The 55,668-nt window shown below is 63.4% G+C and carries 54 protein-coding genes and 1 riboswitch (1 of these 55 running past the window's edge); of the genes, 31 read left to right on the top strand and 23 right to left on the bottom strand.

All coding sequences use genetic code 11. From position 1 onward, the window contains the following. Positions 1 to 35: 35 nt before the first annotated feature. Positions 36 to 1,307, bottom strand: a complete 1,272-nt coding sequence (locus F0A16_RS13830; protein ID WP_149435977.1) for a NupC/NupG family nucleoside CNT transporter — start codon at positions 1,305 to 1,307, stop codon at positions 36 to 38. Between the two features lie 361 nt (positions 1,308 to 1,668). Here F0A16_RS13830 and F0A16_RS13825 point away from each other — a divergent pair, with 361 nt between their 5' ends. The 5 genes from F0A16_RS13825 (at position 1,669) to F0A16_RS13805 (ending at position 7,575) form a co-directional block, all read left to right on the top strand. After that, complete coding sequence (locus F0A16_RS13825) at positions 1,669 to 2,652, top strand: nucleoside-specific channel-forming protein Tsx (protein ID WP_223119791.1); 984 nt, start codon at positions 1,669 to 1,671, stop codon at positions 2,650 to 2,652. Positions 2,653 to 2,826: 174 nt separating this feature from the next. After that, the gene (locus tag F0A16_RS13820; protein ID WP_149435976.1) at positions 2,827 to 3,603 is read left to right on the top strand and encodes a DeoR/GlpR family DNA-binding transcription regulator; all 777 of its coding nucleotides are present in this window, start codon (positions 2,827 to 2,829) and stop codon (positions 3,601 to 3,603) included. Between the two features lie 120 nt (positions 3,604 to 3,723). Further along, on the top strand, positions 3,724 to 5,208 hold the full coding sequence (locus F0A16_RS13815) for an NAD-dependent succinate-semialdehyde dehydrogenase (protein ID WP_149435975.1): 1,485 nt from the start codon (positions 3,724 to 3,726) through the stop codon (positions 5,206 to 5,208). A 5-nt stretch (positions 5,209 to 5,213) separates the two neighbouring features. Continuing rightward, on the top strand, positions 5,214 to 6,794 hold the full coding sequence (locus F0A16_RS13810; protein ID WP_223119790.1) for a PucR family transcriptional regulator: 1,581 nt from the start codon (positions 5,214 to 5,216) through the stop codon (positions 6,792 to 6,794). A gap of 64 nt (positions 6,795 to 6,858) precedes the next feature. Further along, entirely contained in the window at positions 6,859 to 7,575 is a 717-nt protein-coding gene (locus F0A16_RS13805) for a haloacid dehalogenase type II (RefSeq protein ID WP_149435974.1), read from the top strand. 6 nt (positions 7,576 to 7,581) lie between these two features. On the opposite strand, the gene F0A16_RS13800 is transcribed toward F0A16_RS13805, so the two are convergent. Beyond that, on the bottom strand, positions 7,582 to 8,139 hold the full coding sequence (locus tag F0A16_RS13800; RefSeq protein WP_149435973.1) for a DinB family protein: 558 nt from the start codon (positions 8,137 to 8,139) through the stop codon (positions 7,582 to 7,584). 44 nt (positions 8,140 to 8,183) lie between these two features. Here F0A16_RS13800 and F0A16_RS13795 point away from each other — a divergent pair, with 44 nt between their 5' ends. Further along, positions 8,184 to 8,816 carry a LysE family translocator gene (locus F0A16_RS13795; RefSeq protein ID WP_149435972.1) on the top strand — a complete coding sequence of 211 codons (633 nt, stop codon included), beginning with the start codon at positions 8,184 to 8,186 and terminating at the stop codon, positions 8,814 to 8,816. Between the two features lie 157 nt (positions 8,817 to 8,973). Continuing rightward, positions 8,974 to 9,966 (top strand): adenosine deaminase, encoded by a 993-nt coding sequence (locus F0A16_RS13790; RefSeq protein WP_149435971.1) that lies wholly within the window; start codon positions 8,974 to 8,976, stop codon positions 9,964 to 9,966. Positions 9,967 to 10,032: 66 nt separating this feature from the next. Here F0A16_RS13790 and F0A16_RS13785 read toward each other — a convergent pair whose 3' ends face one another. Continuing rightward, complete coding sequence (locus F0A16_RS13785; RefSeq protein WP_149435970.1) at positions 10,033 to 11,253, bottom strand: pyridoxal phosphate-dependent aminotransferase; 1,221 nt, start codon at positions 11,251 to 11,253, stop codon at positions 10,033 to 10,035. A 175-nt stretch (positions 11,254 to 11,428) separates the two neighbouring features. On the opposite strand from F0A16_RS13785, the gene F0A16_RS13780 reads away from it, so the two are divergent. Then, a complete protein-coding gene (locus tag F0A16_RS13780) occupies positions 11,429 to 11,746 on the top strand; it encodes a glutaredoxin family protein (RefSeq protein ID WP_149435969.1) in 318 nt (105 codons plus the stop codon). Between the two features lie 84 nt (positions 11,747 to 11,830). Then, positions 11,831 to 12,109 (top strand): peptidylprolyl isomerase, encoded by a 279-nt coding sequence (locus F0A16_RS13775; RefSeq protein WP_149435968.1) that lies wholly within the window; start codon positions 11,831 to 11,833, stop codon positions 12,107 to 12,109. A gap of 233 nt (positions 12,110 to 12,342) precedes the next feature. Here the strand turns inward: F0A16_RS13775 and F0A16_RS13765 are convergent, their stop codons facing one another. From F0A16_RS13765 to F0A16_RS13750, 4 genes are all read right to left on the bottom strand, one after another. Next, complete coding sequence (locus tag F0A16_RS13765) at positions 12,343 to 13,593, bottom strand: dicarboxylate/amino acid:cation symporter (RefSeq protein ID WP_149435967.1); 1,251 nt, start codon at positions 13,591 to 13,593, stop codon at positions 12,343 to 12,345. 194 nt (positions 13,594 to 13,787) lie between these two features. Then, the gene (gene thiC / locus F0A16_RS13760) at positions 13,788 to 15,674 is read right to left on the bottom strand and encodes a phosphomethylpyrimidine synthase ThiC (protein WP_187776011.1); all 1,887 of its coding nucleotides are present in this window, start codon (positions 15,672 to 15,674) and stop codon (positions 13,788 to 13,790) included. A 93-nt stretch (positions 15,675 to 15,767) separates the two neighbouring features. After that, a riboswitch (TPP riboswitch) is annotated at positions 15,768 to 15,902 on the bottom strand. 101 nt (positions 15,903 to 16,003) lie between these two features. Further along, complete coding sequence (locus F0A16_RS13755; RefSeq protein WP_149435965.1) at positions 16,004 to 17,146, bottom strand: anhydro-N-acetylmuramic acid kinase; 1,143 nt, start codon at positions 17,144 to 17,146, stop codon at positions 16,004 to 16,006. Between the two features lie 112 nt (positions 17,147 to 17,258). Next, positions 17,259 to 18,161: a LysR family transcriptional regulator gene (locus tag F0A16_RS13750; protein WP_149435964.1), complete on the bottom strand. Its 903-nt coding sequence runs from the start codon at positions 18,159 to 18,161 to the stop codon at positions 17,259 to 17,261. A 145-nt stretch (positions 18,162 to 18,306) separates the two neighbouring features. Here F0A16_RS13750 and F0A16_RS13745 point away from each other — a divergent pair, with 145 nt between their 5' ends. Next, on the top strand, positions 18,307 to 19,572 hold the full coding sequence (locus F0A16_RS13745; RefSeq protein ID WP_239023831.1) for an MFS transporter: 1,266 nt from the start codon (positions 18,307 to 18,309) through the stop codon (positions 19,570 to 19,572). Positions 19,573 to 19,666: 94 nt separating this feature from the next. Here the strand turns inward: F0A16_RS13745 and F0A16_RS13740 are convergent, their stop codons facing one another. Next, complete coding sequence (locus tag F0A16_RS13740) at positions 19,667 to 20,092, bottom strand: VOC family protein (RefSeq protein ID WP_149435963.1); 426 nt, start codon at positions 20,090 to 20,092, stop codon at positions 19,667 to 19,669. 147 nt (positions 20,093 to 20,239) lie between these two features. Here F0A16_RS13740 and F0A16_RS13735 point away from each other — a divergent pair, with 147 nt between their 5' ends. Together F0A16_RS13735 and F0A16_RS13730 are read left to right on the top strand one after the other, a co-directional pair. After that, entirely contained in the window at positions 20,240 to 21,118 is an 879-nt protein-coding gene (locus F0A16_RS13735) for a LysR family transcriptional regulator (RefSeq protein ID WP_149435962.1), read from the top strand. Positions 21,119 to 21,367: 249 nt separating this feature from the next. Continuing rightward, positions 21,368 to 22,252 carry a pirin family protein gene (locus tag F0A16_RS13730; protein ID WP_149435961.1) on the top strand — a complete coding sequence of 295 codons (885 nt, stop codon included), beginning with the start codon at positions 21,368 to 21,370 and terminating at the stop codon, positions 22,250 to 22,252. 21 nt (positions 22,253 to 22,273) lie between these two features. On the opposite strand, the gene F0A16_RS13725 is transcribed toward F0A16_RS13730, so the two are convergent. The 5 genes from F0A16_RS13725 to F0A16_RS13705 all read right to left on the bottom strand — a co-directional run bounded on the left by F0A16_RS13725 (position 22,274) and on the right by F0A16_RS13705 (position 28,260). Further along, the gene (locus F0A16_RS13725) at positions 22,274 to 23,197 is read right to left on the bottom strand and encodes a lysophospholipid acyltransferase family protein (protein ID WP_149435960.1); all 924 of its coding nucleotides are present in this window, start codon (positions 23,195 to 23,197) and stop codon (positions 22,274 to 22,276) included. A 100-nt stretch (positions 23,198 to 23,297) separates the two neighbouring features. After that, complete coding sequence (locus F0A16_RS13720) at positions 23,298 to 23,675, bottom strand: DUF4870 family protein (RefSeq protein ID WP_149435959.1); 378 nt, start codon at positions 23,673 to 23,675, stop codon at positions 23,298 to 23,300. Between the two features lie 151 nt (positions 23,676 to 23,826). After that, positions 23,827 to 25,302 (bottom strand): M20 family metallopeptidase, encoded by a 1,476-nt coding sequence (locus F0A16_RS13715; RefSeq protein WP_275401761.1) that lies wholly within the window; start codon positions 25,300 to 25,302, stop codon positions 23,827 to 23,829. Positions 25,303 to 25,316: 14 nt separating this feature from the next. Next, on the bottom strand, positions 25,317 to 26,663 hold the full coding sequence (locus F0A16_RS13710; RefSeq protein ID WP_149435958.1) for an amidohydrolase: 1,347 nt from the start codon (positions 26,661 to 26,663) through the stop codon (positions 25,317 to 25,319). Positions 26,664 to 26,703: 40 nt separating this feature from the next. After that, positions 26,704 to 28,260, bottom strand: a complete 1,557-nt coding sequence (locus tag F0A16_RS13705; RefSeq protein ID WP_149435957.1) for an AbgT family transporter — start codon at positions 28,258 to 28,260, stop codon at positions 26,704 to 26,706. 231 nt (positions 28,261 to 28,491) lie between these two features. Here F0A16_RS13705 and F0A16_RS13700 point away from each other — a divergent pair, with 231 nt between their 5' ends. After that, entirely contained in the window at positions 28,492 to 29,397 is a 906-nt protein-coding gene (locus F0A16_RS13700; protein WP_187776010.1) for a LysR substrate-binding domain-containing protein, read from the top strand. Positions 29,398 to 29,420: 23 nt separating this feature from the next. On the opposite strand, the gene F0A16_RS13695 is transcribed toward F0A16_RS13700, so the two are convergent. Then, on the bottom strand, positions 29,421 to 30,701 hold the full coding sequence (locus tag F0A16_RS13695; protein WP_149435955.1) for an MFS transporter: 1,281 nt from the start codon (positions 30,699 to 30,701) through the stop codon (positions 29,421 to 29,423). A 442-nt stretch (positions 30,702 to 31,143) separates the two neighbouring features. Between F0A16_RS13695 and F0A16_RS13690 the strand changes: the two genes are divergently transcribed. Next, a complete protein-coding gene (locus F0A16_RS13690; protein WP_149435954.1) occupies positions 31,144 to 32,514 on the top strand; it encodes an MFS transporter in 1,371 nt (456 codons plus the stop codon). Between the two features lie 54 nt (positions 32,515 to 32,568). Here the strand turns inward: F0A16_RS13690 and F0A16_RS13685 are convergent, their stop codons facing one another. Beyond that, on the bottom strand, positions 32,569 to 33,234 hold the full coding sequence (locus tag F0A16_RS13685) for a 2OG-Fe(II) oxygenase (RefSeq protein ID WP_149435953.1): 666 nt from the start codon (positions 33,232 to 33,234) through the stop codon (positions 32,569 to 32,571). 7 nt (positions 33,235 to 33,241) lie between these two features. Then, entirely contained in the window at positions 33,242 to 33,898 is a 657-nt protein-coding gene (locus F0A16_RS13680; RefSeq protein ID WP_149435952.1) for a CoA pyrophosphatase, read from the bottom strand. 111 nt (positions 33,899 to 34,009) lie between these two features. Between F0A16_RS13680 and F0A16_RS13675 the strand changes: the two genes are divergently transcribed. Next, positions 34,010 to 34,567 carry an NUDIX hydrolase gene (locus F0A16_RS13675; RefSeq protein ID WP_149435951.1) on the top strand — a complete coding sequence of 186 codons (558 nt, stop codon included), beginning with the start codon at positions 34,010 to 34,012 and terminating at the stop codon, positions 34,565 to 34,567. Between the two features lie 36 nt (positions 34,568 to 34,603). On the opposite strand, the gene F0A16_RS13670 is transcribed toward F0A16_RS13675, so the two are convergent. Further along, positions 34,604 to 34,933, bottom strand: a complete 330-nt coding sequence (locus F0A16_RS13670; RefSeq protein WP_149435950.1) for a YqfO family protein — start codon at positions 34,931 to 34,933, stop codon at positions 34,604 to 34,606. A gap of 165 nt (positions 34,934 to 35,098) precedes the next feature. On the opposite strand from F0A16_RS13670, the gene ftsB reads away from it, so the two are divergent. From ftsB to F0A16_RS13605, 13 genes are all read left to right on the top strand, one after another. Next, the gene (ftsB, locus tag F0A16_RS13665; RefSeq protein ID WP_110602951.1) at positions 35,099 to 35,422 is read left to right on the top strand and encodes a cell division protein FtsB; all 324 of its coding nucleotides are present in this window, start codon (positions 35,099 to 35,101) and stop codon (positions 35,420 to 35,422) included. Then, entirely contained in the window at positions 35,419 to 36,144 is a 726-nt protein-coding gene (gene ispD, locus F0A16_RS13660; protein ID WP_149435949.1) for a 2-C-methyl-D-erythritol 4-phosphate cytidylyltransferase, read from the top strand. The genes ftsB and ispD overlap by 4 nt, the downstream gene beginning before the upstream one ends. After that, positions 36,141 to 36,626, top strand: a complete 486-nt coding sequence (gene ispF, locus F0A16_RS13655) for a 2-C-methyl-D-erythritol 2,4-cyclodiphosphate synthase (protein WP_187776009.1) — start codon at positions 36,141 to 36,143, stop codon at positions 36,624 to 36,626. Before ispD ends, ispF begins: the two co-directional genes overlap by 4 nt. Beyond that, complete coding sequence (gene truD / locus F0A16_RS13650) at positions 36,623 to 37,681, top strand: tRNA pseudouridine(13) synthase TruD (RefSeq protein WP_149435948.1); 1,059 nt, start codon at positions 36,623 to 36,625, stop codon at positions 37,679 to 37,681. The genes ispF and truD overlap by 4 nt, the downstream gene beginning before the upstream one ends. 38 nt (positions 37,682 to 37,719) lie before the next feature. Then, a complete protein-coding gene (surE, locus tag F0A16_RS13645; protein WP_149435947.1) occupies positions 37,720 to 38,472 on the top strand; it encodes a 5'/3'-nucleotidase SurE in 753 nt (250 codons plus the stop codon). Continuing rightward, complete coding sequence (locus tag F0A16_RS13640) at positions 38,465 to 39,127, top strand: protein-L-isoaspartate(D-aspartate) O-methyltransferase (protein ID WP_149435946.1); 663 nt, start codon at positions 38,465 to 38,467, stop codon at positions 39,125 to 39,127. The genes surE and F0A16_RS13640 overlap by 8 nt, the downstream gene beginning before the upstream one ends. Beyond that, a complete protein-coding gene (locus tag F0A16_RS13635; RefSeq protein ID WP_338100612.1) occupies positions 39,124 to 40,044 on the top strand; it encodes a DUF368 domain-containing protein in 921 nt (306 codons plus the stop codon). The genes F0A16_RS13640 and F0A16_RS13635 overlap by 4 nt, the downstream gene beginning before the upstream one ends. Before the next feature lie 52 nt (positions 40,045 to 40,096). Further along, entirely contained in the window at positions 40,097 to 41,284 is a 1,188-nt protein-coding gene (locus F0A16_RS13630; RefSeq protein ID WP_149435945.1) for a peptidoglycan DD-metalloendopeptidase family protein, read from the top strand. 309 nt (positions 41,285 to 41,593) lie between these two features. Beyond that, a complete protein-coding gene (gene rpoS / locus F0A16_RS13625) occupies positions 41,594 to 42,568 on the top strand; it encodes an RNA polymerase sigma factor RpoS (RefSeq protein WP_149435944.1) in 975 nt (324 codons plus the stop codon). Positions 42,569 to 42,877: 309 nt separating this feature from the next. After that, positions 42,878 to 44,350, top strand: coding sequence for a TolC family outer membrane protein (locus F0A16_RS13620; RefSeq protein ID WP_149435943.1), 1,473 nt, complete (start codon positions 42,878 to 42,880; stop codon positions 44,348 to 44,350). Positions 44,351 to 44,506: 156 nt separating this feature from the next. Next, the gene (gene alr / locus F0A16_RS13615) at positions 44,507 to 45,592 is read left to right on the top strand and encodes an alanine racemase (protein WP_149435942.1); all 1,086 of its coding nucleotides are present in this window, start codon (positions 44,507 to 44,509) and stop codon (positions 45,590 to 45,592) included. 52 nt (positions 45,593 to 45,644) lie between these two features. Continuing rightward, on the top strand, positions 45,645 to 46,559 hold the full coding sequence (gene lpxL / locus F0A16_RS13610; RefSeq protein ID WP_149435941.1) for an LpxL/LpxP family Kdo(2)-lipid IV(A) lauroyl/palmitoleoyl acyltransferase: 915 nt from the start codon (positions 45,645 to 45,647) through the stop codon (positions 46,557 to 46,559). Positions 46,560 to 46,698: 139 nt separating this feature from the next. Further along, positions 46,699 to 46,857, top strand: a complete 159-nt coding sequence (locus F0A16_RS13605; protein WP_149435940.1) for a DUF1328 domain-containing protein — start codon at positions 46,699 to 46,701, stop codon at positions 46,855 to 46,857. A gap of 92 nt (positions 46,858 to 46,949) precedes the next feature. Here F0A16_RS13605 and ettA read toward each other — a convergent pair whose 3' ends face one another. The 4 genes from ettA to F0A16_RS13585 form a co-directional block, all read right to left on the bottom strand. Beyond that, positions 46,950 to 48,611 (bottom strand): energy-dependent translational throttle protein EttA, encoded by a 1,662-nt coding sequence (gene ettA / locus F0A16_RS13600; protein WP_149435939.1) that lies wholly within the window; start codon positions 48,609 to 48,611, stop codon positions 46,950 to 46,952. A 158-nt stretch (positions 48,612 to 48,769) separates the two neighbouring features. Beyond that, on the bottom strand, positions 48,770 to 48,964 hold the full coding sequence (locus F0A16_RS13595; protein WP_110602970.1) for a PA3496 family putative envelope integrity protein: 195 nt from the start codon (positions 48,962 to 48,964) through the stop codon (positions 48,770 to 48,772). Between the two features lie 140 nt (positions 48,965 to 49,104). Next, the gene (locus F0A16_RS13590; RefSeq protein ID WP_239023830.1) at positions 49,105 to 49,551 is read right to left on the bottom strand and encodes a PAS domain-containing protein; all 447 of its coding nucleotides are present in this window, start codon (positions 49,549 to 49,551) and stop codon (positions 49,105 to 49,107) included. 83 nt (positions 49,552 to 49,634) lie between these two features. Then, positions 49,635 to 50,963, bottom strand: a complete 1,329-nt coding sequence (locus F0A16_RS13585; RefSeq protein WP_149435938.1) for an MFS transporter — start codon at positions 50,961 to 50,963, stop codon at positions 49,635 to 49,637. Positions 50,964 to 51,144: 181 nt separating this feature from the next. Here F0A16_RS13585 and F0A16_RS13580 point away from each other — a divergent pair, with 181 nt between their 5' ends. Continuing rightward, positions 51,145 to 51,414 carry an Rdx family protein gene (locus F0A16_RS13580; protein ID WP_149435937.1) on the top strand — a complete coding sequence of 90 codons (270 nt, stop codon included), beginning with the start codon at positions 51,145 to 51,147 and terminating at the stop codon, positions 51,412 to 51,414. Positions 51,415 to 51,429: 15 nt separating this feature from the next. On the opposite strand, the gene F0A16_RS13575 is transcribed toward F0A16_RS13580, so the two are convergent. Both F0A16_RS13575 and F0A16_RS13570 read right to left on the bottom strand, forming a co-directional pair. Further along, entirely contained in the window at positions 51,430 to 52,401 is a 972-nt protein-coding gene (locus tag F0A16_RS13575; protein WP_239023829.1) for a zinc transporter ZntB, read from the bottom strand. A 140-nt stretch (positions 52,402 to 52,541) separates the two neighbouring features. Next, on the bottom strand, positions 52,542 to 53,129 hold the full coding sequence (locus F0A16_RS13570) for an arylesterase (protein WP_420853083.1): 588 nt from the start codon (positions 53,127 to 53,129) through the stop codon (positions 52,542 to 52,544). A gap of 91 nt (positions 53,130 to 53,220) precedes the next feature. On the opposite strand from F0A16_RS13570, the gene F0A16_RS13565 reads away from it, so the two are divergent. Both F0A16_RS13565 and F0A16_RS13560 read left to right on the top strand, forming a co-directional pair. Then, on the top strand, positions 53,221 to 53,940 hold the full coding sequence (locus tag F0A16_RS13565; RefSeq protein ID WP_149435934.1) for an ABC transporter ATP-binding protein: 720 nt from the start codon (positions 53,221 to 53,223) through the stop codon (positions 53,938 to 53,940). After that, positions 53,937 to 55,668: the 5' portion of an ABC transporter permease gene (locus tag F0A16_RS13560; RefSeq protein ID WP_149435933.1), read on the top strand. 782 nt of this gene lie beyond the right edge of the window; 1,732 of the gene's 2,514 nt are visible here — the first part of the coding sequence; its start codon is at positions 53,937 to 53,939; the stop codon falls past the right edge of the window. Before F0A16_RS13565 ends, F0A16_RS13560 begins: the two co-directional genes overlap by 4 nt.

Below are 55,668 nucleotides of genomic sequence, written 5' to 3'. Positions count from 1 at the left end.
GGGTTTCATGGCGATCATGCGATACGCATCCCGGTTCAGGCCGTGCCGGCCAGCGACAGGAAGATCCCGGCCAGGGTGGCCGACATCAGGTTGGAGAGCGTGCCGGCAAGTACGGCCTTGAGGCCGTAGCGGGCGATCTCGGGCCGGCGACTGGGCGCCAGCGTGCCGAGACCACCGAGCAGGATCGCGATCGATGAGAGGTTGGCGAATCCGCACAGCGCGAACGACAGGATCGCGGCGGTATGGGCGGACATCGCCTGACCGGTCGCTTCCACCACGGTGTCGCCGCTGATGTAGGGGGCCAGGTTGATGTACGCCACGAACTCATTGACCACCAGCTTCTGGCCGATGAACGAGCCCGCCAGTGTCGCTTCATGCCAGGGAATGCCGAGCACGAACGCCAGCGGTGAGAACAACCAGCCGAGGATCATCGACAGGCTCAGCGAATCCACCCCGAACCAGCCCCCGACGCCACCGAGGATGCCGTCGATCAGGGCGATCAGGCCGATGAAGGCCAGCAGCATCGCGCCGACGTTGGCGGCCAGCATCAGCCCCGACGAGGCGCCGGAAGCGGCGGCATCCAGCACGTTGGCCGGTTTGTCCTCGGCTTCCAGCACATCCCTGGCCTGTTGGGTGCGATCGTCGGGCTGCTCCGTTTCCGGCATCAGGATCTTGGCAAACAGCAGGCCACCGGGCGCCGCCATGAACGAGGCGGCGATCAGATACTCCATGGGGATGCCGAGTTCGGCGTAGCCGGCGAGCACCGAGCCGGCGACGGATGCCAGGCCGCCGCACATGACCGCGAACAGTTCGGAGCGCGTCATGCTGGCCAGGAACGGGCGCACCACCAGTGGCGCCTCGGTCTGACCGACGAAGATGTTGGCGGTGGCGGAGAGCGATTCGGTGCGCGAGGTGCCGAGCACTTTCTGCAACGCGCCGCCCAGGATGCGCACGACCCACTGCATGATGCCCAGGTAGTAGAGCACCGCCGTCAGCGACGAGAAGAAGATGATGATCGGCAGCACCTTGATGGCGAAGACGAAGCCGACATTGGTCGGATCGGCCAGGTTGCCGAACAGGAAGCCGATGCCGTCGTTGGCATAGCTGATGACCTGGCTGACGGCGCTGGAGACGGATCCCAGCACGCTCTGGCCGAAAGGCACGTAGAGCACGAAGGCACCGATACCGGCTTGAATGGCAAAAGCGCCGATAACGGTCCGCAACCGAATCGCCTTGCGGTCGCTCGAGAAGATCAGCGCGATCATCAGCAGCACGACGACGCCGACCAGACCCATGATGAGTGTCATGTTGTTGTCCTTGGTGTTGGTCCTGATGGGTAGAAAACGCCTTTCGACAGGACATCTTCTTGAGATGTTTTTAACATTTTTTGGTTTTCCCCGTCACTTGTTGTTTTTATTCTCACAAGCTCATAGAGTACTTTTGGACAAAGAATGGGCCCATATGTAGTGCTTTACGACCTATTTCCGAGTCACTATTGCGTAGCAGTGACGCGATGGCATGCCTGTGCCAGCCACGGGCGGTCAGGGGAATGAAAAAATAGTCACAAATCGGCGATAACCGTCTGGACGATGACGCCGCCGCAATGACGTCACGATGACAACACAATAAGAGTAGGGGAATGGCATGGTAGAACGAATCGCACGGCCAATGGGTGCTATGGAATGGTGGCCGAAAGGAGGATCTCGCCATCTGGCGTTGTCGGTGTCGCTGGGATTGGGGGCGATGACGCTGGCCGCATCCCCGGCCAGGGCCGCCGATGACCAGAACGAAGCGCCGGTTATCGAGCAGGAGACACCGGACGAAGGACCGACGGCAGAGGGGCAAACCGCCGACGGGCCCTATCTGTCCGATTGGTATCATCAGAACCTCACTGTCATCGGCAGCAAGAGCATCCGGTTCGGGCCGCAGCAGGTCGACGATATTTATCTGGAATACGAATTCTTCGGTCGCAAGGGGCCGCTGGATCTTTACGGCTATATCGATTTCCCGAAATTCTTCGGTGTCGGCAATGCAGCGGACAGCGGTATCTTCGACAAGGGGTCGCCGGTGTTCATGGAGCTGGAGCCGCGTCTCTCCATCGACGACATGACCGGCCAGGACCTGAGTTTCGGCCCGTTCAAGGAGTGGTTCGTCGCCTTCGACTATATCTTCGACTGGGGGCATACCACGGAGAGCCGTCAGAACACGCTCTACGCCGGTCTGGGCACCGATATCGATACCGGCTCGCCGCTCGGGCTCTCGTTCAATCTTTACAAACGTCGCCAGTGGGAAAATTACGGTGCCGCCAACGAGCACTCCTGGGATGGCTACCGCGCGCAGTTGAACTACTCCTATCCGCTGGGCAGCTTCGATAACGGTGCGTCGCTGGTCTACGTCGGTTTCACCAACCACGATTTCGGTTCGGACCTCGGCGACAACGACCCGACCCGTACCAACGAGTCGACTGTGGCGACCAACGTGCTGCTGTACCAGTTCACGCATCTGCGCTTCATGGCGGTGGCACGCTATTTCCACAACGGCGGCCAATGGAACGATGGCGAGATGGCGCCGTTCCCCAACAGTCACGGCGACAGCTTCGAGTTGCGTTCCACCGGATGGGGCTACTACTTCGGCGTTGGCTGGCAGTTCTGACGCTGCAGGAGTGGATTCGTCGACGAGGAGCCTGCGGGCTCCTCGCTGCGTTACGGGGTAACATCGTTGGCCGGCGGTGATACCGTGCTAGCTGGTGAGTGTCCAAGGAAGAGACATGGCGCGTGAAACGATGTCGCAACACCCTGATCGGAAAGATAATGTCGGGAGAATGTCATGAATGGCCGCAGCGCCGTAAGGCTCGAGAGACTCCGTGAAGCGATCCGGCGCAACGGCGCGCTTCCACTGGCCGATGCGGCGACGCTGTGCGACGTCTCCGAGATGACGGTGAGGCGGGATATCGCCGCCAGTAACGGTGCCATCATCTCCTTCGGTGGCCACCTGGTCATGGCCGACAACCCTCAGTTTGCCGCCGCCTACAATCTCGATGCACAGAGAGACCGCTATGCGAAGGCCAAGCGACGCCTCTGCGAGGCGGTCGTGTCGATGATCGAGGAGGGCGATACCGTCTTCGTCGATTGCGGCACGACGTTGATGCCGTTCTGCGCGTTGCTGCCGCGCGAGATGAACGTGACCATCGTGACCTACGCCCTCAACGTCGCCAACGCGTTTAGCCAGCGCGACATGCCCAACATGCGCCTGGTGGTGCTGGGCGGGCTCTACTACGCCGCTTCCGACTCCTTCGGCGGGCAGGACGTCACCACGGCGATTCGCCGCTTGGGTATCAACAAGGCGCTGATCTCCGCTGCCGGGGTCCATGCCGAAAAGGGGGCCAGCTGTTTCCACTTCCATGAAGTGGCACCCAAGCAGGCCGCCATCGAACATGCGGAACGCAGGATCCTGGTCGCCGACGAGAGCAAGCTCGATGTGATGCGAGCGGCGTTCTTCGCCGAACTGTCGGACTTCGACACCCTGCTGACCAGCGGCGATCCCGGGCGGACCTGGCGCGGCCGGATGACCGAAGAGGCCGCCTCGAAGATCCAGGTGGTTTGAAATATTCTGCTATAAGCAGGATTTTTTGATCAATTTATCCGGCTTTTTGCAGGAGGTTTTCGCTTCGGCCTGGAGGTAGGATGGCTAGACTTCCTTCTTTTCGCACAGGTGACCGGATCGATGTCTTCCTCCTCATCCTCTCTTCAGAGTCCAACCGTACCACTTCGTACGCCTGCTGATGCCCACTACTACCCCGCTTCGATCGTCGGCTTCGATGCCGCCGATGCGGGCCGCTACGCCTTGCGTTCCCCCGCCACCGGGGAGGTGATCGCCGAGGTCGCCGACTGCGGAGTGGCACAGGCGAAGCTGGCCGCCGATAACGCCCAGCGCGGCTTCGAGGCGTGGCGCAAGACCACTGCCTTCGAACGGGCAGCTCTGCTCAAGGCGTGGCACCGGGCGATGATGGAGGCCAAGGAAATCCTCGCCGTCACCATGTCCCGGGAGATGGGCAAGCCGATCCGCGAGGCGCGGGGGGAAGTCGACTATGCCGCCAGCTTCCTGGAGTGGTACGCGGAACAGGCCAAGCGTATCGATGGCGACATTCTGCCCAGCCAGCATCCGGACAAACGGCTTGCCGTGCTGCGTCAGCCGGTCGGCCCGGTGCTGGCGATCACGCCATGGAACTTCCCGGCCGCCATGATCACCCGCAAGGTGGCACCGGGGCTGGCGGCAGGCTGCTCGGTGATCGTCAAGCCAGCGGAGCAGACGCCGGTCACGGCGCTGCTGCTGGCCCAGCTCTGGCAGCAGGCCGGCGGGCCGGCGGAGGTGTTCCAGGTGATCACCGCCGAGCGACCGGCGGCGGTCAGCGACGCCTTGATGGAAGATCGGCGCATCCGCAAGGTGACCTTCACCGGCAGCACACCGGTCGGCAAGCATCTCTACGCCAAATCCGCCGCCACCATGAAGCGCATGTCGCTGGAGCTGGGCGGGCATGCACCGTTCCTGGTCTTCGACGACGCCGACATCGAGGCCGCGGTGGCCGAGGTGATGGCGAGCAAGTTCCGCAATGGTGGCCAGACCTGCGTCTGTGCCAATCGCATCTACGTTCAGCGTGGCATTCTCGACGCCTTCTCCGCGCGTCTGACCGCCGCGGTCGACGAACTGCGCGTGGGGCAGCCGGAGGACGAGACGACCCAGATCGGTCCGCTGGTCAGTCAGGCGGGGCGCGACAAGGCGCAATTTCATATCGACGATGCCGTGGCCAAGGGGGCTCGTCGTCTGACGGCCGAGCGTGACGTCGACGGTTTCTTCGTCGCGCCGACGGTGCTCGCGGACGTTTCCAATGACATGCAGATCATGCAGGAGGAGACCTTCGGTCCCGTCGCCCCGCTGATTGCCTTCGATAGCGAGGAAGAGGCGATCGCCGCCGCCAACGCCACGCCGTTCGGCCTCGCCGCCTACCTGTGGACCCGCAATCTGGGCCGGGCGGCACGGGTTTCCGAAGCGCTGGACTACGGTATCGTCGGCGTCAACGATGGCGCGCCTTCCGTGCCCCAGGCGCCGTTCGGCGGCGTCAAGGACAGCGGCCTGGGTCGCGAGGGTGGCCGCTACGGCATCGATGAATATCTCGATACCAAGTTCGTCTCGACGCGGCTGGATGGCTGACCGCCATGTCGGTTGACGAGGCCGACATGGCGCGGCCGCCGGTCGAGCTCGACCTGGCCACCGCGCTGCGTGAGACCAATCTGCGCCACGCTCGCGTGGTGGCTGGCGAGCGCTCGCTGGATCGACCGTTGCGCTGGGTGCACATGGTCGATCATCCCGATATCGTCGCTTGGGTTCGCGAGGGTCAGCTACTGCTGACCACCGGTTATCATTGGCCTGACGAGCCGGCCGCCGAGCGGGCACTGATCGAGGCGCTGGTGAAGAAGGAGCTGGCCGGCGTGGCGCTGGCGGTGCCGAGGTTCCTCACCGCCTTTCCCGAGACCAGCCGGCGCGTGGCCGAAGCGCTGGATTTTCCGCTCCTGGAGATCCCCTGGGACGTTCCGTTCAGCCAGATCACCGAGGAGGTGCACGCCTGGCTGATCGCCCGCCAGGGACAGTTGATCGCCCAGGCGGAGCGGATTCATCGCGACCTCACCCGGTCGGCGCTGACGGCGCGCAGCCTGGGCGATATCGCCACGGCATTGAGCCTGCTGCTCGAGCGGGACGTGCTCTTCACCGGTCTGGAGGGCGAATGGCTGGGGGGAAGCGCCGGAATCGAGGCGATGCGCCTGCCGACATCGACGATGCTGGCTGATGCCCAGTTTCTGACCGCGGTCTCGGCTCGCTCCCTGGGCGAGGAGGACGGCGGCCGAATGCTGGCCTGCCCGGTGCGAATTCTGGAGGTGCCGGCCGCCACGCTGTGGATCGACGAGACGGCTTCTCCCGTGGGCGAACTGGAACGCCGCGCCGCCGAGCAGGCTGCCCTGATCTCGGCACTGCACCTGTCCCACCAGCGGGCGCTGCAGGCACAGGAAACCCGGCTCGGCTACGCCTTCGTCGACTCGCTGCTGGAGGGGCGGTTCGAGCCCACCCCGACCGCGCTGGAGCGCGCGTCGCTGCAGGGGTGGGATCCCCACACCGGCTACCATGTCTGCGCCATCCTGCTCAACGAGCCGGTGCCGCTGAGCCGGGATGGGCTGCTGCGTCGGGAGCGATGGGAGCGTCGCCTGAGGGAGCAACTCGAGGCACAGGGCCTGCCGCCGCTGATCTCCGTCTCGCTCAACCAGCTGCTGTTCCTGGTTCGCACCGATATCTCGACGGCAATGCTCTGGCGCGAACTCAACGATGGCGCGGCGGCCATGGCGATCAGCCGCGAAGTGCAGGGGGCGGCGGCCATTGCCGAGGGTGCCGGAGACGTGGCGCGTCTGCTGCCTTCCCTCAGGCCGGGAGAGCGCCGGGATTTCGAAGCCTTGCTGTTCGACCGGGTGCTGGAGGGCGATACCGAGGCTCGACGACTGTTCCTCGAGCGTATTTCCCGTGCCCTGGGGCAAGGCGCGCGACGGCAGAGCGCCATCGAGACGCTCTCGGCACTGGCGGACAGTGGCTTTCAGTTGGCGCAGGCCGCCCGTGCACTCGATATCCACATCAGCACGCTGCGTTACCGGATCGAGCGATTGGAGACGGCGCTGGGCATGCCCCTGAACGACGCCGACGCCAGACTGCAGCTCCAGGTCGCCATGCGCCTGCTCAATACGGATTCCGGCTGAACGCCAGCCGAATCATCGACATACGACGTTGGAAACGCATCTCGACGCTACCAGAGGGACCCTCATGCAATTGACGGATTTCACCACCCTGACCTTTGACGTCTACGGCACCCTGATCGACTGGGAGAGCGGCATGGTCGCCGGGCTGCAGCCACTGCTGCAGCGCACCGGGCAGAGCCTGAGTCGCGACCAGGTGCTCGAGGCGCACGCCCGGCATGAATCGACCCAGCAGCGTTACACACCGCATCTGCAGTACCGGCTGCTGTTGGCGGTCGTCTACAAGCGCCTGGCGGAAGAGTGGGGCGTGGCGGTCAGCCACGACGAGTGCCTTGCCTATGGCGATTTCGTCAAGCAGTGGCCGGCTTTCGCCGACACCGCTGAGGCGCTCGGCTATCTCAAGCAGCATTACAAGCTGGTGGTGCTCTCCAACGTCGACAACGAGAGCTTTGCCTACAGCCAGCGCAAGCTTGGTGTCGAGTTCGATGCAGTCTACACGGCCGAGGACATCGGCTCCTACAAGCCTGCGGCGCGCAATTTCGAATACATGCTGGAGAAGCTCGGCGAGCGCGATATCGACAAGTCGCAGATCCTGCACACCGCCGAGAGCATGTTCCACGACCACCAGCCGGCCAACCGGTATGGATTGGCCAACTGCTGGATCTATCGTCGCCACGACAAGGAGGGCTTCGGCGCGACCATGAATCCAGGCGACATGCCGAGGGTCGACTTCCGCTTCAACAGCATGGCGGCGCTCGCCGAGGCGCATCGCGAGTTGTTTTGACCGACGCTAGCGAAGCGTCGACCACACCTGCGCTTCGCTGATTCCCAGCGCCTCGAACTCCGTCTGCCTTAGAGGCGCTTCGTCGAGCAGGAAGAATTCGTCGAGCTGTGGCGGTGCGACATCGGTCTCCGAGAGCATGGCGTGAACCTGACCACGGTGATGCGTCTGGTGGACGAAGAGGTGCGCCAGCACGCGATGTGCCGGTTCCAGCTGTCGGCGCTCGGCCCGTTGGAGCGTGACGTTTTCGGCCAGCGTCGAGGGGGTCAGCGCTTCGCAGACAGCGATCAGGCGCCGGTCCAGCGCTTCCTGGGCCGGCCACAGCGCATCGACGCTCGCGTGCGGGGTCTCGTCCTCGAACGCCCGCTGACCGAGCGTGCCCCCCTCGAGCGCGTCGATATAGTAGGCGTCGACGACCAGGATATGGTTGAGCGTGGCATGGATCGAGGGGAAGAAGCTGCTGCGCCTGGCCTTGAGCTCGGCTACCGACAATGGGGCGCAGGCCTTCAGCAGACGATGGTTGGACCACAGATTGCAGTAGGCTTGATGGCGAAAGTGTTCGATCATGGCAGGAGTACCTCACGCTTCTCTTCAGCATTGCAGGAATCGTCATGGAAATCCTACACGGTCTGATCGTCATCACCTTCGTGCATCTACTGGCGGCCGCCTCGCCGGGGCCGGACTTCGTCCTTGTCACCCAGCAGACGCTCAACCACGGCAAGCGTATCGGCCTGCTGTGCAGCCTGGGCATCGCGCTGGGGCTGTCGATTCATATCGTCTATTCCGCTTTCGGGCTGGCGGCGGTGATCGCCAATTCCGCCGAAGCGCTGTGGGCGATCAAGCTATTGGGTGGCGCTTATCTTCTTTATCTCGGCGTCAAGGGGTTGCGATCCCGACCCGCTTCCCTCGAGCCAGGCACCGACAACGCCAGGATCCTGCCGCCCCGTTCGGCGCTGCGTATCGTCGGCACGGGCTTTCTCTGCAACGCGCTCAATCCCAAGGCACCCATCTATTTCGTCTCGCTGTTCACCATCGTGCTGTCGCCGTCGATGCCGCTATACCAGATCGCCATCTACGGCGTCTGGATCATGCTCATTCAACTGGGATGGTTTTCGGCGGTGGCGCTGTTGCTCTCCACGCCGCCAATTCATCGTGCGTTCAAACGTTTCAGCCACTGGATCGACCGAGTGCTGGGCCTGGCGATGGTGGCGTTGGGCATCAAGGTGCTGACGACGCGGGTGTGAGCCCGAGAATGCCGACAGATCACCGCGCTCTTGGATACTGCGTTAAAACCGAGCTGGTCATCGCTCCTGACGTCCGTCGGCATCCTCGCCGACGCTTTCTTCCATGGACCATTTTCGGCATCCTGAAACGCATCCACTCAATTGGCGAGGAGCGCTCGTGAAGACTTGGCTGCGTGAACTACCCAAGGTCGAACTGCATCTACATATCGAGGGTTCGCTGGAGCCGGAGCTGATGTTCTCGCTGGCGGCGCGCAATAACGTGGCGCTGCCCTACGACACGGTGGATGAGGTGCGCACTGCCTACGATTTCAGCGATCTGCAGTCTTTTCTGAATCTTTACTACCAGGGCATGCGGGTGCTGCACACCGAGCAGGATTTCCATGACCTGGCGATGGCGTACTTCGAGCGCGCCCATGAAGAGGGCGTGGTGCATGTCGAGCTGTCGTTCGATCCCCAGGCGCATCTGAACCGCGGGGTCGAGCTGGCGGTCCCGTTCGAGGGGTTGCGCCGCGCCATGCGAGACGCAGAGCGCCGCTGGGGCATGACCACGGCGCTGATCATGAGCTTCCTGCGGGATCGTGACGCGAGCGAAGCGATGGACGTGCTCGAGAGAGCGGCTCCCTTCTACGAGTCGATCGATGCCGTCGGACTCGATAGTGCCGAGGTAGGCAATCCGCCGGCCAAGTTCGCGGCGGTGTTCGAGCGGGCCAAGGCGCTGGGCATTCCACGCGTCGCCCACGCGGGGGAAGAGGGACCGGCGGCCTATATCAGCGAGGCGCTGGAGGTGCTCGACATCTGTCGAATCGATCATGGCGTGGCTTGCCTGCAGGATGCCGAACTGATGGCTTGCCTGCGGGAGTCGCAGATTCCGCTGACGGTCTGTCCGCTTTCCAACGTGCGATTGAAGGTCGTTCCGACGATGGCAGATCATCCGTTGCCCGCGATGATCGAGCAGGGTGTGAAAGTGACGCTCAATTCGGACGATCCGGCCTATTTCGGCGGCGGCGTGCTGAATAATTATTTGGCGTGTTTCGAGGCCTTCGACTGGGATCGCGATCTCTTCAAACAGCTGGCGGGCAACGCTATCGAGGCCGCGTTCATGCCGGAAACCCGCCGCAGCGAGCTCCTGGAAAGGCTATCGACCTGCTGAACGGTTTCGCATGTCGCGCGAGACTGCCCGGCTAGTAGCGTCGGGCAGTCTCGTTCAGCGTTCCAGCTAGACGGTAGCGCCCCGTGGCGCATCAGTCAGCGCGGCAAGGAACGGGGTCAGTCGATCGAGCGCTTCTCTGGCGAGTTCGGGGTCGATGGCGAAGCAGATCCGCAGATAATCTTCACCTTCCGGGCCGAAGGCACTGCCCGGGGCTACGCCGACCTTGGCTTCCCGCAGAATTCGCTTGGCCGTCTCCAGGCTGGATTCATCGAGCCCGTGAACCTTGAAGAACAGGTAGAAGGTGCCCTGAGGCGAGAATACGGTCACGTTGTCCAGTACGCTCAGGCCCTCGACCAGGATGTCTCGCGAGGCTCGACAACGTTCGACCTGCTGGCGGATGAATTCGTCGCCATCTTCCAGTGCCACGATGCAAGCCCGCTGAATGAACGATGCCACGCCAGTGGTGTTGTACTGGCAGAGGCGGGCGAACAGCTGATCCATGCCTTTTGGGAACACGACCCATCCCGCACGCCACCCCGTCATGCACCAGTTCTTGGAAAACGTGTTGGTCACCAGAAGCTTGTCATTCGGCCCGCAGATCTGCAGGAAGGATGCCGCTGGGCCTTCGTCGTCATAAACGAAATGGTTGTAGACCTCGTCGGCCACGATCCATAGCCCCCTTTCGCGACAGAACTCCTTCAATCGCTGCATGTCCTCGAACGGCATGCGCCAGCCCGTCGGGTTGGATGGCGAGTTGATGAAGATGGCACGAGTGCGGTCGGTCACTTTGGCGAAAAGCTTGTCCAGATCGAGCGAGATGTCGCCATCCAGGGAGAAGTCGAAGGGCACCGAGACGTTGACCCCACCTACGATCTCGATCATCTGCCTGGCGTTGGGCCATGCCGGCGTCGGCATGAGGACTTCGTCGCCTTCATCGAGAATCGCCTGCATTGCCATGGTGACGGCGTTCATGCCGCCAATGGTGACGCAGAAGCGATCGCTGGAGATGTCCACCTGCCAGTGCCGACGATGGTATTCGGAGAGCGCCTGGCGCAGTTCGGGCAAGCCTTGAGAGTAGCTGTAACGGGTGTCGTCGTCCGCCAGTGCATCCATCGCCGCCTGCTTGATGTAGACAGGCGTGGGCAGATCCCCTTCGCCAATCCATAGCCTTACGACGGAAGCATCGTGCCGGGCGAGATCCGCGACCGCGACGATCTGGTTGTCGGGCATCTCCTGAACACGAGAGGAGCATGATTGGCGCAGGCTGGCGGGGATTACATCGAACATTAAGGGGGCTCACTGGTTGAAAAAGAAGGTTCCCCTGATCATATAACGCTCGTTCGTTGGCGGGCCAACGTTCATCTGACACACATGACGACCATAGTCCAGCGCCTCGAGTATCATGGTGTCCGTTCCTCTGTAGTGGGTCCACATGATCCAGATAATCAGGAAACTTAAACAAATGTTCTCAGCGACTCCCATCGAGCGTTCCGCCGAAGCTCAGGCTGACGTCGATCGCGCCTGTCGGGACTTGGCGCTCTATCATTTCATGAGCTGTCCATTCTGCCAGCGCGTTCGCCACCAGATTCAACGCCTGGCGCTGCCCATCGAACTGCGCGACATCCAGCGGGACCCGGAGCGCCGCCAGGAGCTCATGGCGGGCGGGGGCCGCACCATGGTGCCGTGTCTGCGTATCGACCATGGAGATGGCGAGGTCGAGTGGATGTATGAGTCCGCCGATATCAATCGCTACCTGGCACGTCGGTTCGAGGGGCAGTGATGGGTTCGGAAATCGGCGGTGACGCCGGGTGGCGTGTTTTCGTAGAATGCTGGTTCCCATTGATCAAGATTCAGGAGTGATGTCATGGCACAGGCCAGCGCCCGCCATATTCTCGTCGACAGCGAGCAGCAGTGTCTCGAGCTCAAGCAGCAGATCGAAGCCGGCAGCGATTTTGCCGAAGTGGCCCGTCAGCACTCTACTTGCCCCTCCGGGCGTCAGGGTGGCGAACTCGGCACCTTCGGGCGTGGTCAGATGGTCAAGGAGTTCGATGAAGTCGTATTCAATGGGGCGGTCAACGAAGTCCACGGACCGGTCAAGACGCAATTCGGCTATCATCTGCTGGAAGTGACGTCTCGCAACTGAGTCGAGGCCGCCGGCAAGATGACCAAGGATCGCGAGCTGGAGGGCAAAGGCACGGCGCAGCAGGTCAAGGACCACGCCAAATCGGCCAAGGGCGATTTGAAAGACGCGGTCAAACCGCGCCGCTGATATTCCGAGTCACCGAGCCCTCGAGCCGCCAATGTCGTACGGCCCGAAGATTCTTCACCATGCGGCCCTGACGATCGTCGGGGCCGCAGTCGTCTCGGGTTGGTCGATCACGCCTTGGCGCGACGGTTGTAGATCTCGAGGTCCAGCTCTTTTTCGCTCTTGCCGACCAGCGTCGTCACCATCAGATCACCGGCGACGTTGACGCTGGTCCGTGCCATGTCGAGGATTCTGTCCACACCCGCGACGACGCCGATCGCCTCCAGCGGCAGGCCGATCTGCGCCAGCACGATCGACAGCATGATCAGCCCGGCACCGGGGACGCCAGCCGTTCCAATGGAGGCCAGCGTGCCGGTGAGCACGATCATGCCGTAGTCCATCATCGAAAGGTCGGCCCCCACCAGCTGCGCGACGAACAGGGCCGCGACCCCCTGGTAGATCGCGGTGCCATCCATGTTGATGGTCGCGCCCACCGGCAGCACGAAACTGGATACGCCTTCCGACACGCCCAGGTTCTTCTGCGCGCAGCGAATCGAGACCGGCAGCGTGCCGGAAGACGACGCCGACGAGAACGACACCACCAGGGCGTCGATGATGCCCTGCAGATAGCGTACCGGATTCAGCCGGCCGACCAGGCTCAGCAGTCCGGTATAGACGACCAGTACGTGAACGAGACAGGCGAGATAGACCACGCCGATCACCTTGGCCAGCGGCAGCAGCACGTCCAGCCCATACTGACCGGAAACATTGGCCATCAGGCCGAAGACGCCGAAGGGCGCGAATGCCATGACGATGGCGGTCAACTTGTACATCGCCTCGGCGAAGCTCTCGAAGACCCGCACGACGGGCTCGCCCTTCTCGCCGATCATCATCAGCGAGATGCCAAGGCCGATGGCGAAGACGATGATCTGCAGGATGTTGCCCTCGATCATGGCCTGCAGCGGGTTCGACGGCACCAGGCCGACCACGATATCCACCAGCGATGGCGCCTCGTTGGCCTGCTGTGTGGCACTCATCGAGGCATCGGCACCGACACCCGGCTGGAAGATCGTCGCGGCAACCAGGCCGATGACGATGGCGAAAGCGGTGGTGACCAGATAGAGCGCGATGGTGCGGGCTCCCACGCGGCCCATCTTCTGGGGATCCCTCATGCCGGTGATGCCGACGACCAGCGTCGAGAACACCAGCGGTACGATCAGCATCTTGATGCCGTTGATGAAGATATCGCCGAGCGGCTTGAACACGCTGGCCTGCTCGCCCATCACCGCGCCGGCGAGAACACCCAGCACCAGACCGGCAATGATCTTCTGCCACAGGGGAATGCGTCGCCACAGATTTGGCCGGGAGGTCGTTGATGTCATGCGCGGGCTCCTTGTGCAGGCGAAATTGCCGGGGGCAAAAGCGCGCATTCTACGCATCCCCGGGCCTTTTGCGATCCGCCCATTCGAAAACGGGATGGCATATAACCTGATTGCGACCAAAGTCTCAGTACGTCGATCCGGCAGTGAACCTGCGTCGACGCTCGGAAGACGCAGGCCCGCTCACACAGGCGGTATCAGATTTCCCGGTAGAGCTCACCGCCTTCCCGCTTGAAGCGCTCCGCCTGCTCCTGCAGACCGGCCTCCCGCTCGTCGCCGGCGACATTGGCGGTGTCGCCACCAAATCGTTCGCGCACTTCCTGGGTGATCTTCATCGAGCAGAACTTCGGCCCGCACATCGAGCAGAAGTGTGCCACCTTGGCTGAGTCCTTGGGCAGCGTCTCGTCGTGGAAGGCGCGCGCCGTGTCCGGGTCGAGACCGAGATTGAACTGGTCTTCCCAGCGAAATTCGAAGCGGGCTTTCGACAACGCGTTGTCGCGACGTTGCGCGCCCGGATGCCCCTTGGCCAGGTCGGCGGCGTGGGCGGCGATCTTGTAGGTGATGATGCCGGTCTTGACGTCGTCCTTGTTGGGCAGCCCTAGATGCTCCTTGGGCGTGACGTAGCAGAGCATGGCGCAGCCGTACCAGCCGATCTGTGCCGCGCCGATACCCGAGGTGATGTGATCGTAGCCCGGGGCGATATCGGTGGTCAGCGGCCCCAGCGTGTAGAAGGGCGCCTCGTCGCAGCACTCGAGCTGCTTGTCCATGTTCTCCTTGATCAACTGCATCGGTACGTGGCCGGGGCCTTCGATCATCACCTGCACGTCGTGTCGCCAGGCGATCTTGGTCAATTCGCCCAGCGTTTCCAGCTCGGCGAACTGGGCCTCGTCGTTGGCATCGGCGATGGAGCCGGGGCGCAGGCCGTCACCCAGCGAGAACGAGACATCGTAGGCCTTCATGATCTCGCAGATCTCCTCGAAATGGGTGTAGAGGAAGCTCTCGCGGTGGTGATACAGGCACCACTTGGCCATGATCGAGCCGCCGCGGGAGACGATGCCGGTAACTCGCCTGGCCGTCATCGGCACGTGATGCAGGCGGACGCCGGCGTGGATGGTGAAGTAGTCCACCCCCTGTTCGGCCTGCTCGATCAGGGTGTCGCGGAAGATCTCCCAGGTCAGGTTCTCGGCCACGCCGTCGACCTTCTCCAGCGCCTGGTAGATCGGCACCGTGCCGATGGGCACCGGCGAGTTGCGGATGATCCACTCCCGTGTCTCGTGGATGTTCTGGCCGGTGGAGAGATCCATGATCGTGTCGGCCCCCCAGCGGATGCCCCAGGTCATCTTGTCGACCTCTTCCTCGATCGAGGAGGTCACCGCCGAGTTGCCCAGGTTGCCGTTGATCTTCACCAGGAAGTTGCGGCCGATGATCATCGGCTCGCTCTCGGGATGATTGATATTGGCGGGGATGATCGCCCGGCCGCGCGCGACTTCGTCACGCACGAATTCCGGGGTGATCTCGTCAGTCAGGTTGGCGCCGAAGGATTCGCCGGGGTGTTGATGATCCAGCATCGTGTCTCCCTTGGCATCGCGCGCTTCCCGCCGGCGCTGGTTCTCGCGGATGGCGATGAACTCCATCTCCGGGGTGATGATGCCCTGCCTGGCATAGTGGAGCTGGGTCACGTTGGCGCCCGGGCGGGCGCGGCGCGGGGTGCGCGCGAGCTGAAAGCGCAGGGTCGAGAGACGTGGGTCCTCGGCGCGCCGGCGCCCATAGGTGGAGCTGGGGCCGGCTAGCCACTCGGTATCACCGCGCGCGTCGATCCAGGCGCGGCGCAGGGGTGCCAGACCTCGACGGATGTCGATGTCGGCCTGCGGATCGGTGTAGGGTCCGGAGGTATCGTAGACGGTGAGCGGGGCGTTGGGCTCGAGGCCGTTCTTCGTCTGCGTCGGCGACAGAGCGATTTCGCGCATGGGGACGCTAATGTCGGGACGCGATCCTTCGACGTAGATCTTGGTCGAGGCGGGCAGCGGCGCGATGGCGGCGCTGTCGACGCGGGCGGTCTCGGAGAGAAACTGTGGTGATTTCATGGTGCTTTGTGCCTCGGGCATGACGTTGAGGTCAGGCCGGCGCACAGCGTAGGCGGGGGGAGGCACGGTTGGGCGGTATCGGGGACCGTTCGACGCGGACCTCCGCTTGATCCCTACGCCGGTACTAGCCGGATCAGGTTCGTCGGGATCCGTCGTGGCGCGGCGGCTCCAGCGAGTCGCGGCGCAGGACGATCTCAGCCGGTTCCACCGGCACCCCGTCAAGCGTTGGCCTCCCGGCTCGATGAGGCCGAGCCGGGAGGCCAATGTCAGTCTGAGTCAGCGGCGCAGGAGGGTCAAGCAGGTCGCGCGGGCGGGAGAGGACGCCAGGGTCAGGGCCGGTCTACGGCGCGTGCCACCCGGCCTCCGGTCTGCGGTGTGGCCACGCCGGTGGTGAGCGGGAAGCTCAACGGTAGTCCGCGCAGCGAGCGCATGGCCAGATAGGCGAAACACTCCGCTTCGATGGCATCGCCGCGCCAGCCGACGGCATCGGCGAGTTGCACCTCGGCACCGGTGCGATGGGCGAGTTCCCGCATCAGCGTGGGGTTTCTGCGCCCACCGCCGCAGACGACGATGCGCGACGGCCGTTGCGGCAGCAGCGACATCGCTTTGGCCACGGCGGAGGCCGTGAACGCGGTCAGGGTGGCGGCGCCGTCCTCCAGGTCCAGCCCCTCGGCCATCTCCGCCTGGAAGTCGAAGCGATCCAGCGACTTCGGGTAGGGGGCGGTGAGATAGGGGTGGTCGAGCAGTGCGCTCAACCGGTCCTCGTCCACGCGCCCCTGGTTGGCGATGAGGCCATCCCGATCCATGGTCGCGCCGGTGTGCTGCCGGACCCAATCGTCGATCGGCGCATTGGCCGGGCCGGTGTCGAAGGCGATCAAGCGTTCGCTGCAGTCTCCATCCCCGCCCCACCAGGAGAGATTGGCGACCCCACCGAGATTGAGCACCAGGCTTTCCGGACCGGCGCCGAGGCGCCGCAGCAGTGCCCGATGGTAGATCGCCGATAGCGGCGCTCCCTGGCCGCCGCGCTCCACGTCCGCGCTGCGGAAATCGTAGACCACGTCGCTGCCCACCATCCGCGCCATCAACTCGCCATCGCCCAGTTGGCGGGTGGCGCCGCGCCGGCCCGCCGCCGGGGCGCGGTGCAGTACGGTCTGGCCATGAAAGCCGATGGCGTCGAGCTGATCGGGCCGGAATCCATGACGATCGAGAAACCCCGAGACGGCGATGGACTGCGCTTCGGTCAGGGCGGTCTCGGCGTGGCGGAAGATGGCGGGTTCGGGACCCTCGAAGTTCCACTTCCGGGCGGCGGCCAGGGTGTCCGAGAGCAGGGTGCGGATGTCGGTGGGATAGGGCACCAGCTCATAGGGACCGAACTCGTCGATCCTCTCGCCGTCGCTGTGCAGCATGGCGATATCGATGTTGCCATCGAGTACGGTGCCGGTCATGAGACCGAGGCTCCAGCCGGATTCCATGTCGGATCTCTCCTGTCATCACGCCCGGGGGCGCATTGCGAAGCGGGGTGTCGGCAAGAGACTACCGGCAAGCTTCGTCGGCGAAAAGGCATAGGGTGACGAGAGCTTGCGGTCAGCCGGGTATCTCCCGGCCGCGGTATTCGCGCACCAGATCGACGAAGCGCTGCGTCTGGGGTGTCGGCTGGTGGCGGAGATGGGTCAGCCAGACTTCCGAGACGGCGTCGTCGTCGCTGATGGGGCGGTAGCGCACGTTGTCGATCCGGATGTGTCGGAAGGAGGCTGGCAGGATCGAGACGCCGAGTCCGCCGGCAACGAGACTGATGATGGTATTGGGGCCACCGACTTCCTGGACCAGGCGCGGTGTCAGACCACGCCTGGCGAACAGCGCGTTGAACTGATCCAACAGGCCGGTGCCGGCGGCCGGCGAGAAATAGATGAACGGATGGATCGCCAGTTCGTCGAGTGTCAGCGGCGACGAGTGGCCGCCGAGCGGCCCCTGTTCGTTGACCACGGCCATCAGGGGTTCGCGAATCAAGGTGAAGGCGTCGAGTCCGTCCGGCAGCGTGGCGGGGCGCATGATGCCGATGTCCAGATCGCCCTCCAGCAGCGGCTCGATCTGGCGGCGGCTGTTGAGCTCATGCATGCGCAGATCGACATCCGGGTAGCGTTGCCGATAGCGCAACAGTATCTGCGGCAGGGTCGCGGTCAGGGGGACCGAGGTGGTGAAGCCGACTCTGAGCTGGCCGGTCTCGCCGCGTCCAACGCGCGATACCCGTCGCGATGCCCGCTCGGTGCGAGCCAGTATCTCCCGGGCGTCCTCCAGGAACAGAAGGCCCGCCTCGGTCAGTTCGACACGCCGATTGGTGCGCGTCAGCAGGCGCGTTTCGAGCTCGGCTTCCAGGGCCCGAATCTGTTGGCTCAGCGGGGGCTGGGAAATACCCAGCCGCTGGGCGGCGCGGCTGAAGTGCAACTCCTCCGCCACGGCCACGAAGTAGCGCAGATAGCGCAATTCCATTGAGTCGGAAAACCTCTCAAAAGCGTCGAATAATATATTAGAAAGCTTAATCGAGGCGGCGTAATCTACCAACAACGGAATTCACGCCATCCGGGCAGGGTCATCGCCCAGCCTCGGCCCTGCTATCGAGATCGGGAGAATCGGGTTGTCCCGCCGCACATCATCCGAGATTCGTGACGCCACACGGGCGACGAACCACCAGCTGGAACGCGAGGTGGAGATCGTCGAGAGTGATTTCATCGAACGTGGCCGGGCCGGTTATCGGCCTACCATGCTGGCGCTGTTCCTCGGTGCTTTCTCGACCTTCGTGCTGCTCTACTGCGTGCAGCCGCTGATGCCGATTCTGTCCGACGCCTTCGGGATCGACGCGGCGACCAGCAGCCTGTCGTTGTCGGTCTCGACCGGGATGCTGGCGATAGGGTTGCTGGTCACGGGACCGGTCTCCGACGCGGTGGGGCGCAAGTCGATCATGACGATCGCGCTGCTGTCCGCCTCCGCCTGCACGCTGCTGGCGGCGGTGATGCCGAACTGGATGGGCATTCTGATCATGCGCGCCCTGGCGGGGCTGTCGCTCTCAGGCCTCTGCGCGGTGGCGATGACCTATCTCAACGAGGAGATACATCCGCGCTACATCGGCCTGTCGATGGGACTCTACATCAGCGGCAACTCGATCGGCGGCATGAGCGGGCGCCTGATCAGTGGCGTGATGGTGGATTGGGTGCCGTGGCGCTGGACGCTGGCCATCATCGGTATCGTGGCGCTGATCGCGGCGATTCTGTTCATGTGCTGGCTGCCGCCGTCGAAGCACTTCTCGCCGCGTCCTCTCAACTGGCGCAGCGTCTTGTCCGGGTTCACCGTCCATTTCCGGGATCGAGGGCTGCCCTGGCTCTTTGCCGAAGCTTTCCTGTTGATGGGTGGCTTCGTCACCCTCTACAACTATATCGCCTACCGGCTGCTGACCGAGCCCTATCAGGTCAGTCAGGCGCTGGTGGGCCTATTGTCGATCGCCTACCTCTCCGGCACCTACAGCTCGGCCTGGGCGGGCTCGCTGGCGGACCGTCTCGGACGCCACCGGATCTTCTGGATGTTCATCGTGATGATGCTGGTAGGACTGGCGATCACGCTGTTCGAGCCGATCAGCCTGATCCTGATCGGCATCCTGGTCTTCACTTTCGGCTTCTTCGCCGCCCACTCGCTGGCCAGCGGCTGGGTCGGGCAGCGTGCCAGCCAGGCCAAAGGGCAGGCGTCGTCGCTCTACCTGTTCAGCTACTATCTCGGCTCCAGCGTCGCCGGGACGCTGGGGGGCGCGTTCTGGTTCTGGGGCGGCTGGAGTGGCGTGGCCCTGTTCATCGCCGTGCTGCTGTCGATCGCGCTGGCCATCGGCGCGCTGCATCTTCGGCGACTCGCTTAGCGGGTCGCCATCGCCATCGACACAAAAAAGCCGCCGATCGGGATCGGCGGCGACCATAAGGCGTCGCTAGACGCGAGGTGCGAGAGAAGCGGTATTACTTGGCGAACAGCTGGCCCATGTCCTTGAACGCCTTGAACTCCAGGGCGTTACCGCACGGATCCAGCAGGAACATGGTGGCCTGCTCGCCCGGCTGGCCCTGGAAGCGCACATAGGGTTCGATCACGAACTGGGTGCCAAAGCCCTTGAGACGCTCGGCCAGCGCCTCCCACTCTGGCCAGCTCAGCACGATGCCGAAGTGCGGCACCGGCACGTCATGGCCGTCGACGGGGTTGGTGTGCGCGGATGCCTGGGACGGGGTCTGCGGGTGTTCGTGAATGACCAACTGGTGACCATAGAAATCGAAGTCCACCCACTGCTCGCTGGAGCGGCCCTCGCTGAGGCCGAAGGTCTCGCCGTAGAACTGGCGGGCGGCGGGCAGGTCGTGAACCGGGATCGCGAGATGAAAAGGGGATAGTGCCATGGAGTTCTCCTGGGGGTCGTTGGCCTGGGCCTTGCTGGAGTGGATTTCAGTGTGGTCGATGTAGTCTGGATGCGATTAAATTTGATGGAAAGCGCATAATATTGCTGTCTGATATCAAATTATTTGGATTCTGGTGGTCATCGATCCATGCTCAGAGAGCTCAAGACCTTTCTCGCCGTGGTGCGCCACGGTACCTTCTCCGCCGCCGGGGGGGCGGTGGGGCTGACCCAGTCGGCGGTGAGCTCACAGATCCGCAACCTGGAAGCGGATATCGGCGAGCCGCTATTCGAGCGCACCGGGCGCGCCGTCAGGCTCAATGCCGCTGGACGCCGGCTGCTGCCCCGGGCGGAGGAGATGCTGGCCCTGGCCGAGCGCATTCGCAGTGCCGATACCGATGGCCTGACCGGCGAGTGGCATCTCGGCGCCATTGCCAGCCTGCAGAGCGGGCTGCTGCCCGATGTGCTGCGAGCGTTGGGCATCTCGGCCCCCGGGGTCATGACCCGCATCGTTCCCGGGGTGTCGCTGACGCTGCTCGATCAGGTCGACAAGGGCGACCTGGACATGGCGATGATCGTCCAGCCGCCCTTTGCGCTACCCGGCGATCTCTATGCCCGTGTGATCGCCCGCGAGCCCTTCGTGATGATCGCGCCCGCCGACAGCGATGGCGAGAGCATCGAGGCACTGCTCGAGACCCACCCGCTGGTGCTCTACGACCGGGGCTCCTTCGGCGGTCGCCAGGTGGTCCGGTTTCTCGAGCGGCGGCGACTGCGCCCGGCGATTCGGCTGGAACTCGACGAGATCGATGCGATTGCCAGAATGGTCGAATTCGGCCTGGGCGTGGCGCTGATTCCGCTGACCGGGCTTTGGCGGCACCGTCAACCGCTGCCGGTGAGGATCGTGGCGCTGGGAGAATGGACGTTCTACCGCGAACTGGTGATGGTTTCGCGCCTCTCGCCAACACAGTCGCCGCTGGTGGCGTTGATCGAGGAGGCGTTGACGGCAACCGGCACCGGGGAGGTCGGGTGATCGATGCCGGGAAATCAACGTTCCAGATAGGCCGCGTGGCAGGTCGATATCACGAGTTCCCGGAACCAGCGATGAGCCGGGTCGGCGAATGTCAGGTCGAGACCGAGTACACTCGGCGACTTTTCCATCGATCCGGTGCCGTGATCGTAGACTCCTGACGACTTAGTGAAACGAACGCGGGGAAAGAATTCGCTGATCATCGGGCGCCGGTATCCCTAAGCTGTAAGCAATGATACCGAGGAGTCGTCCATGTCTGCGCTTGACCCTGCTTCCACCGCCAGATCCCGTCGTATCGTCGCCCTGCATCCCGCCATCCGCGACGATATCGGCGATCTGACGACCCGCCGGCCGCTGCCGGGCCCAGGGATCGACCAGCTCGATCCGTTCCTGTTTCTCAATCACCACGGTCCGCAGGTCTATCCCGCCGGCAATCGCGGGCTGCCGTTCGGGCCGCATCCGCATCGCGGCTTCGAGACGGTGACCTTCATTCTCGAAGGTTCGCTGGCCCATGCCGACAGCGCCGACCATCAGAGCGTGATCCACGCCGGCGGCGTGCAGTGGATGACTGCCGGCAGCGGTATCGTCCACGCCGAGATCTCCCCGTCCGAGTTCCTGCGCGAGGGTGGGCCGCTGGAGATTCTGCAGCTGTGGATCAACCTGCCGGCGCGACTGAAGATGAGCGAGCCGCGTTATACCGGGCTGCAGCGAGCGGCGATTCCGACGATTGCCCTGGCCGGTGGCGGGGAGTTGAACCTGATAGCCGGTGAGTGCGAGGGCCAACGCGGGCCTGTCGAGAGCCTGACCGACGTGTTCATGTCGACACTGAGGCTGCCGGCAGGCGCTTCCCATACGCTGTCGGCCCCGGCAGGGCGACAGGTCTTCCTCTACGTCGTCGGTGGTGAGATAGCGGTGGCCGGCCAGGCGGTGAAGTCGCGTCATCTGGTCGAACTGGATCGGGCCGGCGATGCCGTCGAACTCGAAGCGTCGGACGACGCCAGGCTGATCTTCGGCCATGCCGAGGTCATCGATGAGCCGGTCGTCTCCCATGGCCCGTTCGTGATGAACACCCGGGAAGAGATCGCCGCGGCCATCGATGACTACCAGGCCGGGCGCTTCGGCGGTCTGGCCCAGTAGAGCAGCGGCTTTCGCCGGCGATCAGCGTTTGCGGTAGAGCCGGTGCTGCCGATAGCCGGGCACGAGCTGCTGCTCTTGCTCGGTCTTCTTCCAGCGTTTGTATTCCCACTGGTACTGGGCCAGATCGAGAGCAATGGCGGACTCGACGCAAGCGTTGACGCCGAGCGCCGACACATTCTCATCCGTGTCGTAGACGCGGTCGTCCGCGGCCATGAAGTGGATCGCGAAGCCGCGACCATCGGGCAGGCGCCTGGCGACGCCGGTGACGACGCGAGCCTGGGTGCGGGCCACCAACTTCGGCAGCAGTGTGGCGGTATAGGCGGGGCGGCCAAAGAAATCGGCGAACACGCCGCTGCCCCAGTCGGGCTCCTGGTCGGGAAGGATGCCGACGGCTTCGGCGCGCTTCAGTGCCTTGAGCAGGGCGGCAACGCCGCGTGGGTTGGTTGGCACCAGCTCGGCCCCCATCCGCTCGCGACCATGACGGATGACGGGATCGAGGTCGGCGATCTTGGGCGGCTCGTACATGGCGGTGAACGGGAAGTGGCTCGACAGCCAGAAGTTCAGCACCTCCCAGTTGCCGAAGTGGGGCGCCAGCACGATCACGCCGCGACCCTCGGTGCGTGCCTCGTCCAGCAGCTCGCGACCGTGGACCTCGACGATCGAGGCGTCGACGCGTCTGGGGTCGGCGATCCAGGCGAAGCCCAGCTCCAGCATGGTGGCCGCGGAGTGACGCAGGCTGGCCTTGATCCGGCTGCGGCGCTGTTCGCCATTGTCGTCAGGATAGGCGACTTCCAGATTGCGTCGGCTGACGTGACGCTCCCGCCGGGAAACGGCATACAGCACGCGGCTGGCGACACCCGCCAGTGACCACATTGTCTTCAGCCGGCAGTGTGACAGCAGGCGCCAGAGCAGATGGATGGCGCGAGCTTGAAGACTTTCGATCATTCGGCTCTCTTTTTCTCGGTACTCGTCATTGTCGCATCTCTCGGGTCGGCATCCCGGAGCGGCGGGCAGCATCGGCTTGCCCGGGGGCTGGCCGTCGAGATCACCACAGCCAGCTATCGACCTTGTCCGGGGCACGATGTTCCTGCAGTGCCTTGAAGCCGATGACGCAACGGACGATCAGCCACACCGCCTGCAGCGCCATCAACACGAGACCGATCAGCACGAAGGCGAGCACCCAACTGATGCAGGCGTAGAGCAGCCCGATCCAGAAAGTGCGGATATGGTAGCGATAGTGTTCGTCCAGCCAGCGCGGGCCATTGCCGCGGTAGACGTAGGCGATGATCACGCCGATCACCGGCGTGATGCCGGTCACGAAGACCCCCAGCAGCAGGGCGTAGACGATCATGGCGAGGGTGGTGTCGGGACGCCTGGCGTCGGTGTTCGATTCGGTGACGGCGTTGTCGATCGGTGCAACCATGAAGTTCCTCTCGGCGGCGCAGCGGTAGTTGACCGCATTTTGCCGTCGAGAGGCGCCGGGTGCCAGCCTGAACGGAGGTGCCGCAGAAAAGGAGGGGGCGCTCGCGCTATTCCATCTTGGTCGGCGGCACACTCGTCGGTTTCCTCGCGATTCACCCTTTCAGCGGTGAAGGAGTGACATCATCGGGAATTGGACAGCGGTAAGGCTCGCGTTGCGTGGCCCTGTTCAACTCCGCCCTTGCCTCGGCCAGTGTGGCCGGGTCCTGCATGAGCGCGACGGCGGTGCCGGCCATGATCTTGGCCGCCTGCAGCATGCCCTTGTGGCCCAGCGAGCTGCGTCCCTGGGCGACCACCTGCCAGGTGTGCAGTGGCGTGCCCAGTGCGAAGCAGTTGACGTAACACTGGGCGGTCGGCACCACCCAGCTCACGTCACCTACGTCGGTGGAGCCGTACATCAGTGTCTCGCTGGCACTGTAGGGAGCGAGATTGTCGACCAGCGCCTGGTCGGCGAGTTCCTCGACGTAGGCTTCGGCGGCCTCGCCGCCGGCGGCGATGATATTGGCGTAGGTGGTACGCAGATCGTCGTCGCTGACCGTCGCCTTGATGCGCTCCCCGTAGGCTTTCTCTTCGGCGTTGTGGCGCGGCGGGCCGAACGCCTCGAACTGAGACTGCATCAGCCGTTCCAGCGTGCGATTGGGTCGGTAGCCGGAGCATGCCTTGTCGAACGTCATTTCGACCCGGGTGCCGGTCATCAAAGCCGCACCTTCGGCGATCTTTCGGATGCGTTCGAAGATCGCCTGAACGTCGCTCATGCGCCGGGCGCGCATCAGATAGAGCACCTCGGCATCCGCCTGGACGACATTGGGCGAGGCGCCGCCGGCGCGGGTGATCGAGTAGTGGAAACGGGCATCCGGCACGATGTGCTCGCGCAGGTAATTGGCGCCGACGTTCATCAGCTCCACCGCGTCCAGCGCGCTGCGGCCGAGATGCGGGGAGTTGGCGGCATGGGCAGACGTACCCTTGAACCGGAAGTAGGCCTGGATGTTGGCCAGGGTCGGGGTCGAGAAGATGGCGTTGAACGCCTGGGGATGCCAGGTGAGGGCGGCGTCGACATCGTCGAAGACGCCTTCGCGCACCATGAAGGTCTTGCCGGAGCCGCCTTCCTCGCCCGGGCAGCCGTAGAAGCGGATCGTGCCGGCGAGACCCTGTTTCGATCGCCGTTCCTCGAGATAGTCGCGCACGCCGACGGCACCGGCCAGCGCCGCGACGCCAAGCAGGTTATGCCCACAGCCGTGACCATTGCCTCCGGGGATCAGCGGCTCGGCTTCGCTCGCTTCACCGCGTTGGCTGAGTCCGGCCAGAGCGTCGTATTCGCCGAGCAGCGCAATGACTGGCTTGCCGGTGCCGTAGCTGGCCACGAAAGCCGTGTCGATGCCGGCGATGCCGCGTTCGACCTGAAACCCTTCGGCCTCCAGCGCGTCACTCAGTGCCGAAACCGATCGGCTCTCCTCGAAACGGGTCTCGGCGTATTCCCACACCTGGTTGGCGTAGTCGATGAAGCGCTCGCGCTTGCCTTCGATCAGGGCGTCGATCCGCCGGGTCGTGGCGTCGGTAGCCATTGCGTCCATGGCAAGATATCTCCTTAAAGCGTCTCGGGACGTCGGCGGCGCAGTGCAGGATCGTCTGCCTGCAGCGCCAGATGCGCCAGGGTGCGAATGGTCAACGGCAGCACGTCCTCGTCGAAATCGAAGCGCTGATGGTGGTGACCGGCGGCGAGATCGGTGCCGAACACCATGTAGGTGGCCAGCCCGCCACGCTCGCGCACGCGCTGCATCATGGTGGTGGCGTCCTCGGAGCCAGAAGGACGGTTTTCGACCGGGATCACGCTATCGATGCCGGGAAGACCGGCAATCCGTGCCTGTATGAACTCGACCAGGCTGGGGCTCGGCTCGCAGTTGCGCGCCTCGCCCGCGAGGGAGTAGGTCATCTCCACGCCCTGCATTGCTGCCGCACCGCGCAGCACATCCAGCGCCCGGCGCTGCATTTCATCGTTGATCTGGCTGGTCTCGCCACGGGTCTCGAGCTTCAGTCTCGCGGCGGCCGGCACCACGTTGCGGCCGCTGCCGGCGTTGAGCACGCCGACGTTGATGCGCGAGGCGCCGGTACTGTGGCGCGGGATGGCATGCAGGCCGAGTGACGCCTGGGCGGCGGCCAGCAGCGCATTGTTGCCGGCCTCCGGATTGGCGCCGGCATGGGCGGGCACACCGGTAAAGGTGACGTCGAGCTTGGTGGTGGCGAGATAGCCGTTGTGGCCGCAGACGACCGTACCCTTGTCCACGCCGGTGCCGATGTGTGTGGCAATGAAGATGTCGACGTCATCGAGTACGCCGGCTTCGACCATCGATCTCGCGCCGCGTACGCCCTCCTCGGCAGGCTGGAAGATCAGCTTGATGCGGCCGCTCAGATGCGGCATCAGCTCGACGAACAGACGTGCCAGACCCAGTCCGATGGTGGTATGACCGTCGTGGCCGCAGGCGTGCATCATGCCGGCGTTGCGGGAGGCGAACCCCTCGCGGGCGGGACGATGGTCGTCGGCCCGGGACTCCTCGAGATCGAGCGCATCGAGGTCGACGCGATAGGCCAGCGTCGGCCCCGCTCGGCCGGTGTCCCACTCCGCCACCACGCCGGTATAGCCACCGGCGAGGGCCGGGAGCCAGCGTTCGACGGCGCCCTGGTCGCGGGCACGGTCGAGTGCCTGGGCCAGCACTTCGGGCTCGGGTACGCCCATGCGGCTGTCGGCGTCGATCACGTCGCGACCGACACTGACCCGATAGCCGAGTCGCTCCAGCTCCTCGGCAACGATCGAGGCCGTGCGAAATTCGACCCAACCCGATTCGGCGTGGTGATGAAAGTCGCGTCGCCAGGTCTTCAACTGCGGCAGCAGGGCGTCGACCGCTGTCTTTAGATCGGGCGTGGTGATGGTGCTCATGGTGAAGGTCTCCGTCTATGCGGTGTCGTCGTGCGTCTTTTCACATTCGGGTTCTGGTCAGGACGGCAGGTAGGTCGTGATGCCCGGGCCGTAGGGCAGCCCCAGCAGGTAGGTAGAAAGCCGTCAGCAGCAGGATCCAGGTGCTCAGAAATGCCAGGGTGTAAGGCAGCATCAGCGACATCAGCGTGCCGAGGCCGGCGTTCTTGTCGTATTTCCGGATGAAGGTGAGCACCACGATCATGTACGGGTTGAGCGGCGAGATGATGTTGGTCGAGGAGTCGGCGATGCGATAGGCGACCTGAACGAAGGCGGGGTGGTAGCCGAGCTGCATGAACATCGGCACGAACACCGGGGCTTCCAGCGCCCACTTCGCCGAGCCGCTGAAGATCAGCAGGTTCATGCAGGCGGTGAAAACGACGTAGCAGAGGATGACCGGGAACCCGGTGAAGTCCATCGCGGTCAGCAGATCGGCGCCGTTGACCGCGATCCAGGTACCGATGTGGGTCCAGTTGAACCACGCGATGAACTGCGAGGCGGCGAAGATCAGCACGATGTAGCTGCCCAGGTCGCGCATTGCCTCGGCCATGTTCTCGGACACGTCGCGCGAGCGTTTGATGCGACCCACGGTGATGCCCCAGGTCACGCTGACCGTGATGAAGAAGAACAGGATGATCGGAATGATGCCGCTGAGGAACGGCGACGGAATCAGTCCACCTTCCGGCCCGCGCAGCGGCGAGTTCGGCCAGAACAGCAGTGTGGCGATGGCGGCGACGTAAACCAGTGCGGCAATGCCTGCGTTGCGAAGGCCGCGGCGGGCGTTCGCGGGTTCACCGCTTGCGACCTGCTCGACATCGCCCTGATAGCTGCCGAGGCGCGGTTCGATGACTCGCTCGGTGACGACAGCGGCCACGATGGTGAGCACGAACACCGAGACGCAGTTGAAGTACCAGTTGTCCACGGGCGTCACCATCATGTCGGGGCTGACGATGCGGGCCGCCTCGGTGGAGATGCCCGACAGCAACGCGTCGGTACCGACGATCAACAGGTTGGCGGTGAAACCCGCGCCGGCGCTGGCGAAGCCCAGCGCCAGGCCGGCGACAGGATGGCGTCCCAGTGAGTGGTAGACCATCGCCGCCAATGGCGGCAGCAGGATCAGCGAGGCGTCGGAAGCGACGTTCATCATGATCCCGGTGAAGGCGACGGTATAGGTCACCAGCCGTTTGGGCGCCGATAGAATGGTGTGGCGTACCAGGGTTTCCAGCAGTCCCAGTTTCTCGGCCAGACCGATCCCCAGCATCATCGACAGTACCAGCCCGAGCGGCGCGAAGCCGGTGAAGTTATCGAGCATTGAGTCGAGAATGAACTGGATACCCTCGGCTGAGACCAGGCTGCGAATCGCCTCCACCTCGCCACTGCCGGGATGCTCGACGGTGGCGCCGGCGAGGGCAAACAACACCGATGCCACCAGCACGGTGGCAGCCAGCATGACGAAGATCATGAATGGGTCGGGAAGCCGGTTGCCGAAACGCTCGATGGCGTTCAACAGCCGGATAGACAGCCGCGGACGAGCGGCGTCGCGAGACGCGGTCGCTTCCATGGGGCACTCCTGAGTCGGTTGTTGTCGACCGGATGGACCGATCGAATGTTGTATCGCGCTGTTGCCTCTGCCTTGCCCGGCGCCGACGGTCGATTGTGTTATGGCGTCTGGGGTCCGAGCGGGTCGTTGTTATCGACTTCGAAACACAGTAGTGCCGGCTCGAAAGCGGCAAAAGATGTCGATTACTTTTTGGTGATAACCTGTAGTGATCACCCGAGTGGGAGCCTTCCTGTGCAGTATCCGATCAAACTTCACCAGATTCGGGCCTTTGTCGAGGTATCCCGTCGCGGCAGCATTCGGGCGGCGGCGCGTGAGCTGGGACAATCCCAGCCGGGTCTGACCAAGGCCATTCGGGAACTGGAGGAGGGGTTGGGGGCTGCGTTGCTGGTGCGTACTTCCCAGGGCGTGACGCTGACCGACTCCGGGCGAGCCTTCGATCAGCACGCGCATCTGATCATCGAAGAACTACGCCGGGCGCGGGAGAACGTCGAGCAGTTGAACGGTGTGCTGCGCGGGCAGATCGTGATGGGGGCGTCGGCCACGGTGGCGCGCACGCTGCTGCCCCAGGTGGTTGGGCGCTTCCGGAGAGAACTGCCCAACGTCAGATTGCGGGTGATCGAGGGGCAACTGTCATCAATGGTGGCGGGGCTGCGCGATGGCGAACTGGATTTCTCGATCAATACGCTCTCCAGCGGCGTGCTCGATAGCGATCTCGAGGCACTGCCGCTGTTTTCGACGCCTTTCGTCGTGGTACTGAGACGGGATCACCCCAAAGCGGGCGCGCGCCGATTGAAGGAGTTGATCGACTGCGACTGGGTACTGCCGACGGCGCGCAGCGGTTACTACGCCGATCTTGCCGACACTCTGGAACGTCATGGTTTCTCGCGCGACCAGGTGAGCGTGGTGTGCGACTCCTTCACCACCTCGCTCAACCTGATCCAGCACAGCGAGATGGTCGGGGTCTTTGCCGCGCAGATGACCGCACAGCATGGCATGGGCGAACTGATAGAGCTGACCCTGGATGATCCACTGCCGCTGGCGACCTTCCACATGATCAAGCGCCGCGGCGTGCCGCTGACGCCGGTGGCATCGCGGCTGGCCAAGCTATTCGAGTACGAAAGCCGGGAAGCAGAGTGACGCTCGCCGGCTTCTCCATCGAATTACGCCGACTTGCCGGCGGGAGTCACGGCCGACGGCGCCACCGGTTCCTCCTCGACGCCGTCGAGGCGGTCTGTGCGTCTCAATACCGGAAAGCTCCACATCCACAGCCCGACGATCGCCAGCGTGCCGACCGAGCCGATGACCGCCGCCGGTACGGTGCCGAACCACGAGGCGGTGACGCCGGATTCGAACTCGCCGAGTTCGTTGGAGGCACCGATGAACAGCATGTTGACGGCGTTGACTCGGCCGCGCATCTCGTCTGGTGTGGCGAGTTGCAACAGCGTCAGACGCACGTAGACGCTGATCATGTCGGCGGCGCCGGCGATCAGCAGGGCGCCGAACGACAGCCAGAACCAATGGGAAAGCGCGAAGACCAGATTGGCGATGCCGAACACCGCTACCGCGGCAAACATGATCAGTCCGGCGTGGCGCTTGATCGCCCGCACGCCCAGATAGAGCCCCATCAGAAACGCGCCGGCCGCGATGGCGCTGCGCAGGGCGCCAAGTCCCTCCGGGCCGACGTGAAGGATTTCGTGGGCGTAAACCGGGAGCAGCGCGATGATTCCTCCGAATAGCACAGCGAACAGGTCCAACGAGATGATCCCGAGAATCACCGGTTTGTTGCGGATGTAATATATCCCGGCGGTAAACCGCTGCCAGGCGGTATCGTCGGTGTGGATGCGTTCGAATGCATAACGTACCGGCACGCCGGCCAACGCCAGTTGGGCGACCAGGAAGCAGCCCAGGTTGACGCTGTAGGTCAGCGTCGGACCGAGAGCGTACAGCAGACCACCAAGCATGGGGCCGCCGATGACGCCGATCTTCATGATTGATGAGTTGAGCGCGATTGCCTTGCCTAGCTGATCGCGGGGAACGATCTGCGGCAGGAGACTCTGCAGCGTCGGCCCGGTGAAGGCGCGAGCGGCACCGAACAGCACCAGTACCGCATAGAACGGCACTGGTGAAGCGGGCTGTTTCAGCGACAGCAGGATCAGCAACACGCTACAGAGCGCTTGGGCGGCCCAACTGAGTTGCAGGATTCGCTTGCGATCGAAGCGGTCGACGATATCGCCGGCCGGCAGCAGCAGCAGGACCATCGGGAGGAACTGCGCCAGGCCGACATAGCCCAGCGTCAATGGGTCGTGGGTGATGTCGTAGACCTGCCATGCCACCACGATCGCCTGGATCTGCATGGCAAAGACCGCGCAGAGGCGCGAGGCAAGAAAAGGGACGAAACCGGGCTGGCGATAAACGGGACTGTCGGCGATGTCTGCGGGCATGGTGTCCTGGTCGTGAGGCAGGGAAGGCGAGTTAGCGTGCTAATGGCTCAGCATACGCCGTTCTGCGACAAAAAGCCGCTGACGGCCCATGGCCTTATCGCGATAGGTGCGACTTCTAATACCGGTTCGTGTCGTCGAACGGGCATTTTGGATAACGCTAGGTAATGGCGAGACAGTCATTGCCCCAAAGCGGCGCAATAGCTCCCTTTTAGGCGTTTTTTCGACTTCTTTTGGCACAGGGTCGGGCGTATAGTGCGCTCGCTTCGACCTCACGTGTCTGGCCTTCATGCGAGGGCCCAGGCCCTTATTCCGAGGCAAAGTCGTCATGACGGCGTGAGTGTCTAAGCTTACCTAAGTCTATTCGAGTGAATCCGTCGGCTGCCGTGCTCGCTGCATGAGTCGCCGACCTTGTTCGAAGTGCAATTTCGAGGTTCGTGGCCTTATGTCTCGGCAGTTGCTTTGCATGGCGCTGGCACCGCTATTGGGTCTTTTCATTCTCGGCATTGGCAACGGTTTTCTGGCCTCGCTGATCACCCTGCGCCTTGACGCGGCCGGGGAGTCGGTCACCACCATCGGCTGGGTCTCGGCCGCCTACTACATCGGGCTGGCGATCGGGGCGCTGTTCAACGATCGGCTGTTGCTGCGGATCGGCCACATTCGTGCCTACGCCTGCTTCGCGTCGCTGGTGGCGGTGACCGTGCTGCTGCAGGGGCTGTGGCTCAATGCCCCGCTGTGGTTCACGCTGCGCCTGATCGGCGGGTGGGCGACACTGGGCGTCTATCTGGTCATCGAGAGCTGGTTGCTGACCGCAGCCGACACCCGGGTACGTGGCCGTCTGCTGGCGCTCTACATGATCGCGCTCTACGGTGCCGGTGTCATCGGGCAACTGTTGCTGGGTGTGGCGGACCGCGCCGGACCCAGCCAACCATTCATGGTCATCGCCATGCTGGCCTCGCTGTCGGTGTTGCCGCTGGGCATGATCCCGCGCGTTTCGCCGCTCATCGAGCACGCTGAGCCGCTTTCGCCCTGGCGGCTGATCACGGTGACGCCGACCGGGGTGATGGGCTGCTTCGGTTCGGGGCTGGCGGTCTCGGCCATCTACAGCCTGCTCCCGCTCTATCTGCAGCGCAGCGGCTTCGAGGTGCAGCAGATCGGTGAGATGATGGCCATCGTGATTCTCGGCGGGATGCTGCTGCAGTATCCCATCGGGCGCTGGTCGGACCGACACGACCGACAGATCGTGCTGATTCTGATCGGTGTGGTGCTGGCGGTGTTGTGTGGCGGCGTGATGCTGCTGCCGAACCTGCCTGGATTGCTCGCGGCGATGCTGTTCCTGGTGGGCGGTGGGGTGTTCGCGATCTACCCCGTGGCGGTGAGTCACGCGGCCGACCGCGCCCCGGCCGGTGCCCTGGTGCGAATGAGCCAGGGGCTGCTGTTGATCAACGCGCTGGGTGCCACCCTCAGCCCGCCGCTGATCACGCCACTGATGATTCATGTCGGCGATGTCGGGCTGTTCGTGGCTCTGGCCGGGCTGGGTGTGGCGCTGGTGGCCTTCTTCGTTTGGCGGCGGAGTCGGCGCCCGGCGCCGGTACCGGTAGCGCCGTTCACCTCGAATCCTCAGCAGTCGGTGGCGGGTGCCGAACTCAGCGTGACCGACGAGCTGGTACAGGGCGCGATCGAGCACGAGCATCTGGAAGATCTGTCGCAGGTGGTACCGGACGTGGAGACGGCGCTTCCCGTCGATATGGAGAAAGAGTTCGTCTCGCCAGCGCGAGAAGGCGTCGTCAGCCGCGGGGTCTCGGCGGCCGACTGACGCTACACGATCCTGGACGGAGATATTGGCCAGTGCGGATCGACTGGCGACAGCCTAGCGCGCCGGGTCGACCACCCCGCCCAGCGAAGCGTTGCGGCGAAACCAGCCGGCGATACTGACCCGGGGATGTTGGGTCGGTAGCACCTCGTGCGGAATGCGATCGGAAAGAAAACAGGCGAAAGTGCCCGCTTCGGGATGAACGCGGGCTACTTCACGATCGGTGTCCTGCTCATCGTATAGCGCCATCTCGCCGCCGCCGTCCGCGGGCCAGTCCGGGTTGAGGTACAACACCGTGGAGATGACGCGGTTGGCTCGGCCCCGAAAGCTGTCGTAATGCTTGCGGTAGAACGCTCCCGGTGGATAGTGGGCGAAATGGGCCTCGAACTCGAACAGTCCGGCGTAAAGGGCGACGTTGATCTGTTGCTGGAGTTCGCTCATCAGCGCCAGGTAGCGACGCTGAGCCAGGCTTTCCCGATCCAGCCAGTGGATCGCGTCTCCACGGATGTCGCGTCGCAGCGTGCGCTCGTCGCCGCGACCGATGGCCGCCTCCTGCAGTGCTTGCCGTTGGTGCAGTCGCTGCAGGTCATGCCGCAGGTCCTGGCACAGGCCGGGGTCGAGAAACCGTTCACCGACATACCAGCCGCGCTCCACCAGGCCGTCGATCAGCGCGGCCAACTGGGCGCTGTCCCAAAAGGCGTGATGGGCATCGTTGGGTGTCATGAAGGGCTCACTTGAGAACCTTGCCAGATTGGTCGGAGCGCGCCGCAGTCTGACGTCGGCGCTGGGGGTGATAGCGCAATTCGCCCTGGGCGGGCTTGCGGTCCAGGGCAATATCGCATTCGAAGCCGACGGCCAGCAGCTCGACCAGCATCATGGCGGACAGCCCCCAGATCGTGCGGCCATCGAAGGGGTAGCTGGGAACGTACCAGGGCTGATCGTCGACCGGAATCACATCGGTGTGGCTGCGACAGTCATCGAGGAAGTGGCGTAGCGGCACCTCGAAGATCGCCTCGATCTCACCCGGCTCCGCCACCAGCGACAGATCCGGCGCGATCACGCCGACGAAGGGCGTCACGCGGAGGCCATAGAGCGAGATGACGTCGCTGAGCCGGCCGATGACCTCGACCCGCTCCGGCGCCAGCGCGATCTCCTCCTGGGTTTCCCGCAGTGCAGTGGCGAGAAGGTCGCTATCCTCGGGTTCCCGTTTGCCCCCCGGAAAGGCGACCTGGCCGGCATGCTGGGAGAGGTGGGCGGTGCGCTGGGTGAACAGCAGCGTGGGGTCGGTTCGGGCGACGATGGGCAGCAGCACCGCTGCCTGGGGATAGGCACTGCTCGAGCGACTTGGGCGATGTGCTTGCAGGCGCTCGCGGAGTTTCTCTAACATGCGCTTTCGACTCCCTGTTGGCAGGCGCGCCGGTCGGCGCTGTCTGGCGTTCCCGCGAGGCTCCGTCGTCCGGGGATCTGCCCGCTCGAGGACCTCCGAATTCGAGGCGCTATGAACTACTGTAGCCACTGCGGTCACACCGTGCGTTTTGCGATTCCCGATGGCGACGATCGCCCGCGATTCCTGTGCGATGCCTGCGGCACCGTCCATTACCAGAATCCGCGCATCGTGGCCGGTACGCTGCCGGTAGCCGGTGAGCGCATCCTGCTGTGCCGCCGGGCCATCTCGCCGCGCAAGGGCTTCTGGACGCTGCCGGCGGGTTTCATGGAAAACGCCGAAACCGTGGAACAGGCGGCGCTGCGTGAAACCCGCGAGGAGGCCTGCGCCGTCGTCGCCGAGCCGACACTGTATACGCTGATCAGCCTGCCGCACATCAATCAGGTCTACATGATCTTTCTGGGTGACCTCGATGGCGGTTTCGCGGCCGGACCGGAGAGTCTCGAAGTCGAGCTGTTCGAGGAGACGCAGATTCCCTGGGACGAACTCGCTTTTCCGACCATCGAGCGCACGCTGCGCCACTTCTTCGACGATCGGCGGCGAGGTACCTTCGAGCTGTATCTTAGCCAGATCGGCAGGGAGGAGCGGGAGCGTTACTTCGGCTCTGCGTGAGTGGCTCCGCATGAATTGAGGGCGGCCCCGCCTATATCAAACGCGAGGCAGTAAATCCAGGTCGCTCAGCCGCCAGACGTCGTAGGCGGGTTCCTCGTAAGGATGCGCGTCGACCAGAGCAGCAACCGCCGCACGGATTCGATGATCCTCGCAGACCAGCTCGACCCGATACTCCTCGACCTTCTCCAGCGCGCCCGTCTTCCCGATGTGGGGCGTGGCGCCCGCCAGCGGACGAAACTGTCCCTCCCCCCGGACCTGAAAGCAGCACGCTTCGTAAGGGCCGATTCTCCCGGCGCCGCTGGCAAACACCACCGACTTGACGCTTTCCAGGTGGGATTCGGGAACGAAGAACGCCAGTTTGTACATGAGGAGTGTCCGATCCGGATTCTGTCGTGACGGTGGGCCACGTGCGGCGATGATGGCATAATGAGTCGCGCTCCGACAGTGGTCCGACGTGCCCTTGAACTCCGGGTTGCGCCCTGTTCGGAACGCACCGTCCGAAATGAATCGTGCCGATCGGAAACCTTGGCGATGTGGAAATGGGTCATTGTGGTGTTGGTTGTCATGCTGGGGCTGATGCAGTACCGGCTGTGGTTCGGCGAGGGCGGCATTCGGGAATTCAATGATATCCAGGCTCGCGCCGATACGCTGGAAGGGACGACCGATACGCTCAAGGCGCGCAACGACCGCCTTGCCGCCGAAGTCGTCGATCTCAAGAACGGTCTCGATGCGATCGAGGAGCGTGCGCGCAGCGACATCGGCATGGTTCGTCAGGACGAGCAATTCTTCTGGGTGCCCGGTGTTGACAGTCCCGGCAACGGCCCCGCCGCCAGCACGGGGGTGGTGCAGCCATGACGCTATGGTTGATCGTACCCGCCGCCGGCCGCGGCCAGCGCATGCAGGCCGACCGTCCCAAGCAGTACCTCATGTTGCAGGGGAAAAGCGTGCTGGCGCGAACGCTCGAGCGCCTGCATCAGGCCTTTCCCGACGCCGTGCTGCGTCTTTGCCTGGATCCCGACGACGAGCACTTCGACCCCGAGGACGTTCCGTTCGACCACTGGCTGCGTGTCGGTGGTGGCGATGAACGTGCCGATACGGTGGGGCGCGCGCTGACGACCCTGGCCGAAGAGGCCGCAAGCGACGATTGGGTAATGGTGCACGATGCGGCGCGACCCTGTGTGCGGATCGAGGATCTGCGTACCTTGCAGGGGGCTCTCGAGGACGAGGCGATCGGGGCGCTGCTGGCGACACCCGCGGCCGATACCATGAAGCGAGCCGATGCAGGGGGGCGCATCAGCCACACCGAGCCTCGTGATGGCCTGTGGCATGCGTTGACGCCACAGGTGTTTCGCTTCGATCTGCTGCGTCAGGCGCTCGACGCCGCCCGGGCGACCGGAGTGAGGGTGACCGACGAAGCCTCCGCGATCGAGGCAATGGGCCTCGCGCCACGGCTCGTTGCCGGAAGCCGCGACAATCTCAAGATCACGCATCCCGAGGACCTGGCCATGGCTGCGCGGATTCTTGCGCTGCAGGCCGAAATCGCGGTGGACGCGCTCGACCAGGGAGTCGAAGCATGAGTATCAGAATCGGTCACGGTTTCGATGTGCATCGTTTTGGCGAAGGGGACCATTTGATGATCGGCGGCGTTCGCTTGCCGTTCGATCATGGCTTCGTTGCCCATTCCGATGGAGACGTGCTGTTGCATGCGATCAGCGATGCGCTGCTGGGTGCCTGTGCGCTGGGCGACATCGGACATCACTTCCCGGATACCGACCCGGCCTGGAAGGGCGCCGACAGCCGAGCGCTGCTACGTCACGTCGTCGGGCTGGTGTGCGAGGCCGGCTATCGAATCGGCAACCTCGACGCCACGGTGATGGCTCAGGCACCGAGGATGGCCGAATGGATTCCGCGCATGCGCGAAACGATCGCCGCCGACGTGGGGGGCGAACTCGGCGCGGTGAACGTCAAGGCGACGACCACCGAACGTCTCGGATTCACCGGGCGCGGTGAGGGCATCGCGGCGGAAGCGGTGGTGCTGTTGGTCGCGGACACCAAATGAGCGATCCGGCGTCGTCATCGGTGTCTTGGCCGCCGAACTGGCATTACGTGGCGGGAGAGCCCGCGGCGGCTGGCGACTATCGCCGGAGCCCCGAGGATTTCCAGGTCGAGGAGGTTCTCGATTTCGTCCCGGAAGGGCATGGCGAACACTGGTGGCTATGGTTGGAAAAACGCGGAATGACGACGCCGGACCTGGCTCGGCTGCTCGCCCGGGCCGTCGACATTCCGGTGCGGGACGTCGGGTTCAGCGGTCTCAAGGATCGCGACGCGGTGACGCGGCAGTGGTTCTCGCTGGCGCTACCCGGACGCGAGCCGCCGCCGGGCTGGGAGGCAGGGCTCGTCGAGCGAGGTGTCACGTGTCTCCAGGCAGTCCGGCACCCGCGCAAGCTGAAGCGTGGCGTGCACCGAGCCAACCGCTTCCGGTTGATAATCGGCGGAGAGACCATTGCGTTGCCGGCCACTCGCGAGCGCTGGGATCGTCTGGTGCAGCTAGGGGTGCCCAACTATTTCGGCCCTCAGCGCTTCGGCCCCGAGGGACGTAATCTGCATCGTGCCCGGCAACTGCTGGTCCGCGGCTGGCGCAAGCGGCAGGATCCGCACGGGCTACTGCTTTCCACGGCCCGGAGCTATCTTTTCAACAGCGTACTGTCGGCACGTGTCGCCGATGGTACTTGGTGCGTGCCGCAGCCCGGCGACGTTCTCAACCTGGAGGGAACCGCGAGCCGCTTCGCTGCGACGGAGATCGACGAGTCGCTGCTCGCGAGGGCGGAAGCCGGCGATCTGCACCCGACAGGCCCACTCTGGGGGAGAGGGCGGCTGGAGAGTTTGGGCGAAGTGGCCGAGCGGGAGACCCGCATCGTCGCCCGCTGCCCCGACCTGGCCGAGGGGCTGGTGCAGGCGGGGGCGAATCATGAGCGACGACCGCTACGGCTGCGGCTCAGGGATCCTGAGTGGCAGTCGGCAGGCGACACCGTCCGGCTCTCTTTCTCTCTGCCACGAGGTGCCTTCGCCACGTCGGTGCTAAGAGAGCTGTTTCGGCATCCGACCCTGGTCTGACACCTCCGGCTCGACGCTCGAGGAAGTAAGGAGAAGAGATGCGCAGACTATTGCTATCCAATGACGACGGCGTGCATGCCCCGGGACTGAGGGCGCTCGCGCGAGCGCTCGAGAGTCACACGCGACTGAGGGTGGTGGCACCCGATCGTGACATGAGCGGCGCCAGCAATTCGCTGACGCTGACACGGCCGCTGGCATTGACCGCGATGGACTCGGGGTTCTATAGCGTCGACGGCACACCCGCGGACTGCGTCTACCTCGGCGTCAACGGCGTGTGGGAAGAGAAGCCCGACCTGGTGATCTCCGGGATCAACCACGGCGGTAATCTGGGCGACGACGTGCTCTATTCCGGTACCGTCGCCGCGGCCATGGAGGGGCGTAACCTGGGGATGGCTGCGATCGCGATCTCGCTCTGCGGGCAGCGCCATTTCGAGACCGCCGGACGCGTGGCGGCCAGCCTCGTAGGCGCGGCAGAGAATCTCTCGCTGCCACCGCGCAGCCTGCTCAACGTCAACGTGCCGGATCTGCCGTGGAGCGAAATCCGAGGGTTTCGCGTGACTCGGCTGGGGTACCGGGGCCCGGCGTCCCAGCCGATCCACGTCAAGGATCCACGCGGGCGTGATCGCTACTGGATTGCCGCGGTATCCGAAAACGCCGACGATGGCCCGGATACCGACTTCGCGGCGATCGAGGCTGGCTTCGTCTCGATCACGCCACTGCAAACCGATCTAACTCGTCACGAGACGCTGAACGATGTACAGGGCTGGCTTGATGGACTGTCACATGCCTGAGGAACTCAGTGGTGTCGGCATGACATCGCAACGAACTCGCAATCGCATGGTCGAACGTCTGTCGACTGGCGGAATTCGTCACGCGCGGGTGCTGGAGGTGATGGCAGCGGAGCCGCGCCACCTGTTCCTCGACGAGGCGCTGGCGCACCGTGCCTATGAGGATACGTCGTTGCCGTTGGGACTGGGGCAGACGCTGTCGCAGCCTTGGATCGTCGCCCGGATGAGTGAGCTGGTGGCGCTGGCCGAACCGCAGCGAGTGCTGGAGATCGGAACGGGCTCCGGTTACCAGACCTTGATTCTGTCGCGCCTGGTCAAGAGCGTCTGGAGCGTCGAGCGCATCGCCGCGCTGCAATCCCGCGCCCGTCAGCGGCTGACGCGGTTGGGCGCACATAACGTCAATCTGCGCCATGCCGATGGCGGCATGGGTTGGCCACAGGCGGCGCCGTTCGACGTCATCCTGTTGACGGCATGCGCCAGCGAGCTTCCTCAGACGTTGCTGTCCCAGTTGCGTGACGGTGGCGTTCTTATCGCTCCGCTGGCGGACGCGGAGGGGCAGCAGTGGCTGACTCGGGTACGCCGGCGTGGGCTGACGTTCGATCATCAGCGTCTGGAAGAGGTGCGTTTCGTGCCATTGCTTGAGGGAGTCATTCGTTGAAGCGCATCGCGAAAACCGTATTGAAAGGTATGGGTATGGGAGCGGCGGATGCCGTTCCGGGAGTTTCCGGGGGGACCATCGCCCTGGTCGTGGGTATCTACGAAGAGCTGATCGAGACCATCAGGCGTTTCGGTCCAGGGGCCTTCGGTGTCTGGCGCCAGCAAGGTCTTGCCGGTCTTGTCATCTATCTCAATCTACGCTTTCTGGTTCCGCTGGTGCTGGGCATCGGTATCAGTCTGGTGACGATCGCGCATCTGGTCACCTGGCTGATGAGCCATCACGAGCTGTTGCTCAATGCCTTCTTCTTCGGGCTGGTGCTGGCGTCGGCATGGGTGGTGATGCGGCAGGTCGGCCATTGGCGCTGGCGTTATCTGCTCCCGGTGATGCTGGGCTTGCTGCTGGCCGCATTTCTACCGCGCCTGCTGCCCGACATGAGCCAGGCTGGCGATGCGACGCTGTTCGTGGCCGGCGCGATCGCCATCAGCGCCATGCTGTTGCCCGGCGTATCGGGTAGCTTTCTGCTGCTGGTGATGGGGCTCTACGGCACCGTGATGAGCGGCATCAAGAATTTCGACCTTGGGCTCATCGCGATCTTCGGCGCCGGTTGCCTGCTCGGGTTGTTCACGTTCTCCCGTCTTTTGTCCTGGCTGTTGCGTTACCACCATGCCATGACGTTGATGACGATCGTCGGCTTCATCCTGGGTTCGTTGCCGCAATTGTGGCCCTGGCGGCAGATAGCCAGCTATCGCATGGCGGCCGATGGGCAGCAAGTGGCCTTGGCCTACCATTATCTGGCGCCGTCGGACTACGCCGCAGTCACGGGGCAGTCCTCCCAGTGGGGGCTGGCGGTGGCATTGATCATCCTCGGCGTCGTAGTGGTAATGTGCCTGGGAGAGCGCAAAGAGGTCACGACCTGACGCGTGTCGCCAGCATCCTCGGGCTTTCCGTTTCGAAAAAGGACTTTATCTCATGAGTAAGCGTCGCACCGCACTGTTACTGGGGCTTCTCCCTCTCGTCGCCGCCGGCTTGAGCGCCTGTACCACTTCGAGCGGACGGCCGCAGGTACAGGATCTCTCCATCAGCCGCAATAGCGAGACACCTTCGACCTACACGGTGAAGAGCGGCGATACCATCTACGGAATCGCCTGGCAGAACCGTGTCGACTTCCGCGACCTGGCCCAGATCAACGGCATTTCACCACCCTATCGTCTGGAACCGGGACAGCAACTGAGGTTGCAGTCCGGAGCGAGTGTCGGTGGCGGACAAGCCATCGCCAGCAGCGGTTCCGGCAGTGGTGGGGTGACGGCGACGGGGCTCGGTGCCGGGGAGGGTAGCGGAGCCCAGAGTGCGGGCGGTGACGACAACCCCTCTTGGCTGCTGCCGTCTGACGGTGGTAGTGCCAGTAGCGGTAGCGCGCAGGGTTCTTCACAAGGTAACGGACAGACAGAGAGCGGCAGTGGCTCGTCCCCCGGGCCGGTCTATGCCCAGAATGGCGCCGCCGATAGTACCCGCAACGCCAATTCCTCCGCAAACGCCGCCCAGGATGGCTCATCAGATAACGCGGGAGAGCGCAGCACCAACGCCGACGCCCGTCAGCCGGCCGGCTCCGCGGAAGACGTCGCTTCCGCCTCTTCCGGGACCGCTGACACAGGGTCGTCATCTTCTTCTGCTTCCATCAATGCCGGGAGCACGAAAACGGCGGCTGGCGAGGATGCCGGTACCGAGGTCGCCGGCGAACCCAGCGGTGCGCCGGACCGTTCCAGCAGGACCTACAAGCCGGTCGAAAATGTGCCGTGGCAGTGGCCGGCAAATGGGCAACTGGTGGGCAAGTTCGATGACGATTCGAACATAACCCCTGGCATTGATATTGCGGGACAAAAGGGGCAACCTGTCAAAGCAGCCGGACCAGGGATTGTGGTGTATGCCGGCGATGGCGTGCGGGGATATGGCAACCTCATCATTCTCAAGCACAATGATCGCTTCTTGAGCGCTTATGCACACAACGATTCGTTGAAGGTCAAGGAAAACGACGTCGTTGAGGCCGGAGAGACGATAGCCACCATGGGGCAGACGGATGCTGACCAGGTCGAGTTACATTTCGAGGTTCGCGTGAACGGACAACCTCAGGACCCATTACAATACCTGCCCGCGCGCTGATTCTGCATCGGCGCTCCAGATAGTCGTGCGGAAACTCGACGTGCTTAGTCCGTTTCCGTACGAAGCCTGGACTGCTGCCAAGAGGCCGCCCCGAAGCCGTTACCGATAGATGCATCCGAACCGCCGCACTCGAAGTAGTTCAGGCAAATAGGTGTCGTCGAGCAGCTGGCTCGGGAAAGAGAGTCTCCGATAGTGGCGGGATGGCCGCTTGGCCAGGGATGTTTACAAGACTGCAAGGAATACGCGGTCGCCATGGCGGGGTGCCGTCATGGCGAGGTACTCAGGAAGCCAAGATTGGGGGTAGTGGACATGAGCATGCTTGAACGGGAAATTCAGGATGTTGAGCTCGACGGTGTCGATACTACGGAGGTCGATGGCGATAACACGGGTCGCAAGGATGATGAAGACGCCTTCGAAAAGGCGTTGAACCGTGAAGAGAACTCCTACCACCATAGCCTTGATGCGACGCAAATCTATCTCAACGAGATCGGTTTCTCTCCGCTACTGACGCCACAGGAAGAAGTGCACTACGGCCGGCTCGCGCAGAATGGGGACCCGGCTGGACGCCAGCGCATGATCGAGTCCAACCTGCGCCTGGTGGTCAAGATCGCCCGACGTTACCTGAACCGTGGGTTGTCGCTTCTCGACTTGATCGAGGAGGGCAATCTGGGTTTGATTCGCGCCGTGGAGAAATTCGATCCTGAACGCGGGTTTCGCTTCTCGACTTATGCGACCTGGTGGATTCGTCAGACCATCGAGCGGGCATTGATGAATCAGACGCGCACGATTCGCTTGCCGATTCATGTGGTCAAGGAACTCAATATCTATCTGCGGGCGGCCCGCGAGTTGACGCAGAAGCTCGATCACGAAGCGACGGCCGAAGAGATCGCCGAGTTTCTCGACAAGCCGGTCGGTACCGTCAAGCGAATGCTGGGGCTCAACGAGCGCGTATCCTCGGTCGACTATCCGATGGGGGCCGAGAGCGACAAGCCGCTGATCGACACGCTGGCCGATGAAAACGAGGTCGGGCCGGAGTCCAATCTGGTCGATGACGACGTCAAGCAGCACGTCGACGAGTGGCTGGTCGAGTTGAGCGACAAGCAGCGGGAAGTCGTTCTGCGGCGTTTCGGCCTGCGCGGTCATGAAGCTGCCACCCTCGAGGAAGTTGGCGAGGAGATCGGGTTGACGCGGGAGCGCGTGCGCCAGATTCAGGTCGAGGCGCTGAAGAAGCTGCGCCGGATGCTGGAGAAGCAGGGGTTATCGATGGATTCGATTTTCGAGTAGGTGGATCTCCGCAGCGCCTCAAATACGCAAATGATGGTGGAGACCTATCAGACTATTGATCCAGTCGCATACATGCGGCATTGTATGTAAACCTCAAGCCGGGGCGTCAGCGAAACTGCTGGCGCCTCGGTCGTTTGTTGTATGGTTTCGGATGACGTCGACGCTTCTCGGCGTCTCGAGTCCGCCAGAAAACAGCCATGATTGGGTACCTGGGCGATGTCGATAGCGGCTCCGGCTTGTGCATGCCGACATGGACTCGCGTGGTCGGTTTGGTATCGTCTTCAGTGCTCAACGATAGGAAATGTCTCGATGTCGCCTCTCATTTCGTTGCCGTCGCGCTCCCCCCTGCGACATGCTATCTCGCTGCTGGCCGTGGCAGCGTTCGCCCCCTCGGTTCATGCGGCGGACCTGTTGACCATCACGCAGGACGCGCTGGAGCATTCCGCCACATTGAATTCGTCGCGCTCGACGTTCAAAAGCACCGAAGCCGGCCAGGACGTGGAGCGAGGCGATTTGCTGCCCCAGGTCAGCGCCACCGGTAGCATCTATCGCTACAATTCGCTGGACAGTCAGAGCTATGCTGGTTCTGGAGCGAGCCAGGGTGGAACATCTAGTAGTACGTCCTCTTCCGGTGAAGACTACAACGGTACCAGCCTGGGCGTTAACGTAACGCAGGCGTTGTTCGACGCCACCAATTGGTACGAGTACCAGCAGAGCAAGGAGCAGGTTGGCCAGCAGGCACTGCAGTTGGAAATCGATCAGCAGCAGTTGCTCTACGATGTCTCCGAGGCCTATTTCGAGATTCTGCGCGCCAAGGAAGTTCTGGATGCGCGTCAAGCCCAGGAAAAGGCAATCGGGCGTCAGCTCGAACAAGCCAACGAGCAATTCAACGTTGGCCTGGTGGCGATCACCGATGTCAACGAAGCCAAGGCCGCTTTCGATTCGGCGCGAGCCCAGCGCATCGCCGCGAAGAATGATCTGCAGGTGAGTTTCGAGACGCTGGAGCGTCTGACCGGGCAGCAGTATGCCAGTATCGAAAGCCTGGACGATGACCTGCCGATTCAGCCGCCCGCACCGGCCAATCGCGACGATTGGGTGGATATGGCCCTGTCGAGCAGTCCCTCCATTCAGTACGCTCAAGCCGCGGTCGAGTTGGCGAAGTCCGGTGTCGATATCGCTCAGGCCGGCCACTTGCCGACGCTGGATGCGTTCGCGGACTACTCCTACTCCGATAACGACCGTGACGAACTGCGGGGCCACAACGAGGACCTTCAGGTAGGAGTGCAGGCCAATCTTCCGATCTACACCGGCGGTTCCACCAGCGCTTCGGTGCAGCAGAATACCTACACGTTGGAGGCGACACAGTACGACTTCGAGGATCAGCGTCGCTACACGACCCAGCAGGTTCGCTCGCTGTTCACTCAGGTGGGTAACGACGTCGAATCGGTTGAGGCGCAACGGGAGGCCATCGTCTCCAGTCGCAGCGCGCTGGAAGCGACCCGCGCCGGCTACGAGGTCGGGACGCGCAATATCGTCGACGTGCTGGATGCGGAGCAGTCGCTTTACGAATCGATCTCCGATTACGCCGATGCCCGCTATACCTACGTAACGGATTTGCTCCAGCTAAGGCAGCAGGCTGGTGTGCTCAGTCTCGATGTGATTCGCGGTACCAATCGCTGGCTACGTGACAGCAATCCCGTGTCGCTGACATCGGTCGACGATACCGATATGTCGGCGGTCGACGATATCGGCAAGCGTCCCACGCCGCCATCTGCGCCCTGAAATCCTTGTCGTTAGGGAATCTCCTGGTTCGACGCCGCTGCCACGGCAGCGGCGTTGTCGTTTCCGATGCCGCGAACGCTCCCGAACGCGATAAAATGACGAGGCTCAGCCGGTTGCTGATACCGGTTTCCGTCCGACTGTTTCGAAGGAATCGTCATGGCCCGGCCCATCATCGCCGACATCGATCTCGACGCGTTGTGTCACAATTACGCCGTAGCCCGCCGGATTGCGCCTCGTAGCCACGCCATGGCAGTGATCAAGGCAAATGCCTATGGCCACGGAGCCGTGGCCTGCGCCAAAGCGCTGGCGGCAGTGGCGCCGGCATTTGCCGTAGCGTCGCTGGAAGAAGCCGAGAGTCTGCGTGAATCCGGCATCCTGCAGCCGATACTACTGCTGGAGGGAATCTTCGATACCGACGAACTGGCGCGTGTCGAGGCGCTGGGGCTATGGCAGGTCGTCCACAGCGACTGGCAGTTGAATGCCGTGTTGAACTACTCACCTGCCCGGCCGCTGACGGTGTGGTTGAAGCTCGACTCCGGAATGCATCGGCTCGGCTTCGATTCGGCCTCATTCGCCGATCGCTGGGCAAAACTGCAGGCAGCTGGCGACCGGGTCCGGGATCTTCATTTGATCAGCCACTTCGCCAGCGCCGATCAGGCCGACCCGTCGCAGTTCGAGCGCCAGTGGCAGACAATCGAATCCGTGCGGCAGCAGCTGGAAGCACCACTGTGTATCGCCAATTCGCCAGCGACGCTGGCCAAACCCCGCACTCATGGTCACTGGAATCGGCCCGGCATCATGCTCTATGGCAGCAATCCGCTCGAGGGGGCGTTGCCGGACGGTATGTCGTTGAAGCCGGTGATGACGTTGCGCTCGCGCCTGATTGCCGTCCAGACCCTGCCGATGGGAGAACCGGTGGGATATGGCGGGCGGTGGCACACCTCCCGGCCGGCTCGAATCGGCATTGTCGCCGCCGGTTATGGCGACGGCTATGACCGGCATGCCGCCGACGGCACGCCACTGCTGGTCGATGGTCAGCGCTGTCCGCTGGTCGGGCGTGTCTCCATGGACATGCTGACGGTGGATATTAGCCATCTGCCCGACGCCGGCGTAGGCAGCGAGGTGGTGTTATGGGGTCGAGGTCTTGGTGTCGACGAAGTCGCAAGGCATTGCGATACCATTGGCTACACGCTGCTCACCGGGCTACTGCCGAGGGTTCCGCGGCGGTATCTGGTGCCCTGACGCGGCATCTTTTCGCTACACTGGCCGGCGTCTACAAAGAATCGGAAAGGACATGCCAAAGAAAGTCTATCCTGCCAACCGCGCCCATCCTCGTTACTGGGGCGCCTGGCTCGGCATCGGGTTGATGCGGACGGGAGCGCTCTTGCCCTGGCGACTCAAGCTGGCGCTGGGACGAGGCATCGGATTGTTGACCTGGAAGCTCGCGAAGCGGCGTCGCCATATCACCGACACCAATCTGGCCCTCTGTTTTCCCGAGCTGAACGATCAGCAACGCGCGGAACTGGTCAGGAAGACCTTCGTCGCCAACGGGATCGGCATTCTCGAAACGGCGACCGGCTGGTGCCGCGACCCCGAACACCTGCGCCACCGCGTGACTTTCCGAGGTACCGAGCACATGGAGCGCGCCATGGCGCGGGGAAAGGGCGCATTGATCATCGGTATCCATTTCTCGACGCTGGATCTCGGCGGCGCGCTGCACTCGCTCTTCTTCCCTGCGGATGTCGTCTACCGGCCCCATGACAACCCGGTATTCGAGGATTTCATGACCCGAGCCCGACGCGGTATTTTTGGCGACGCCATCGATCGTCATGATCTGCGCGGCGTCGTGCGACGAATCAAGTCCGGCCATGCCGTGTGGTACTCGCCGGATCAGGATTTTGGCCGTGACGTGAGCGTCTTCGCGCCGTTCTTCGGCGTTCCTGCCGCTTCGATCAAGTTGACGGCCAAGATCGCCCGAATGACGGGCGCGCCGGTCATGCCGCTGATGTTTCACCGGAATCCGGATGACCGAACCTACACGCTGGAGTATCTGCCACCTCTGGAGAATTTCCCTAGTGGCGATGATGTGGCGGACGCGGCTCAGGTGAACGCCTTTATCGAGCAGGCGATCCGCCGCCGTCCAGAGCAGTACCTCTGGTTGCACCGGCGCTTCAAGACCCGCCCCCCGGGAGAAAGTTCGTTTTACTAAACCTCGATCGCGCGTCGAACTTGACGAAAACGCAATGAACGACAAGGCTTAGCTTGCTCTCACGGAAGACGAGGGCGGTTTGCCGGGCCGGATGTCTGGGCACGGGCAAGTCCAATGGGTCAGCACAGGAAGAGTTGCCATGCTTAGCTACGCCGTGATTTTCCTTATCGTCGCCATTATCGCCGGGGTTCTCGGGTTCGGCGGTATCGCTGGCGCCGCCGCGACGGTTGCCAAGGTATTGTTCGTGATCTTCTTGATCCTGTTCGTCGTTTCGTTGATTCGCGGGCGAGGTCGCTGACGCTTGAGGGATTCAATGGATGCCAACAAATACCCCGCCTGGATGGCGGGGTATTTGGTTGTCGCGGTCGACAACATGAAGCGATTCTCCGCTCAGGCGTCGATGCGCTTGTACTTCATTCGCTTGGGCGTGTCGTTGCCGACGCGCTTGTGGTAGTCAGCCTCGTACTCGGCGTAGTTGCCTTCGAAGAAGACCACGTTGGAGTCGCCTTCATAGGCGAGAATGTGCGTGGCGATACGATCGAGGAACCAGCGGTCGTGGGAAATCACCAGCGCGCAGCCCGGGAAGGCCAGCAGCGCTTCTTCCAGCGCACGCAAGGTTTCGATGTCGAGGTCGTTGGAGGGCTCGTCGAGCAGCAGCACGTTGGCGGCCTGCCTCAGTGTCTGGGCCAACTGCAGGCGACCGCGTTCACCGCCGGACAGATCGCTCAGGCGCTTCTGCTGATCAGTACCCTTGAAGTTGAACCGGCCGACATAGGCGCGGGACGAAACCTCGTAGCCGTTGATGTTGAGAATGTCCTGGCCGTCGGACACCGCCTGCCACACCGTCTGGGTATTGTCGAAGTGGTCACGTAACTGCTCGACGTAGGCGACGTCGACGGTGTCGCCCAGCACCACTTCGCCACTGTCCGGCTGCTCCTTGCCGGCAATCAGCTTGAACAGCGTCGACTTGCCCGCGCCGTTGCCGCCTACGATTCCGACGATCGCACCGGTCGGCACCTGGAAGGAGAGGTTGTCGAACAGCATCTTCTCGTCGAAGCGCTTGCTGACGTCGTGGAATTCGATGACCTTGTCGCCGAGACGCGGCCCCGGCGGGATATAGATCTCGTTGGTCTCGTTGCGCTTCTGGTAGTCGCCGGACTGCAGCTCTTCGAAGCGATTGAGGCGGGCCTTGCTCTTGGCCTGACGCCCCTTGGCGTTCTGGCGCACCCACTCCAGCTCCTGCTTGATAGCACGCTGGCGACCGGCTTCCTGCTTGGCCTCCTGTTCGAGCCGCTTCTCCTTGGACTCGAGCCACTGGGAGTAGTTGCCCTCGAACGGAATGCCATGGCCACGGTCGAGCTCCAGGATCCAGCCGGCGACGTTGTCGAGGAAATAACGGTCGTGGGTGATGGCGACGACCGTGCCCGGGTAGTCGTGCAGGAAGCGCTCGAGCCAGGCGACCGATTCGGCGTCGAGGTGGTTGGTCGGCTCGTCCAGCAGCAGCATGTCCGGGCTCGACAGCAGCAGGCGGCAGAGCGCCACGCGGCGGCGTTCACCCCCGGAGAGATTGGCAACGCTCGCCTCCCAGGGGGGGAGACGCAGCGCTTCGGCGGCCACTTCCAGCTTGCGCTCGATATTGTGGGCGTCGGCTGCCTCGATGATGTTCTCCAGCCGGGCCTGCTCGGCGGCCAGGGCGTCGAAGTCGGCGTCCGGCTCGGCATAGGCGGCATAGACCGCCTCGAGTTGCTCCTGGGCCTTCTTGACTTCGCCAAGTGCCTCTTCGACGATCTCGCGGACGTTCTTGCCATCGTCCAGCTCCGGCTCCTGTGGCAGGTAGCCGATATTGAGCCCCGGCATCGGGCGCGCTTCGCCGTTGTGTTCGGTGTCGACGCCGGCCATGATGCGCAGCAGCGTCGATTTCCCCGAGCCGTTGAGGCCGAGCACGCCGATCTTGGCGCCGGGGAAGAAGGATAGCGAGATGTCTTTGAGGATCTCGCGCTTCGGGGGGACGACCTTGCCCACCCGATTCATGGTGTAAACGTATTGCGCCATGGAAATCCGGTTATATGTCGCGGTGGATAGAAACAGGCAGTCAGCGCTGGAGCGCCCGTCGGTGGGGCGCGGCCTGGATGAAGAAGGGTAAACCAGTCATGCCGACAATGCGAACGGGCGCCGAAGCGCCCGTCGGATGACACCAGGTCAAAGACTGTCTACTCTTCCTCGTCGCCGTATTCGTCGTACCAGTCGTCTTCGATGGCACGTTTCAGACGGCGCTCTTCCAGCAGTGCCTCGACCTGTCGTCTCGCACGCAACGTGTCGGCCTTGCTGCTGCGTGGACGTTCGAACTGCTCGTCGTTGATGGCTTCGGAAAAATCCTGATCGTCGATATATTCCTCACGGCTCATATTTTAGCCCTCCCGTGAAATCGCATCTCAGTGACGCTCCGGGCTATATATCGTCGAAAGCCGACCGGTACAAGACTTTCCTGGTTAAAAAAAACTATCGCCATGAAGGGCGGCGATAAGCACTGGATTCTACGGCACGGTCACGCCGTATCTCGTTCGGCCTTCAGCGTCTCGAGTTCCTGCAACGCCTCTGCAAGATCGGTGACATCCTTCTGGACGCCGACGAAGTAGGTGAGCTGATCTTCCGCGTCGTAGACCGGCGTGATCGACAGCTCGTTCCAGAACGGACTGCCGTCCTTGCGGTAGTTGCGCAGCACTTCCCGGCAGGACTTGCCCTCGCGCAGGGCCGTGCGAATCCGGTCGATGGCTGGCTGATCGCGATCACCATTCTGAAGGAAGCGGCAGTCGCGGTAGAGGATCTCGTCGATACTGTAGCCCGTCAGGCGTTCGAAGCCTTCATTGGCGTAGATCAGAATGTTTTCGTCGCCTTCCTGCTCGGCCACTACGATGCCGTCATCCGAGGCGTTGATGATACGCTCCAATAGAGCCGGACTGATCATGGGGGAGCGTTTGTTGGCACTGGCCATCCTTGCCTCCAGACTGTCATTCGACGGATTGTAGGGGCGATACGGTCGATAATGATGCCACGGTATCGGGGGATTACAACGCCTTACGAAGTGGCCTCCGACTCGACCTCGGCAAGGGCGTGTGAGCTCAAGGCCGCCGCGATCGCCAGCGCTGCGAGAACCAGCAACAGGCCGGCACTTCCCAGCCATTGCGCGAGGGCGCCCAGAAGCAGGCCGACGACGAGCATCAGGACCCCGGTGAAGGTATTCGAGAAAGCGACATAGAGCGCGCGGGTGTCGCTGTCCGAGAGATCGATGACATAAGTCTTGCGTCCCAGGCGGATGCCCGCGTGGGCAATCATCAACAAGCCATAGACCATGGCGTATGGCCACACGCTGGTGCTTACGGACTCGGGCAGCCACACGCAGGCGGCGCCGGCCAGGCAGCACAGGGCCGCTCCGATGGCGCTGTCGCGCATCACACGGCGGCTGGAGCGGTCCGCCAGGTGGCCCCAGATCGGGCCGGCGATCATGCTGGCCATGCCGGATGTCACGATCAGAATGCCGAGGCTGGCCAGGTCGGTGCCGCTGTTCTGCTGACCCAGCAAGGCAAGATAAGGGAGCGCGAGCGCGCTGGACAGCAGCAGTGCACGCGAGAGATTGAAATGCAGGAAGCGGCGGTCGCGGCGCATCAGCGAGATTCCCTGCTTGATGCTGTCCCATGCGTTGGCACCGCCTTCGGTTGCTCCCGCCGCTTCGCGTATCACGGCGGCGCAGAGCGCGTTCAAGCCCCATCCCAGGGCGGCGGCGAACAGCAGGATGGCCAATGCCCAGGTGCCCGGACGATCGCCGAGGACAACCAGGCTGGCACCGACGATCAGCGTCAGGGCGCCGGCGACGCTGGCGCTCCATCCCATCAGTGTACCCCGGCGCTGTTTGGCAATGGTCTTGCCGAGGACGTCCTTGGTGGCGACCGAAGACAATCCGCGCCCGAGTGACAGGCCGGTCAAGGCGATCAGTACCAGGGCACCGCCCCAGCCGCCTTGGCCAAACAGCGCCAGCAGCGTCAGGCATAGCGCACCAATCGCCTGGACGGCGCCGCCGGTGACCCACACCCACTTGCGGATGGGGCGTAGGCGAATGTAGCCGGCGATCAGCAGTTGCGGCAGTAGTGCGCCCGCCTCGCGAATCGGGACCAACAACCCCACCATCCATACCGGCGCGCCGATCGCGCCCATCAGCCAGGGCAGTATCAGTCGAGCATTGGAGAGCTCGTCCGCGAGCTTGTTGCCGAGAGCGGCGACGAGATGACGGGCAAAGTTGCCGGCTTGTTCCTGGCATGCCTCGTCGGAGATATCGCGGCACATCCGGCTGTCTTCGTCGCCGGTGACGCGCTCGAAGAATTGAGTGAAGCTGGCTTCTTTGGCTGACATGAAAAACGTTCCCTGTTTTCCGGAGTATCGCTGCTCGGATTCCGCCCTTCCAACGGCCTTCCGTCCTGGCTGACAGAGTCGGACAAGGCGCAAGGCACTGCTGCATTCAGGCGGCGCGGTTGGCTTGAGTTATGTCGCGCCGCCGCCGCATCATGTATTGATCCATCCCAAGGAGAGGCTCATGGCCCGCATCCGTATTCACTATTGTACCCAATGCCAGTGGTTGCTGCGTGCTGGCTGGTACGCCCAGGAGTTGTTGCAGACCTTCGGCGAGGATCTCGAACAGGTGGCTCTGGCGCCCAGTCATGGCGGGCATTTCGAGGTGCTTTATGACGACGAGACGTTGTGGGAACGCAAGCGAGATGGGGGCTTTCCCGGCATCAAGGAGCTGAAGCGCCGAGTTCGCGACCGTCTCGATCCCGAACGTGATCTAGGGCACACCGACCGGTAATGCCCGTGCTGATCATCACCACCAGTGCTTGCGCTTGAGCAGCCACATCACCCAGCCGCCGACCAGAGCCGTGATCGCCACGAAGACGATGAATCCATAGGGGCTGTCGGCGCCGGGGATGCCACCCACGTTGATACCCAGCAGTCCGGTCAGAAAACTCAAGGGCAGGAACACGGTAGTCACGATCGCCAACATGTACATGCGCTGGTTCAGACGTTCGTTGTGTTCACTGAAGAGCTGTTCCTGCAGGATCAGCGCACGCTCCTGCATGGCGTGAAAATCCTCCACGTAGCGCGACAACTGGTTGGCACTCTCGCGGATCGATACTTTGGTATCTTCGTCCAGCCAGTCGGGGCCGTGGGCGATCTGATCCAGGCAGTCCCGCTGCGGACCCATGAAGCGCCGCAGGGTGATCAGCGAGCGGCGCAGCCGGGAGAGAGCGTCGGGATCGATTTCCCGATCGCTGAGCTGGTCTTCCTCGAGTTCGCCCAGTCGGTCGTCGAGCTGGTGCGAGACGTCGCCGACCTTGTCCACCAGGGCTTCCGTCAGCCAAGCCAGCAGGTCCGGGATCGACAGCGCTCCGCTGCCTTCGTCGAGCCGCTCGCGTACGTCGCTGACGGATTTCAATGGTCGGCGACGCAGGGTTATCAGACGGTTCGGTGCGCTCCAGATACGCAGCGAGATGAGGTCCTCGGGTGCAGCGCCGGGATTGAGATTGATGCCGCGCAGCGTACTGACGGCGCCATTACGGAATTTAGCGACGCGCGGCCGGGTATCCTCTTCCAGCAGCGCCTCGACCGGTGCCTCGTCGAGCTCGGCGATCTCCTCCAGATAGGTATGGACATCCTCGTGACGGAAATCGAGATGCATCCATAGCGGCCGCTCGGGATCGGCCCAGGCCTCTCGCAATTGACGCACACTGAGCAACGTACCACCGCCTTTGCCGTCGAGCTGATAGGCGGCGACCAGAGCCGTCTCCGTTTCCACTGTCAGCCTCCTTGCCGGTCCAGATCGCGATGCGCCATGTCGCGAGCATTTTCAATACGTTAACGATAGCAGGTCGAGGCGTCACCACTAGCGGGTCGGTCGGGGCGACCGCGAGCGTGACATGAGAATCCGATACCCGATCAACCTCCCGCCACCGCCGACGGCGCCAGCATCGGTTCCAGCTTCGACCAGACATTGTCGAGAATGATGGGTTGTGCCTCGGCGGTGGGGTGGATGCCGTCATCCTGTAGCATGGTGTCGAGATCGACGCCCTCGAGCAGGAACGGCAATAACGGGACCTCGTAATCGCGAGCCAGCTGCGTGAACACGTCGCGAAAAGCGTCAGTGTAGGCGGGGCCGTAATTGGGAGGCACTTCGATGCCGAGCAGCAGAACTCTGGCGTCTACTCTCTGACTACGCTCGATCATCTTCGACAGGTTGACCTGCATCTGCTGAGGAGAAAGTCCGCGCAGCCCGTCGTTGCCGCCGAGTTCCAGCAGAACGATATCGGGATGATACTGTCCGAGAACTTCAGGAAGCCGTGCCGAGCCGCCCGATGTCGTCTCGCCGCTGATGCTGGCATTGACGACTTCGTGCTCATCACCCAATCGCTTTTTCAGTAGATTGACCCACCCGACCTGTGGATCGATGCCATAGGCCGCGCTCAGGCTGTCGCCCATTACCACGATGGTGTCGGCGCGGGTCGTGCCGGGCGTCAGTGATAACACGGCAAAACACAATAACAGTGCGCCACCTGCACGGCGCCTTGCCAACTTGGCGATAGGCCTCTCGATACCAAGCACAGGGAAACTAGGCACCATGTCTCACTCCTCCGACCATGAACGAAACCGAATTCTACACGCAAGCCAGCTCGCCAAACGGGTAACAAGTGGAGAACGAGAGCTGGTTATTCTCGAATCGCTGGCGCTGGATGTCGACCGCGGTGAGAGTGTAGCCATCGTTGGAAGTTCCGGCGCCGGTAAATCCACCTTGCTGGGGCTGCTGGCAGGACTCGACGCGCCCAGTTCGGGAGAGCTCCAGATGTTCGGCCAGTCCCTGAACGACCTGGACGAAGATGGGCGTGCGACCCTTCGCGCTGGCCGTGTCGGCTTCGTCTTTCAGAACTTCCAGTTATTACCCACACTGACCGCCTTGGAAAACGTTATGTTGCCGCTGGAACTGTCGCCTCGGCAAGACGTGGCCGCCAAAAGTCGTCAATGGCTGGAGCGTGTCGGGCTCGGCGAGCGTCTCGAGCATCTGCCCAAGCAGCTCTCCGGCGGTGAGCAGCAACGGGTGGCGGTAGCGCGCGCGTTCGTGGCCGACCCTGATCTGGTCTTCGCCGACGAGCCTACCGGCAATCTCGATGAAGCGACCGGCAGTCGCATCATCGACCTGCTCTTCGACCTCAACCGTGAGTCCGGGACGACCCTGATCCTCGTCACCCATGACATGGCTCTCGCGATGCGATGCGATCGTTGCCTCCGGCTCGAGGGCGGCACGCTGACGGCGATCGAGCAACAGCGTGGAGTCGGGGCATGAACGTGATCGCGTTCTCGCTCAAGGGGCTCCGACGCGACCTGCGGGCATCCGATGTCCGGGCACTGTTCGTCGCGCTGGCGCTGGCCGTGGCGGCAACCACCATGATTGGTTTCTTTCTCGACCGTCTCGACCGGGGGCTGACGCGACAGGCGGGACAGCTGCTCGGCGGGGATCTGGTGCTGGAGCAGGGGCGCGCTTTCGACGATGGGCTTCGCCAAGAGCTTCGTCAGGCCGGCCTCGAACTGAGCGACCAGGTCGATCTGGTATCGATGGTCAGCCAAGGGGATGCCTTCCAGCCGGCTGGTCTCAAGGTGGTGGACGATCACTATCCGCTCTACGGCGAGGTTCGGGTCGATCGGGGCAGCGGTGTCGAAGGCGTGGATCACGGCCCGTCGCCGGGCGGCGCGTGGATCGCGCCCAGGCTGGCACACCTGCTGGCCGCGGGCGTCGGCGATCGTATCCAGGTCGGGGCGCTGTCGTTGACCATCACCGGCCTGATCGACCGTGAGCCCGATCAGCAGGCCGGTTTCGCCGGGCTGACGCCGCGCATCATGCTCAATATCCAGGATCTCGAGGCGACGGAGCTGGTCAGGCCCGGCTCGCGAATCGAATACGAGCTGTTGGCCGCTGGGCCGCCAGCGGCGGTCGACGGGCTGGAACAACGCCTCGATGCGCTGCGTGATGCCGGGGTCGAAATTCGCGACGTGCGGGTGGATCGCCCGAGCCTGGGGCGGTCGCTCGAGCGGGCGCAGAAATATCTGAGCCTGGCGGGGCTGGCCGCGGTTCTGCTTGCCGGTGTCGCCGTGGCCATGGCCACGCGGCGCTATGTCGACCGCCATCTCGACACGGCGGCGTTGCTGCGCTGTTTCGGCGCCTCGCAACGTCAGTTGGGTCAACTCTTCGCCTGGCAACTGGCGTGGTTGGGCCTGGTCGCGGCGGTGGTGGGCGCATTGCTGGGGCTGGCAGGGCAGTCGGTATTGCTGGCGTTGTTGACCCGCTTCTTGCCGCTGGAATTGCCGCCGCCGGGCGGCATGCCCTGGCTGATGGGCGTGCTGACCGCGCTCGCGGTGCTGGTGGGTTTCGCGGGGCCGACGCTGCTGAGGCTAAAGCGTGTCAGCGCTCTCAAGGTGCTGCGGCGCGAACTCGATCCGATTCCGGCCGCCGGATGGATGGTCGTGGCGTTCGCCAGTCTCGTGTTCGGCGCCCTGCTGTGGCTCTATTCTGGCGACCCGGTGCTGGCGCTGGGCATCCTGCTGGGCGGTCTGGTCGCGCTGGTCGTGTTGTGGGGGGTGGGGCAGACGATGTTGCACCTGCTGCTCGTCGTGCTGGCTCGCTTGCCCCAGGGGGGCAAGGTTCGCGCCTGGCAGTTGGGAGGGCGTCAGTTGGCGCGACGACGCACGGCCAGCCTGGGGCAGTTGCTCGCTTTTTCCGTCACCTTCGCGGCGATGGCGATCATTGCGCTGGTGCGCGGCGACCTGCTGACGACCTGGCAGGCGCAGCTGCCGGCGAATACGCCCAACTATTTCGCGATCAACATTCAGCCCCAGGAGCGTGACGGCGTCGAATCGTTGATCGACAGCGCTGCCGACGCCACCAGCGGCCTCTATCCCATGGTGCGGGGGCGACTGACGGCCATCGACGGCGAGTCGCCGCAACAACGGGTGCCGGAAGAGCACCAGACTGATGGTGCGCTACGGCGGGATCTCAACCTGACCTGGCGCATCGATC

Source organism: Salinicola corii (assembly GCF_008298015.1).
GTDB classification, from domain to species: Bacteria; Pseudomonadota; Gammaproteobacteria; order Pseudomonadales; family Halomonadaceae; genus Salinicola; species Salinicola corii.
This window is presented reverse-complemented; position numbering and strand designations above follow the sequence as displayed.

What these genes read in the sequence shown, in the direction of transcription:
- F0A16_RS13830 (WP_149435977.1), bottom strand. Translation starts at nt 1,307, where the DNA reads ATGACACTCATCATGGGTCTGGTCGGCGTCGTCGTGCTGCTGATGATC.
- F0A16_RS13825 (WP_223119791.1), top strand. Translation starts at nt 1,669, where the DNA reads ATGGGTGCTATGGAATGGTGGCCGAAAGGAGGATCTCGCCATCTGGCG.
- F0A16_RS13820 (WP_149435976.1), top strand. Translation starts at nt 2,827, where the DNA reads ATGAATGGCCGCAGCGCCGTAAGGCTCGAGAGACTCCGTGAAGCGATC.
- F0A16_RS13815 (WP_149435975.1), top strand. Translation starts at nt 3,724, where the DNA reads ATGTCTTCCTCCTCATCCTCTCTTCAGAGTCCAACCGTACCACTTCGT.
- F0A16_RS13810 (WP_223119790.1), top strand. Translation starts at nt 5,214, where the DNA reads ATGTCGGTTGACGAGGCCGACATGGCGCGGCCGCCGGTCGAGCTCGAC.
- F0A16_RS13805 (WP_149435974.1), top strand. Translation starts at nt 6,859, where the DNA reads ATGCAATTGACGGATTTCACCACCCTGACCTTTGACGTCTACGGCACC.
- F0A16_RS13800 (WP_149435973.1), bottom strand. Translation starts at nt 8,139, where the DNA reads ATGATCGAACACTTTCGCCATCAAGCCTACTGCAATCTGTGGTCCAAC.
- F0A16_RS13795 (WP_149435972.1), top strand. Translation starts at nt 8,184, where the DNA reads ATGGAAATCCTACACGGTCTGATCGTCATCACCTTCGTGCATCTACTG.
- F0A16_RS13785 (WP_149435970.1), bottom strand. Translation starts at nt 11,253, where the DNA reads ATGTTCGATGTAATCCCCGCCAGCCTGCGCCAATCATGCTCCTCTCGT.
- F0A16_RS13780 (WP_149435969.1), top strand. Translation starts at nt 11,429, where the DNA reads ATGTTCTCAGCGACTCCCATCGAGCGTTCCGCCGAAGCTCAGGCTGAC.
- F0A16_RS13775 (WP_149435968.1), top strand. Translation starts at nt 11,831, where the DNA reads ATGGCACAGGCCAGCGCCCGCCATATTCTCGTCGACAGCGAGCAGCAG.
- F0A16_RS13765 (WP_149435967.1), bottom strand. Translation starts at nt 13,593, where the DNA reads ATGACATCAACGACCTCCCGGCCAAATCTGTGGCGACGCATTCCCCTG.
- thiC (WP_187776011.1), bottom strand. Translation starts at nt 15,674, where the DNA reads ATGAAATCACCACAGTTTCTCTCCGAGACCGCCCGCGTCGACAGCGCC.
- F0A16_RS13755 (WP_149435965.1), bottom strand. Translation starts at nt 17,146, where the DNA reads ATGGAATCCGGCTGGAGCCTCGGTCTCATGACCGGCACCGTACTCGAT.
- F0A16_RS13750 (WP_149435964.1), bottom strand. Translation starts at nt 18,161, where the DNA reads ATGGAATTGCGCTATCTGCGCTACTTCGTGGCCGTGGCGGAGGAGTTG.
- F0A16_RS13740 (WP_149435963.1), bottom strand. Translation starts at nt 20,092, where the DNA reads ATGGCACTATCCCCTTTTCATCTCGCGATCCCGGTTCACGACCTGCCC.
- F0A16_RS13735 (WP_149435962.1), top strand. Translation starts at nt 20,240, where the DNA reads ATGCTCAGAGAGCTCAAGACCTTTCTCGCCGTGGTGCGCCACGGTACC.
- F0A16_RS13730 (WP_149435961.1), top strand. Translation starts at nt 21,368, where the DNA reads ATGTCTGCGCTTGACCCTGCTTCCACCGCCAGATCCCGTCGTATCGTC.
- F0A16_RS13725 (WP_149435960.1), bottom strand. Translation starts at nt 23,197, where the DNA reads ATGATCGAAAGTCTTCAAGCTCGCGCCATCCATCTGCTCTGGCGCCTG.
- F0A16_RS13720 (WP_149435959.1), bottom strand. Translation starts at nt 23,675, where the DNA reads ATGGTTGCACCGATCGACAACGCCGTCACCGAATCGAACACCGACGCC.
- F0A16_RS13715 (WP_275401761.1), bottom strand. Translation starts at nt 25,302, where the DNA reads ATGGACGCAATGGCTACCGACGCCACGACCCGGCGGATCGACGCCCTG.
- F0A16_RS13710 (WP_149435958.1), bottom strand. Translation starts at nt 26,663, where the DNA reads ATGAGCACCATCACCACGCCCGATCTAAAGACAGCGGTCGACGCCCTG.
- F0A16_RS13705 (WP_149435957.1), bottom strand. Translation starts at nt 28,260, where the DNA reads ATGGAAGCGACCGCGTCTCGCGACGCCGCTCGTCCGCGGCTGTCTATC.
- F0A16_RS13695 (WP_149435955.1), bottom strand. Translation starts at nt 30,701, where the DNA reads ATGCCCGCAGACATCGCCGACAGTCCCGTTTATCGCCAGCCCGGTTTC.
- F0A16_RS13690 (WP_149435954.1), top strand. Translation starts at nt 31,144, where the DNA reads ATGTCTCGGCAGTTGCTTTGCATGGCGCTGGCACCGCTATTGGGTCTT.
- F0A16_RS13685 (WP_149435953.1), bottom strand. Translation starts at nt 33,234, where the DNA reads ATGACACCCAACGATGCCCATCACGCCTTTTGGGACAGCGCCCAGTTG.
- F0A16_RS13680 (WP_149435952.1), bottom strand. Translation starts at nt 33,898, where the DNA reads ATGTTAGAGAAACTCCGCGAGCGCCTGCAAGCACATCGCCCAAGTCGC.
- F0A16_RS13675 (WP_149435951.1), top strand. Translation starts at nt 34,010, where the DNA reads ATGAACTACTGTAGCCACTGCGGTCACACCGTGCGTTTTGCGATTCCC.
- F0A16_RS13670 (WP_149435950.1), bottom strand. Translation starts at nt 34,933, where the DNA reads ATGTACAAACTGGCGTTCTTCGTTCCCGAATCCCACCTGGAAAGCGTC.
- ftsB (WP_110602951.1), top strand. Translation starts at nt 35,099, where the DNA reads ATGTGGAAATGGGTCATTGTGGTGTTGGTTGTCATGCTGGGGCTGATG.
- ispD (WP_149435949.1), top strand. Translation starts at nt 35,419, where the DNA reads ATGACGCTATGGTTGATCGTACCCGCCGCCGGCCGCGGCCAGCGCATG.
- ispF (WP_187776009.1), top strand. Translation starts at nt 36,141, where the DNA reads ATGAGTATCAGAATCGGTCACGGTTTCGATGTGCATCGTTTTGGCGAA.
- truD (WP_149435948.1), top strand. Translation starts at nt 36,623, where the DNA reads ATGAGCGATCCGGCGTCGTCATCGGTGTCTTGGCCGCCGAACTGGCAT.
- surE (WP_149435947.1), top strand. Translation starts at nt 37,720, where the DNA reads ATGCGCAGACTATTGCTATCCAATGACGACGGCGTGCATGCCCCGGGA.
- F0A16_RS13640 (WP_149435946.1), top strand. Translation starts at nt 38,465, where the DNA reads ATGCCTGAGGAACTCAGTGGTGTCGGCATGACATCGCAACGAACTCGC.
- F0A16_RS13630 (WP_149435945.1), top strand. Translation starts at nt 40,097, where the DNA reads ATGAGTAAGCGTCGCACCGCACTGTTACTGGGGCTTCTCCCTCTCGTC.
- rpoS (WP_149435944.1), top strand. Translation starts at nt 41,594, where the DNA reads ATGAGCATGCTTGAACGGGAAATTCAGGATGTTGAGCTCGACGGTGTC.
- F0A16_RS13620 (WP_149435943.1), top strand. Translation starts at nt 42,878, where the DNA reads ATGTCGCCTCTCATTTCGTTGCCGTCGCGCTCCCCCCTGCGACATGCT.
- alr (WP_149435942.1), top strand. Translation starts at nt 44,507, where the DNA reads ATGGCCCGGCCCATCATCGCCGACATCGATCTCGACGCGTTGTGTCAC.
- lpxL (WP_149435941.1), top strand. Translation starts at nt 45,645, where the DNA reads ATGCCAAAGAAAGTCTATCCTGCCAACCGCGCCCATCCTCGTTACTGG.
- F0A16_RS13605 (WP_149435940.1), top strand. Translation starts at nt 46,699, where the DNA reads ATGCTTAGCTACGCCGTGATTTTCCTTATCGTCGCCATTATCGCCGGG.
- ettA (WP_149435939.1), bottom strand. Translation starts at nt 48,611, where the DNA reads ATGGCGCAATACGTTTACACCATGAATCGGGTGGGCAAGGTCGTCCCC.
- F0A16_RS13595 (WP_110602970.1), bottom strand. Translation starts at nt 48,964, where the DNA reads ATGAGCCGTGAGGAATATATCGACGATCAGGATTTTTCCGAAGCCATC.
- F0A16_RS13590 (WP_239023830.1), bottom strand. Translation starts at nt 49,551, where the DNA reads ATGGCCAGTGCCAACAAACGCTCCCCCATGATCAGTCCGGCTCTATTG.
- F0A16_RS13585 (WP_149435938.1), bottom strand. Translation starts at nt 50,963, where the DNA reads ATGTCAGCCAAAGAAGCCAGCTTCACTCAATTCTTCGAGCGCGTCACC.
- F0A16_RS13580 (WP_149435937.1), top strand. Translation starts at nt 51,145, where the DNA reads ATGGCCCGCATCCGTATTCACTATTGTACCCAATGCCAGTGGTTGCTG.
- F0A16_RS13565 (WP_149435934.1), top strand. Translation starts at nt 53,221, where the DNA reads ATGTCTCACTCCTCCGACCATGAACGAAACCGAATTCTACACGCAAGC.